Origin of the sequence: Kitasatospora sp. NPDC059648, assembly GCF_042734825.1 — a bacterium.
Taxonomy (GTDB): domain Bacteria; phylum Actinomycetota; class Actinomycetes; order Streptomycetales; family Streptomycetaceae; genus Kitasatospora.
This window is the reverse complement of record NZ_JBHWDU010000066.1, coordinates 1-46,299: the sequence shown is the minus strand read 5'-3', so window position 1 is coordinate 46,299 and position 46,299 is coordinate 1. Positions and strand designations below refer to the sequence as shown.

At 71.5% G+C, this 46,299-nt stretch carries 46 protein-coding genes and 1 pseudogene; 28 read left to right on the top strand and 19 right to left on the bottom strand.

What is annotated here, in order from left to right; translation table 11 throughout:
* Both ACFV1W_RS29780 and ACFV1W_RS29775 read right to left on the bottom strand, forming a co-directional pair.
* On the bottom strand, nucleotides 1-4,901 hold a 4,901-nt coding region (locus ACFV1W_RS29780; RefSeq protein ID WP_380420348.1), incomplete at its 3' end, for an amino acid adenylation domain-containing protein.
* A gap of 130 nt (nucleotides 4,902-5,031) precedes the next feature.
* Entirely contained in the window at nucleotides 5,032-5,244 is a 213-nt protein-coding gene (locus ACFV1W_RS29775; RefSeq protein ID WP_380420347.1) for an MbtH family protein, read from the bottom strand.
* A 181-nt stretch (nucleotides 5,245-5,425) separates the two neighbouring features.
* Here ACFV1W_RS29775 and ACFV1W_RS29770 point away from each other — a divergent pair, with 181 nt between their 5' ends.
* Nucleotides 5,426-5,557 (top strand): hypothetical protein, encoded by a 132-nt coding sequence (locus ACFV1W_RS29770; protein WP_380420346.1) that lies wholly within the window; start codon nucleotides 5,426-5,428, stop codon nucleotides 5,555-5,557.
* Between the two features lie 189 nt (nucleotides 5,558-5,746).
* On the opposite strand, the gene ACFV1W_RS29765 is transcribed toward ACFV1W_RS29770, so the two are convergent.
* Nucleotides 5,747-7,024, bottom strand: coding sequence for an IS256 family transposase (locus ACFV1W_RS29765; protein WP_380420345.1), 1,278 nt, complete (start codon nucleotides 7,022-7,024; stop codon nucleotides 5,747-5,749).
* 338 nt (nucleotides 7,025-7,362) lie between these two features.
* Here ACFV1W_RS29765 and ACFV1W_RS29760 point away from each other — a divergent pair, with 338 nt between their 5' ends.
* Nucleotides 7,363-8,346, top strand: a complete 984-nt coding sequence (locus tag ACFV1W_RS29760; RefSeq protein ID WP_380420344.1) for a LuxR C-terminal-related transcriptional regulator — start codon at nucleotides 7,363-7,365, stop codon at nucleotides 8,344-8,346.
* A 46-nt stretch (nucleotides 8,347-8,392) separates the two neighbouring features.
* Here the strand turns inward: ACFV1W_RS29760 and ACFV1W_RS29755 are convergent, their stop codons facing one another.
* The gene (locus ACFV1W_RS29755; RefSeq protein WP_380420343.1) at nucleotides 8,393-9,124 is read right to left on the bottom strand and encodes an MBL fold metallo-hydrolase; all 732 of its coding nucleotides are present in this window, start codon (nucleotides 9,122-9,124) and stop codon (nucleotides 8,393-8,395) included.
* Between the two features lie 78 nt (nucleotides 9,125-9,202).
* Here ACFV1W_RS29755 and ACFV1W_RS29750 point away from each other — a divergent pair, with 78 nt between their 5' ends.
* The 4 genes from ACFV1W_RS29750 (at nucleotide 9,203) to ACFV1W_RS29735 (ending at nucleotide 11,981) form a co-directional block, all read left to right on the top strand.
* Nucleotides 9,203-10,441, top strand: a complete 1,239-nt coding sequence (locus ACFV1W_RS29750) for a phosphotransferase family protein (RefSeq protein ID WP_380420342.1) — start codon at nucleotides 9,203-9,205, stop codon at nucleotides 10,439-10,441.
* A gap of 42 nt (nucleotides 10,442-10,483) precedes the next feature.
* The gene (locus ACFV1W_RS29745; protein WP_380420341.1) at nucleotides 10,484-11,053 is read left to right on the top strand and encodes a hypothetical protein; all 570 of its coding nucleotides are present in this window, start codon (nucleotides 10,484-10,486) and stop codon (nucleotides 11,051-11,053) included.
* On the top strand, nucleotides 11,050-11,721 hold the full coding sequence (locus tag ACFV1W_RS29740; protein ID WP_380420340.1) for a hypothetical protein: 672 nt from the start codon (nucleotides 11,050-11,052) through the stop codon (nucleotides 11,719-11,721). The genes ACFV1W_RS29745 and ACFV1W_RS29740 overlap by 4 nt, the downstream gene beginning before the upstream one ends.
* 104 nt (nucleotides 11,722-11,825) lie before the next feature.
* The gene (locus ACFV1W_RS29735) at nucleotides 11,826-11,981 is read left to right on the top strand and encodes a LysR family transcriptional regulator (protein WP_380420339.1); all 156 of its coding nucleotides are present in this window, start codon (nucleotides 11,826-11,828) and stop codon (nucleotides 11,979-11,981) included.
* A 64-nt stretch (nucleotides 11,982-12,045) separates the two neighbouring features.
* Here ACFV1W_RS29735 and ACFV1W_RS29730 read toward each other — a convergent pair whose 3' ends face one another.
* Nucleotides 12,046-12,303, bottom strand: coding sequence for a ferredoxin (locus tag ACFV1W_RS29730; protein WP_380420338.1), 258 nt, complete (start codon nucleotides 12,301-12,303; stop codon nucleotides 12,046-12,048).
* Nucleotides 12,300-13,520, bottom strand: coding sequence for a cytochrome P450 (locus tag ACFV1W_RS29725; RefSeq protein WP_380420337.1), 1,221 nt, complete (start codon nucleotides 13,518-13,520; stop codon nucleotides 12,300-12,302). The genes ACFV1W_RS29730 and ACFV1W_RS29725 overlap by 4 nt, the downstream gene beginning before the upstream one ends.
* Before the next feature lie 681 nt (nucleotides 13,521-14,201).
* On the opposite strand from ACFV1W_RS29725, the gene ACFV1W_RS29720 reads away from it, so the two are divergent.
* The 3 genes from ACFV1W_RS29720 to ACFV1W_RS29710 all read left to right on the top strand — a co-directional run bounded on the left by ACFV1W_RS29720 (nucleotide 14,202) and on the right by ACFV1W_RS29710 (nucleotide 16,380).
* Nucleotides 14,202-15,287 carry an S-(hydroxymethyl)mycothiol dehydrogenase gene (locus ACFV1W_RS29720; protein ID WP_380420336.1) on the top strand — a complete coding sequence of 362 codons (1,086 nt, stop codon included), beginning with the start codon at nucleotides 14,202-14,204 and terminating at the stop codon, nucleotides 15,285-15,287.
* Nucleotides 15,287-15,916 (top strand): MBL fold metallo-hydrolase, encoded by a 630-nt coding sequence (locus ACFV1W_RS29715; RefSeq protein ID WP_380420335.1) that lies wholly within the window; start codon nucleotides 15,287-15,289, stop codon nucleotides 15,914-15,916. The genes ACFV1W_RS29720 and ACFV1W_RS29715 overlap by 1 nt, the downstream gene beginning before the upstream one ends.
* Before the next feature lie 62 nt (nucleotides 15,917-15,978).
* Nucleotides 15,979-16,380 (top strand): pyridoxamine 5'-phosphate oxidase family protein, encoded by a 402-nt coding sequence (locus tag ACFV1W_RS29710; RefSeq protein WP_380420334.1) that lies wholly within the window; start codon nucleotides 15,979-15,981, stop codon nucleotides 16,378-16,380.
* Nucleotides 16,381-16,426: 46 nt separating this feature from the next.
* On the opposite strand, the gene ACFV1W_RS29705 is transcribed toward ACFV1W_RS29710, so the two are convergent.
* The 3 genes from ACFV1W_RS29705 to ACFV1W_RS29695 all read right to left on the bottom strand — a co-directional run bounded on the left by ACFV1W_RS29705 (nucleotide 16,427) and on the right by ACFV1W_RS29695 (nucleotide 18,062).
* The gene (locus tag ACFV1W_RS29705; RefSeq protein WP_380420333.1) at nucleotides 16,427-16,831 is read right to left on the bottom strand and encodes an SRPBCC domain-containing protein; all 405 of its coding nucleotides are present in this window, start codon (nucleotides 16,829-16,831) and stop codon (nucleotides 16,427-16,429) included.
* Nucleotides 16,832-17,042: 211 nt separating this feature from the next.
* Nucleotides 17,043-17,357 carry an ArsR/SmtB family transcription factor gene (locus ACFV1W_RS29700; protein ID WP_380420332.1) on the bottom strand — a complete coding sequence of 105 codons (315 nt, stop codon included), beginning with the start codon at nucleotides 17,355-17,357 and terminating at the stop codon, nucleotides 17,043-17,045.
* Between the two features lie 144 nt (nucleotides 17,358-17,501).
* Complete coding sequence (locus tag ACFV1W_RS29695) at nucleotides 17,502-18,062, bottom strand: helix-turn-helix domain-containing protein (RefSeq protein ID WP_380420331.1); 561 nt, start codon at nucleotides 18,060-18,062, stop codon at nucleotides 17,502-17,504.
* Between the two features lie 376 nt (nucleotides 18,063-18,438).
* Between ACFV1W_RS29695 and ACFV1W_RS29690 the strand changes: the two genes are divergently transcribed.
* The gene (locus ACFV1W_RS29690) at nucleotides 18,439-19,242 is read left to right on the top strand and encodes a hypothetical protein (RefSeq protein WP_380420330.1); all 804 of its coding nucleotides are present in this window, start codon (nucleotides 18,439-18,441) and stop codon (nucleotides 19,240-19,242) included.
* A gap of 252 nt (nucleotides 19,243-19,494) precedes the next feature.
* Here ACFV1W_RS29690 and ACFV1W_RS29685 read toward each other — a convergent pair whose 3' ends face one another.
* Entirely contained in the window at nucleotides 19,495-20,652 is a 1,158-nt protein-coding gene (locus ACFV1W_RS29685; RefSeq protein WP_380420329.1) for a helix-turn-helix domain-containing protein, read from the bottom strand.
* Nucleotides 20,653-20,809: 157 nt separating this feature from the next.
* Here ACFV1W_RS29685 and ACFV1W_RS29680 point away from each other — a divergent pair, with 157 nt between their 5' ends.
* Genes ACFV1W_RS29680 through ACFV1W_RS29665 form a run of 4 tightly spaced genes read left to right on the top strand, consistent with a single transcriptional unit; the run spans nucleotide 20,810 to nucleotide 27,951 of the window.
* Complete coding sequence (locus ACFV1W_RS29680) at nucleotides 20,810-21,403, top strand: toll/interleukin-1 receptor domain-containing protein (RefSeq protein ID WP_380420328.1); 594 nt, start codon at nucleotides 20,810-20,812, stop codon at nucleotides 21,401-21,403.
* A gap of 11 nt (nucleotides 21,404-21,414) precedes the next feature.
* A complete protein-coding gene (locus tag ACFV1W_RS29675) occupies nucleotides 21,415-23,634 on the top strand; it encodes a PQQ-binding-like beta-propeller repeat protein (protein WP_380420327.1) in 2,220 nt (739 codons plus the stop codon).
* A 34-nt stretch (nucleotides 23,635-23,668) separates the two neighbouring features.
* Nucleotides 23,669-24,088: a hypothetical protein gene (locus ACFV1W_RS29670; protein WP_380420351.1), complete on the top strand. Its 420-nt coding sequence runs from the start codon at nucleotides 23,669-23,671 to the stop codon at nucleotides 24,086-24,088.
* Nucleotides 24,085-27,951 carry a hypothetical protein gene (locus ACFV1W_RS29665; protein WP_380420326.1) on the top strand — a complete coding sequence of 1,289 codons (3,867 nt, stop codon included), beginning with the start codon at nucleotides 24,085-24,087 and terminating at the stop codon, nucleotides 27,949-27,951. Before ACFV1W_RS29670 ends, ACFV1W_RS29665 begins: the two co-directional genes overlap by 4 nt.
* A 352-nt stretch (nucleotides 27,952-28,303) precedes the next feature.
* Here ACFV1W_RS29665 and ACFV1W_RS29660 read toward each other — a convergent pair whose 3' ends face one another.
* A complete protein-coding gene (locus ACFV1W_RS29660; protein WP_380420350.1) occupies nucleotides 28,304-28,477 on the bottom strand; it encodes a CsbD family protein in 174 nt (57 codons plus the stop codon).
* A gap of 477 nt (nucleotides 28,478-28,954) precedes the next feature.
* Between ACFV1W_RS29660 and ACFV1W_RS29655 the strand changes: the two genes are divergently transcribed.
* Nucleotides 28,955-29,953, top strand: a complete 999-nt coding sequence (locus tag ACFV1W_RS29655; protein WP_380420325.1) for a YihY/virulence factor BrkB family protein — start codon at nucleotides 28,955-28,957, stop codon at nucleotides 29,951-29,953.
* 445 nt (nucleotides 29,954-30,398) lie between these two features.
* Here ACFV1W_RS29655 and ACFV1W_RS29650 read toward each other — a convergent pair whose 3' ends face one another.
* Nucleotides 30,399-31,466, bottom strand: coding sequence for an SRPBCC family protein (locus ACFV1W_RS29650; RefSeq protein ID WP_380420324.1), 1,068 nt, complete (start codon nucleotides 31,464-31,466; stop codon nucleotides 30,399-30,401).
* 3 nt (nucleotides 31,467-31,469) lie between these two features.
* Nucleotides 31,470-32,270, bottom strand: a complete 801-nt coding sequence (locus ACFV1W_RS29645; protein WP_380420323.1) for a histone protein — start codon at nucleotides 32,268-32,270, stop codon at nucleotides 31,470-31,472.
* Nucleotides 32,271-32,709: 439 nt separating this feature from the next.
* Here ACFV1W_RS29645 and ACFV1W_RS29640 point away from each other — a divergent pair, with 439 nt between their 5' ends.
* From ACFV1W_RS29640 to ACFV1W_RS29605, 8 genes are all read left to right on the top strand, one after another.
* Nucleotides 32,710-33,060 (top strand): gas vesicle protein, encoded by a 351-nt coding sequence (locus ACFV1W_RS29640; RefSeq protein ID WP_380420322.1) that lies wholly within the window; start codon nucleotides 32,710-32,712, stop codon nucleotides 33,058-33,060.
* A 72-nt stretch (nucleotides 33,061-33,132) separates the two neighbouring features.
* Nucleotides 33,133-33,573 carry a gas vesicle structural protein GvpA gene (locus tag ACFV1W_RS29635; RefSeq protein ID WP_380420321.1) on the top strand — a complete coding sequence of 147 codons (441 nt, stop codon included), beginning with the start codon at nucleotides 33,133-33,135 and terminating at the stop codon, nucleotides 33,571-33,573.
* 1 nt (nucleotide 33,574) lies between these two features.
* On the top strand, nucleotides 33,575-34,288 hold the full coding sequence (locus ACFV1W_RS29630) for a GvpL/GvpF family gas vesicle protein (protein WP_380420320.1): 714 nt from the start codon (nucleotides 33,575-33,577) through the stop codon (nucleotides 34,286-34,288).
* Between the two features lie 13 nt (nucleotides 34,289-34,301).
* Nucleotides 34,302-34,553, top strand: a complete 252-nt coding sequence (locus ACFV1W_RS29625) for a gas vesicle protein GvpG (protein WP_380420319.1) — start codon at nucleotides 34,302-34,304, stop codon at nucleotides 34,551-34,553.
* Nucleotides 34,554-34,589: 36 nt separating this feature from the next.
* Nucleotides 34,590-35,027 carry a gas vesicle protein GvpJ gene (gvpJ, locus tag ACFV1W_RS29620; protein ID WP_380420318.1) on the top strand — a complete coding sequence of 146 codons (438 nt, stop codon included), beginning with the start codon at nucleotides 34,590-34,592 and terminating at the stop codon, nucleotides 35,025-35,027.
* Entirely contained in the window at nucleotides 35,024-35,842 is an 819-nt protein-coding gene (locus ACFV1W_RS29615; RefSeq protein WP_380420317.1) for a GvpL/GvpF family gas vesicle protein, read from the top strand. Before gvpJ ends, ACFV1W_RS29615 begins: the two co-directional genes overlap by 4 nt.
* Nucleotides 35,839-36,087, top strand: coding sequence for a gas vesicle protein (locus tag ACFV1W_RS29610; protein ID WP_380420316.1), 249 nt, complete (start codon nucleotides 35,839-35,841; stop codon nucleotides 36,085-36,087). The genes ACFV1W_RS29615 and ACFV1W_RS29610 overlap by 4 nt, the downstream gene beginning before the upstream one ends.
* Nucleotides 36,084-36,497: a gas vesicle protein K gene (locus ACFV1W_RS29605; RefSeq protein ID WP_380420315.1), complete on the top strand. Its 414-nt coding sequence runs from the start codon at nucleotides 36,084-36,086 to the stop codon at nucleotides 36,495-36,497. The genes ACFV1W_RS29610 and ACFV1W_RS29605 overlap by 4 nt, the downstream gene beginning before the upstream one ends.
* Nucleotides 36,498-36,572: 75 nt before the next feature.
* Here ACFV1W_RS29605 and ACFV1W_RS29600 read toward each other — a convergent pair whose 3' ends face one another.
* The 3 genes from ACFV1W_RS29600 to ACFV1W_RS29590 all read right to left on the bottom strand — a co-directional run bounded on the left by ACFV1W_RS29600 (nucleotide 36,573) and on the right by ACFV1W_RS29590 (nucleotide 38,336).
* Nucleotides 36,573-37,064 (bottom strand): hemerythrin domain-containing protein, encoded by a 492-nt coding sequence (locus ACFV1W_RS29600; RefSeq protein ID WP_380420314.1) that lies wholly within the window; start codon nucleotides 37,062-37,064, stop codon nucleotides 36,573-36,575.
* A 240-nt stretch (nucleotides 37,065-37,304) separates the two neighbouring features.
* Nucleotides 37,305-37,802 carry a hypothetical protein gene (locus ACFV1W_RS29595; RefSeq protein WP_380420313.1) on the bottom strand — a complete coding sequence of 166 codons (498 nt, stop codon included), beginning with the start codon at nucleotides 37,800-37,802 and terminating at the stop codon, nucleotides 37,305-37,307.
* 327 nt (nucleotides 37,803-38,129) lie between these two features.
* Nucleotides 38,130-38,336, bottom strand: coding sequence for an STAS domain-containing protein (locus ACFV1W_RS29590; RefSeq protein ID WP_380420312.1), 207 nt, complete (start codon nucleotides 38,334-38,336; stop codon nucleotides 38,130-38,132).
* 230 nt (nucleotides 38,337-38,566) lie between these two features.
* Between ACFV1W_RS29590 and ACFV1W_RS29585 the strand changes: the two are divergent.
* From ACFV1W_RS29585 to ACFV1W_RS29575, 3 genes and pseudogenes are all read left to right on the top strand, one after another.
* Nucleotides 38,567-38,739, top strand: a pseudogene (locus ACFV1W_RS29585) (CsbD family protein).
* 279 nt (nucleotides 38,740-39,018) lie between these two features.
* Nucleotides 39,019-39,468 (top strand): SRPBCC family protein, encoded by a 450-nt coding sequence (locus ACFV1W_RS29580; RefSeq protein WP_380420311.1) that lies wholly within the window; start codon nucleotides 39,019-39,021, stop codon nucleotides 39,466-39,468.
* Nucleotides 39,469-40,289: 821 nt separating this feature from the next.
* Nucleotides 40,290-40,538 carry a hypothetical protein gene (locus ACFV1W_RS29575; protein WP_380420310.1) on the top strand — a complete coding sequence of 83 codons (249 nt, stop codon included), beginning with the start codon at nucleotides 40,290-40,292 and terminating at the stop codon, nucleotides 40,536-40,538.
* Between the two features lie 168 nt (nucleotides 40,539-40,706).
* Here ACFV1W_RS29575 and ACFV1W_RS29570 read toward each other — a convergent pair whose 3' ends face one another.
* From ACFV1W_RS29570 to bla, 3 genes are all read right to left on the bottom strand, one after another.
* Complete coding sequence (locus ACFV1W_RS29570) at nucleotides 40,707-42,365, bottom strand: FAD-binding oxidoreductase (protein WP_380420309.1); 1,659 nt, start codon at nucleotides 42,363-42,365, stop codon at nucleotides 40,707-40,709.
* A gap of 268 nt (nucleotides 42,366-42,633) precedes the next feature.
* Nucleotides 42,634-43,008 (bottom strand): hypothetical protein, encoded by a 375-nt coding sequence (locus tag ACFV1W_RS29565; protein WP_380420308.1) that lies wholly within the window; start codon nucleotides 43,006-43,008, stop codon nucleotides 42,634-42,636.
* A gap of 146 nt (nucleotides 43,009-43,154) precedes the next feature.
* Nucleotides 43,155-44,096 carry a class A beta-lactamase gene (bla, locus tag ACFV1W_RS29560; protein ID WP_380420307.1) on the bottom strand — a complete coding sequence of 314 codons (942 nt, stop codon included), beginning with the start codon at nucleotides 44,094-44,096 and terminating at the stop codon, nucleotides 43,155-43,157.
* A 134-nt stretch (nucleotides 44,097-44,230) separates the two neighbouring features.
* Between bla and ACFV1W_RS29555 the strand changes: the two genes are divergently transcribed.
* A complete protein-coding gene (locus tag ACFV1W_RS29555; protein WP_380420306.1) occupies nucleotides 44,231-45,178 on the top strand; it encodes a LysR family transcriptional regulator in 948 nt (315 codons plus the stop codon).
* A gap of 101 nt (nucleotides 45,179-45,279) precedes the next feature.
* Nucleotides 45,280-46,128: a serine hydrolase gene (locus ACFV1W_RS29550; RefSeq protein WP_380420349.1), complete on the top strand. Its 849-nt coding sequence runs from the start codon at nucleotides 45,280-45,282 to the stop codon at nucleotides 46,126-46,128.
* The last annotated feature ends 171 nt before the right edge of the window (nucleotides 46,129-46,299 follow it).

Sequence of the window (46,299 nt, the reverse complement as noted above, 5' to 3'; positions counted from 1 at the left end):
GCCTCCGGCGTCGCGGCGGCACGGGCCTCGAACAGCTCCGGCACCGCGGCCGACGGCAGCTCGGCGACGGGCCCGTGCCAGCCGGACACCAGCTGCTCCCGCTCCGCCTCGGTCAACACGTCGACCGCGGCTACGAGTTCGGCCGGGTCGGCGACGATCCGGTCGAGCAGGGCGAGGAAGCGGTCCAGCAGGGCGCGCGCCTCGGCAGGGCTGAAGGCGTCCGGCTGGTGGTCCAGGCGCAGCTGGAGGCCGTCGCCGGGGGTGAGGGCGAGCAGCAGCGGGTAGTGGGCGCTGTCGACGTCCTCGACCAGGCTGACGTGGGTGGTGCCGGTCGGGTCGGCCTCGTCCAGGGCGGACGGATCCGGGTAGTTTCCGTACACCGTGACGGTGTCGAACAGGCTGCCCAGTCCGGCGAGCCGCTGGATCTCCGTGAGGCTGAGGTGCTGGTGGTCCAGCAGTGCGGACTGCTCGTGCTGCAGGCGCAGCAGCAACTGGCCCCAGCTCTCCGCCGGGTCGAGGGTGACCCGCACCGGCACGGTGTTGATCAGCAGGCCCATCATCCGCTCGACGCCCGGCAGGTCGTGCGGCCGGCCGGAGACGGTGGTGCCGAAGAGCACGTCCTCCCGCCCGGTGAGCCGGGCCAGCAGCACGCCCCAGGCGGCCTGGACGAGGGTGTTGAGGGTGACGCCGTAGCGGCGGGCGGTGCGGCCGAGCGCCTCGGTGGCCTCGGGGGTGAGGCCGGTGTGCAGGCGCAGCGGCAGCCGCGGGGCGGCGGGGGTGCGGCCCGGCGCGAGCAGGGTGGGCTCGTCCACTCCGGCGAGGGCCGCGGCCCAGGCGGTGCGGGCGGCGGCGCCGTCGCGCCGGGTGATCCAGCGCAGGTACTCGCGGTAGGGGGCGGCCGGGGGCAGCGGCTGCCGGAAGTACAGCGCCCACAGTTCCTCGGCGAACAGCGGGGTGGACCAGCCGTCCAGCAGGATGTGGTGGGCGGCGGCGATCAGCCGGTGGCGGCCGGGGGCCAGGGTGAGCAGGGTGTAGCGCAGCAGCGGCGGCCGGGCGAGGTCGAAGCGGCGGCCGTACTCGGCGGCGGCGATCCGGTCGGCCTCGGCCGCCGGGTCGGCGTGGGAGGTCAGGTCGAGGACGGTGAAGGGCAGTTCGACCCGGTCCGGGACGGCCTGGACGGGCGGTCCGTCGGGGCGCTGGTGGAAGCCGGCCTTGAGGTTGGGCTGGCGCAGCAGCAGCGCCTCGGCGGCGGCACGCAGCCGCTCGGCGTCGACGGGACCGGTCAGGTCGAAGGTGCAGACGGAGGTGTAGACGTCGGCGCCGTCGGTGTCGTACGCGGCGTGGAAGGCCATGCCCTGCTGGAGCGGGGAGGTGGGCCAGACGTCCACCAGGGCGGCGGGGGCGTGGAGTCCGGCGAGCCGGTCCAGCTCCTCCTGGCCGAGGTCGACCAGCGGGAAGTCGGAGGGGGTGTGCCCGCCGGCGCCCGGCCGTTCGGCGTGCTCGGCGAGGGCGCCCAGCGCGGTGAACCAGGCCTCGGCGAGGGCGCGGACCCGCTCCTCGGTGAGCAGTCCGCCCGCCCAGGACCACTGAGCGACCAGCAGCGGGCCCTGCGGGGTGTCGACGGTGGTGGCGTCCAGGCCCAGGACCCGGCCGAGCGCCAGGCCGGGGGCGGCGCCCTCGGTCATCGCCTCGGCCCCGGCGAGCACGTCCTCGGCGGTGACGCCCTCCGGCTGGAAGCGGCCCAGGTAGTTGAACTCGACCTGCGGTTCGGCGTACCCGGCGAGCACCTCAGCGGTGGCCGGGTTGAGGTGGCGCAGCAGCCCGTAGCCGATCCCGTTGTCCGGTACGGCGCGCAGCTGCTCCTTCACCCGGCCGAGGGCGCGGCCGAGTTCGGGGCCGGCGGCGGTGACCTCGGACCAGGCCGGTGCCCCGGGGGCGAGCCGTACGGGGTAGACGGAGGTGAACCAGCCGGCGGTGCGGTGCAGGTCGACGCCGTCGACGACCTCCTCGCGGCCGTGGCCCTCCAGGCTGAGCAGCACCGCACCGTCCGGCCCGGTCGTGGCCCCGCCGCCGCGCCAGTGGCCGAGGGCGAGGGCCAGCGCGGTGAGCAGGACGTCGTTGACCTGGGCGTGGTAGGCGGCGGTGACGCGGGTGAGCAGCGCCTGGGTGGTCCCGGCGGGCAGCACGAGGCGCAGGGTGCCCTCGGTGGCGTAGGTGTCCCGGTCGGGGTCGAGGGGGCGTTCACCGAGCAACGGGTCCGGGGTGGCCAGGGTGGCCTGCCAGAAGGGGAGTTCGGCGGCCCGGCGGTCGGTGCGGGCCTCGGCGGTGAGCCGCTGGGCCCAGCGGCGGAAGGAGGTGGGCACCGGCGGCAGCGCAGGCTGCCGGCCCTCGCGGACGGCGGCGAGCGCGGCGAGCAGGTCCTCCTCGACGATGCGCCAGGTGACGCCGTCCACCACCAGGTGATGGATCACCAGCAGCAGCTGGGAGGGCAGTTCCGGGCCGGCGTCGAAGCGGACGGCCTGGAGCATCCGGCCGTCCTCGGGGGAGAGGCGGTCGCGGGCGGCCTCGGTCTGGGTGAGCAGCGCCTGCGCGGTGGCCGGGCCGACGGCCGTGCGCAGCACCGACTCGGCGGGGACGGCGCCGGGGGCGGGGACGTGCAGCGTCCAGGGGCGCTCGGCGAGCGGGGAGGTACGGGCCCGCAGGGCGTCGTGGTGGTCCAGCAGGGCCTGCAGGGCGGCGGCCAGTTCGGCGGGCGCCGTCCCGGCGGGGAGGGCGAGCAGGGTGGACTGGTGGAAGCTCTCGACGGCTCCGCGCTGTTCGGACAGCCAGTGCACGATGGGCGTCGGGGGCACGTCGCCGAGGCCGGCGCCCTCGGGCTCGACCGCGACCGGGCCCTCCAGCGGGCGGGCGAGCCGGGCCAGTGCCTCGACGCTCGGGGCGTCGAAGACCGAGCGGGGGGTGAGCTGCAGCCCGGCGTGCCGGGCCCGGGAGACCAGCTGGATGGCCACGATGGAGTCGCCGCCGAGCTCGAAGAAGGACTCGGTGACGCCGACCCGGGGGATCCCCAGCACCTCGGCGAAGAGCCGGGCGAGGGTGTGCTCCAGCTCCCCGGCGGGGGCCCGGCCGCCCTCCTCGCCCGCGCCGAACACCGGCGCCGGCAGGGCGTGCCTGTCGACCTTGCCGTTGGGCGTGAGCGGCAGCCGGTCGAGCACCACGACGGTGGGCACCATGTGGTCGGGCAGCCGCTCGGCGCAGTGGGCGCGCAGCTCGGCCGGGTCGGCGGCGCCGACGGTGTAGCCGACCAGCCGGCGCTCGCCCGGGCGGTCCTCGCGCACCAGCACCACGGCCTGGCGCACCCCGGGATGGGCGGAGAGGGTCTGTTCGATCTCGCCGGGCTCCACCCGGAAGCCGCGGATCTTCACCTGGTCGTCGGCCCGGCCGAGGAAGTCCAGCTGGCCGTCCGGCCGGCGGCTGCCGAGGTCGCCGGTGCGGTACATCCGCTCCCCGGGCTCGCCGAACGGGCAGGCGACGAAGCGGTCGGCGGTCAGGCCGGGGCGGCCCAGGTAGCCGCGGGCCAGGTGCGGGCCGGAGACGTACAGCTCGCCCACGGTGCCCGGCCCGACCGGGCGCAGCCGTTCGTCCAGCACGTGGATGCGGACGTCCCGGCAGGGGTGGCCGATCGGGGGCTGTTCCGCGCCGGTGAGCGGCTCGCTCATGGTGACGATGACGGTGGTCTCGGTCGGTCCGTAGCTGTTGAGCATCAGCCGGCCGCGGCCGAGCCGGGCGGCCAGCTCGCGCGGGATGGCCTCGCCGCCGCCGACCAGGGTGCGCAGGGTGGGCAGCGGGGCGTCCGGGAGGGTCGCGGCCATCGCGGTGGCGACATCGGCGTGGGTGACGCCGTACCGGTCGATCAGGGCGGCCAGCGCGTCGCCGACCAGCTGGCTCTGCTCGCGGGGGAGGACGAGCGCGGCGCCGGTGGTCAGGGCCACCGCCAGGTCGGAGACGGACACGTCGAAGCTGAGCGAGGCGGCCTGGAGCACCCGGCTGCCGGGGCCGACCCCGGTCGCGGCGACCTGGGTGCCGATCATGCTGGGCAGCCCGGTGTGGGTGACGGCCACGCCCTTGGGCACCCCGGTGGAGCCGGAGGTGTAGATGACGTACGCGGTGTTCCCGGCGCTCAGCGGCCGCACCCGCTCGTCGGCGGTGAACGGGGCGCCGGGCCGGTCGGCGAGCGCGGCGAGGTGCTCGGCGGAGTCGAGCAGCAGCCGGGGGGCTCCGGTGTCGGGCAGCCGCTCGGCGGTGGCCGCGGTGGTGAGCACCAGGGCCGCGCGGGAGTCGGTGAGCATGTGGCGCAGCCGCTCGGCGGGGTAGGCCGGGTCGGCGGGCAGCCAGGCGGCGCCGGTCTTGGCCACGGCGAGGATCGCTGCGACGGCCTCGGGGGACTTCGGCAGGGCGAGCGCGACGACGTCCTCGGTGCCCAGGCCGCGGTCCGCGAGCACCCGGGCGAGCCGGTTGGCGCGGGCGTCCAGCTCGGCGTACGTGAGGGTGGTGCCGTCCGCGTACAGCGCGGGGGCCTGCGGGGTGCGGGTCACCTGGGCGTCGACCAGGCCGGTGAGGGTGGGGCGCGGGTCGGGAGGGGCCGGGGCCCGGTCGGCCAGCCGGGTGGCCAGCGCGGACGGGGTGGGGGCGTCCAGCAGGAGCGGCAGCGGCACGCGGAAGCCGAGCTCGGCGCGGACCCGGGCCAGCAGCCGCACGGCGGCGGGGCGGTCGCCGCCCAGCTCGAAGAAGCCCGCCGCGGGGTCGACCGACTCCCGGCCGAGCACCTCCGCGAACAGTCGACACAGCACCTCGGCCGATGCCGGCCGCGGGTCGGCTCTGTGCGTCTGCTGGTCCCCGGACATGTGCGTCTCTCCCTCGTTGCGGCGTGGCCCGCGGGGCGGTCGGCCCGGTCGGCCCGGGGTCTCCGGGCGGCCGGGGGAGCGTGTGGTGGGGTGGTGCGGTGCCGGTGGTGCGGTGCCGGTGGCGCGCCGGTCAGTGGCCGGACAGGTGGGCGACCAGGCTCTTCGGCCGCAGGTCCTGCCAGTGCTGCTCGACGTAGTCGACGCAGTCCTGGCGGGCGGCGGCGCCGAAGACCTGCTGCCAGCCGTCGGGCACCGGGCTGAAGACCGGCCACAGCGAGTGCTGGCCCTCGTTGTTGACCAGGACGAGGTACTCGGCCTCGGGGTCCTCGAACGGGTTCGCCATCGTCGGTTTCCTCTCGGTTCGGAGAATTGCGAGGAGGGGGGAATTGCGCGGGAGCGGGGTGAACGGACCGTGTGGACCCGCCGTCACCGGCTCAGCTCCGTCGAGTTCACGGACCCCAGCCGGAGTCGTCCCCGTGCATGGCCGAGGGCCCGGCGGCAGCGGTGGACTGATACGGTCCGGTGTGGCTCTGGAAGCCGATGACGGCGACCAGCAGAACGGCCAGAATCCCGAGCATCCTGTGAATGCGAGCGGCAAGATCCGTCATGGCGAATTCCTCTTCCTGAGCGGGCGGTATGTGCGCTCCTCGCTGTGAATGAATCCTGCCGAGGCCCAAACTGGCGTGGAAGCTCTGGCCGTTATCGGGATCACGCAATGCGGGAACCGGAAGCGTGAACAGACTGTGTCAAAAACGGGCAGATCTGATGCAAAGAGCACCTGGCTCTGTCAGATCAGTGGTGGGAGGCGAGGCAGGGGCAGGCCCGGTCGGTTCCCTGGAGCCGGCTCAGTGCCGGGAACCCCGCCGCAGCTCCTCCCGCACGGCCGGCCAGTCTCCGGCCCACGGCCGCCCCACCCCGGCCTGCGACTCCAGGGCGAGCGTGGCCAGGTAGACCCGTTTGAGCGCCGCCCGCTCGTCCCGCACCCGCCCCGCCGCCTGCTCGATCCGGCGCAACCGGGCGTGCAGCCGCTCCAGCGCGCCCCCGCCCGCGAGCACCCGCCGCGCCTCGGGACCGAACCGGAAACCGGGCGCCAGCAGCGGCCAGGCCGCCCGCCACACCCGGAACACCTCCCGGTGGCTCGGGCCCCACTCCCGCTCGGCCCGGCCCAGCCGCTCCAGCGCCGCCGCCTCCGTCGGCGCCGTGCAGATCTCGCGCAACCCCCGGGCCAGCCCGCTCCAGTCCTCGCCCGGCGCGTGCCGCAGCGCGGCGTGCAGCAGGTGGGCCACCGAGGTGTGCACCACCGTGCGCGGCCACCGCGCGGCCGCCGCCTCGGCCAGCCCCGCCCCGGCGTCACCCACCAGCACCCAGACCTCGCGCACCCCCCGCTCGGCCAGCCCGGCCAGCACCCCCGGCCAGTGCTCCCCGTCCGCGGCCGGCCACAGGCCCAGCACCTCGCGCAGGCCGTCGGCGGAGATCCCCAGCGCCAGGTGCACCAGCGGGCCGCCCGAGCGGCCGCTGCGCACCGAGTCGAGGAAGACCACCGGGTAGACCGGGTCCAGCGGGCGCCCGCGCCGGTCGGCGAGTTCGTCGAGCACCTGATCGGTGATCACCGAGACGGTCTCCCGGCTGAGCTCCACCCCGTACACCTCGGCCAGGTGCGCCACCAGCTCGCCCGAGCTGAGTCCGCGCGCGGTGAGCGAGACCACCAGCCGGTCCAGGCCGGGCAGCCGACGGGCCCGCGGCCGTACCGTACGCGGCGCGAAGCTGCCGTCGCGGTCGCGCGGCACCCGTACGTCCACCGGACCGATCTCGGTGAGCAGCCGTCTGGCCCGTGCGCCGTTGGGGCCGTTGGGGCCACCGGGACGGCCGGCGACCGTACGGCCGTTGGCGCCGGTCGGGCTGTTGGTGCCGGCTCCGCGCAGGTGCTCCTGGAGTTCGAGCTCCAGGGCGCGCTCGATCAACTGCTTGGCGAGCGCCTGCAGCAGTCCGCCGTCGCCCAGCAACCGCACCGCGCCGGAACCGACCTGCGCGGCGGCGGCCTCCGCGAGCTGCCGCACCAGCCGCTGGTCCACCAGCTCGGCCAGGTCCGCGGGTGGGGGCTGCGGATCTGGATCAACTCGCAACAAGGGGGTGCCCTCCGTCCGTCCGCCGGCCGGACCACCGGCCGTTCGCTCCGGCGGCCCTGACGGGTCGACATGCAATGCGGCGGCCATCCGCCCGTCACCACAGCCGGGTACCGTCGTCCTCGCCGTCACCACCGTCGGACGCCGTTTCCGGGCATGCCCGGTTTCGCCGTGAACCGCTGATTTCCGCGCCTTCAGGGCGTACACTCGCGGCTGTCGTGGCCCGGGGGGGATGCGTCCGAACAGCAGGCAGGCACCATCCTGCCCCTTCGGATGCCTGGCTGTAGCCGGTGCGGGCATTCGTGAAAGCGCAATGCCGAAGCCGGAAGGATGCCCAGATGTGCGTATCCCAGGACACCTGCACGGAAAAGGGGACACCCCAACTCTGTGACCGGGGTATCGAGTACTACCGGACCGCCCTCGCCGAGGGCGCCGCCGCCGGCCAGGCCCCGGAGTGCCTGCTCAGCCTGGGCCTGCTGCGCACCCTGCCCGGCGCCGGGCAGCGGCTCGCCCCCGTCCCGCCCGACCTCGCGGTCACCGGTCTGACCCGGCCGCTCGAACTCGCCGTGCTGGCCCACCAGGAGCAGCTCGCCGAACTGCGCACCGTCTTCACCGCCGCCGAGCAGGCCTACCAGGACGTGATGAGACAGGCCCAGCTCCCGATCCGCCTGCTGGCCGGTGACGAGATCAACCCCGCGCTGGAGAAGGCCGTCGCCGCCTGCACCGAGGAACTGCGCACCGCCCAGCCCGGCGGCGGCCGCGGCGCCGACCAGCTCGCCGACGCCCTCCCGCGCGACCTCGCCCTGGCCGAACGCGGAGTGCGCCAACGCACCCTCTACCAGCACACGGTGCGCTCGCACGGCCCGACGCTCGCCTACATCGAGCAGGTCGCCGCCCGTGGCGCCCAGGTGCGCACCCTCAACGAGGTCTTCGACCGGGTCATCATCTGCGACCGCTCCACCGCCTTCATCCCCGCCGGCGTCAAACGCGAGGCCGCGGCAGTGCTCATCCAGTTCCCGCCGCTGGTCGAGTACCTGCTCAAGATCTACGAGCTGATGTGGGAACGCGCCGAGCCCGTCACCTACCTGGAGGGCCACCACCGCCCCCGGCTGCTCACCGACCGCACCCGCCGCAACGTGCTGCGGCTTATGGTCAACGGCTTCACCGACGAGGCCATCGCGTCCCGCCTCGGGATGAGCACCCGCACAGTCTCCAGCCACATCCAGAAGGCCAGCGAGCTCCTCGGCAGCCGCAGCCGCGGCCACCTCGGCTACATCATCGCGCGCGAGGGCGTGCTGGACGAACCGCTCGACGAGTTCTGACCGGGCGCCGGGTGCGCCCCCCGGGAACGCTCGGGGCGGCGGAGCCTCAGCAGGGAAGCACCAGGCCCTCCTCGGCCGCGACCACCTCGCCCGCGAACCCGCTCGCGGCCTCGGCGACCGACCCGCCGCGGTCCGCGCCGGGCCAGAAGTGGGTGACGAGCAGTCGGCGGGCGCGCGCACGGGCGGCCCAGGCCCCGGCCTCGGCGGCACTCAGCAGGTGCGGGTCGCGGTCGAGGCCGCGCAGGGTGGCCCCGGCGACGAACAGGTCGGCCTCCGCGGCGAGTTCGGCCAGTGCCTCGTCCGGCCCGGCGTCACCGCTGTAAGCGAGGGTCAGACCGGGAGCCGTCAACCGGACGCCCGCGTGCGGGACGTGGTGCGGCAGCGGCGCGGACTCCAGCCGCAGCGGCCCCACCCGGTGGCCGGCCGAGGGGATCCGGTGCACCTCGAAGACCTCGGCCAGGTCCTCGCTCGGCTCCATCGCCTGGACCCGGTCGACCACGCCGGGAGTGCAGTACAGCGGCAGCCGCACGCCCCGGGGCTCGGCGAAGTAGCGGGCGCGGCACAGCGCGCTCAGGTCGGCGCAGTGGTCGGGGTGTTCGTGGGTGATCACCACGGCGTCCAACTCCCCGGCGCCGCAGTGCTCCAGCAGCCGGGGGAGCGTCCCGTAACCGAGGTCCAGCGCCAGCCGGAACCCGTCGTACTCCAGCAGGAACCCGCTCGCGGCCCGACCGCCCTCCGGCCAGGCCCCGCACGTTCCCAGAACCGTCAGTCTGCGCACCACAGGATGTTCTCACGGACGACCCGGCCGGTGGAAAACCGTTCGCTTTCCCGGCGACCGGTCGGCGAAGCTGCCCGGATGCAGCGAGCGAACAGCCGGACCGTGACGGTCGACCTCACCCACGAGGACGAGTACTACGGGCAGTTGGGCCCGTTCGAGACGGACCTCGGATGGTGGTCCTCGGTGGACGGGGTCGTCGCACGGGCGACGGACCTGGCCGGAGTGCCGGTGCTGGTGACCAGACTGGTCGACGGGCAGAGCCAGGAGCCCGGCCACGGCGGCCGGGTGCGCTACCACGCCGAGGCGCTCCGGCGGCCGAGCACCCTCGAACCGCGCCCGCTGGACGGCGCAACGGCCGCCCTGCTGGCGCCCGCCGCCCGGCGCGCCGCGTGGGCCACGCCCGAGGGCCTGCGCGCGGCGCTCGCCTGGGCGCAGGCCCGGCTCGCCGCGGCGGGACGCCCGGCCGCGGCCGCGCGGCAGATCCGGACCTGGAACCTGTCCGGCCTCTTCCGCCTCCCCACCGCCACCGGCACCGACGCCTGGCTGAAGACCACCAGCCCGCGATTCAACGCCCTGGAAGGGGAGGTGATCGCGCTGCTCGGCGCCGCCGACCCCTCGCTCGTCCCGACCGTCCTCGCCGCAGACCCGGCCCACGGCCGGCTGCTGCTCGACCACGTCCCCGGCGAGGACTGCTGGAGCCCGTCCACCGGGACCGTCGCCGACGTCGTCCCGCGCTTCGTCGCCGCCCAGGCGGCCCTGGCCGGCCGCCCGAGCGCGCTCGCGGGCCTGCGCGACCGCACGCCCGCCGCGCTGCACGCCCAGTTCCTGGCGCTGCTGGACCGCCTCCCCGCCGAGACCGACCTGACGGCCGCGGAGCAGGACCGGCTGCGGGACTTCGCCGCCGAGCTGCCCGCACTGCTGGACCGGCTGGCCGCCTGCGGGCTCCCGGAAACCCTCCTGCACGGCGACTTCCACCCCGGGAACTGGCGCACCAACGACGGCAGTCCGGTCGTGGTCGACTACGCGGACGCCTGCCTCGGCCACCCCGCCCTGGACGGCCTGCGCCCCCGCGCCTACCTCACCCCGGAGGCCTGGCAGCACGCTGCCGGGGTCTGGACGGCAGCCTGGCGGGAACACGCCCCCGGCTCGGACCCGCGCCGCGCCCTCGAACTCGCCGAACCGCTGTACCACCTGTCCTACGCGCTGCGGTACCAGGAGTTCCTGGACCACATCGAGCCCAGTGAACGCCCGTACCACGAGGGTGACCCGGCCGCCGAACTGCGGGCAGTCCTGGAGGCGGACGTTTCGACCCGCTGATTGTGGGCAGCGGCTGGACACCGAAGGACGAGGGAGGACCTGATGTCAACCGGGACCCTCATCGCGATCATCGTCCCCGTGGTGGTCGTACTGATCCTGGCCGCCGTGGTGCTGTGGTACGTGAACCGCCGCCGCCGACTGCAACAGCGGTTCGGCCCGGAGTACGAGCGCGCCGTCCGCCGTACCGGCAGCCAGCGGGCTGCCGAGCGGGACCTGCGGGAGCGGGAACAGCGCCACGACCAGCTGCAGATCACGCCGCTGCCACCGGATGCGAGACAGCGGTACACCGAGGACTGGAAGCGGGTCCAGCAGGAGTTCGTCGACCGGCCGGGCGAAGCCGTCCAGCACGCGGACCGGCTGGTCACCCTGCTGATGCACGACCGCGGCTATCCCACCGAGGGCTACGAACAGCAGCTCCGGGACCTGTCCGTCGAGCACGGACGGACGCTGGAGCACTACCGTGCGGCCCACGCTACCAACGCCTCGGCCCGACGGGACGACGCCACCACCGAGGAACTCCGGGGCGCGATGGTGCACTACCGCGCGCTGTTCGCGGAGCTCCTGAACGGTGACGAGCCCCGGGGCCGGGGCAGCGGGGCCGAAAGGAGATGACCGAGATGTCACACATGCACTTCGACGACAAGGGGCGGATGACCACCGAGAAGTCCGCCGCCACCGAGGAGGAGCAGCGGACCGGGGCCGACCGGGGCGACACTGCGGTGTTCGGTTCCGAGGAACAGGAGGGAACCGAGGCCCGGGAGGAAGGGCAGCGGGCCGTCTACCCGGGCGAGGCCACCGGCGACGCCGACACGTCCGACACGTCCGACAGGTCCGACACGAGCGGTACGACCAGCACCGCTGACATCGCGGGTACGACCGGCACGACCGAGGCCCCTGGCACGACCGGCACCACCGGCAGCGGTGGCGGCCCCGACGAGGCAGGTGACCGCACGACCCGCGCCGAGGAGGGCGAGGTGCCGGACCAGTCGGACGAGGGCCGCAGCGCCGACCGTGAACCGCTGCTCCCGGCGGCGGAGACCCAGGAGCTGCGCGAGCGCTGGCAGCAGGTGCAGACGGACTTCGTCGACGACCCCCGCCAGGCCGTCCACACCGCGGATGCCCTCGTCGCCGACCTCATGCAGCGACTGGCCGCGTCCTTCGCCGAACGCCGCAGCAGCCTCGAAGGCCAGTGGAACCGGGGTGACGAGGTCGAGACCGAGGAGCTGCGGGTCGCCCTCCAGCAGTACCGCACCTTCTTCAACCGTCTGTTGCAGAGCTGAGGTAGGAGGCTTGTGCCCGCAGCATCAGCTGCCCGGGTGGAAGGTGCGCCGTCGAGCCCGGTGCCGTCGCCGGTGTTGCCCGAGCTGGCGTTGCAGGAGCTGGAGTGCGTCTCCGTTCCGTCCTGGTGCGCCAGCTGCACCTCGGACGGACCGCCGAGCTGCTCGGGCTCTCGCAGGGACGGGTCTCGCAGCTGGTCGAGCGGCTGGAGGGCCGGGTCGGCGCGCCGGTGTTCGAACGCAAAGCCGCCGGGTCCTGTTGACCCGAGGTCTCGATCCGGCCGGTGCCGCCCGCCGCGGGTGCGGCAGGGGGCACCGGCCGGAGGGTCACTCCGGCGGGGCGATCCGGTACCCTCCGCGCGCCGCGTGGAGGGAGAGTGCCTCGACCGGGCAGTACTCCACCGCCTCGGCCAGCCCGTCCGTCAACTCCGCGCCCGCGTCGGCGTACTCGGCCACCGGCCGGGCCCGTCCGTCGGCGTCCAGGGCCAGCGACTCGGGGGCGCTCAGGGCGCACATCCCGGAGCCGATGCAGCGGTCGCGGTCGACCCGGACCACCACCGGCTCCGACTCGGCGGCGCCCGTCACCAGGTGACCCGCAGCGCGTTGGGGCTGCGGGTGAGCAGCCCGCGCCGCCAGTCGATGTCCTCGACCGGGTCGGCCATCCGCAGCGAGGGCAGCCGGCGGGCGAGCCGGTGCAGGGCGAGTTCGAGCTCCATCCGGGCCAGCCAGGCGCCCAGGCAGTGGTGCGGTCCGGCGCCGAAGGTGAGCATCGGCGCGGCCAGCGGGGAGAACAGATCGGTGCGCAGGTCCCCGGTGAAGACCTCCGGGTCCTGGTTGGCGGAGCCGGTGTCGGCGGCGACGACGCTGCCGGCCGGGATCACCACCCCGCCGATCTCGACGTCCTCCACCGTGCGGCGCAGCAGCCCGGGCATGTGCTCCGCGGTGTCGCCGAGCGGGACGGCCCGCAGGATCTGCTCGGTCGCGGCGGCCGCACTGGCCTCGTCGGAGGCGAGCCGCTGCCAGGCCTCGTGGCCGTCCTGGAGCAGGTAGACCAGCGCGTTGCCGAGGCTGGTCATGGTGGTCTCGTGCCCGGCCACCACCAGGCCGATGACCAGTGCGTTCAGCTGGCCCTCGGTGATCGAGCCGTCCTCGGCGGCGGCCCCGAGCAGACTGCTGACCAGGTCCTCGCCCGGGGCGGCGCGGCGCTCGGCGATCACCTCGGCGCCGAAGGCGGCGAACTCGGCCATCGCGGTGGCGATCGCCCCGGCGCTGTAGGCGGTGGTGGAGAGCGCGTGGTCGCTCCAGTGCGCGAGCCGCTTGCTGTCGAGGTTGTCCAGGCCCATCAGCCGGCTGATCACCGCGACCGGCAGCGGCCGGGTGTAGGCGCCGACGATGTCGGCGGGGGAGCCCCGGTCGATCAGCTCGTCGATCAGCGACTCGACCACCGAGGCCACCCAGGGCTTCCAGCGGGCGATCGCGCGCGGGGTGAACGCCCGTTGCACGGTGCGGCGCAGCCGCTGGTGCTCGGTGCCGTCGATGTTCAGCATGCTCTGCGGGTCGTCCAGGATGTTCGGCGTGACCATGAGCGGCGGGGCGTCCGGCGCGTAGAGCGGGGCGCGGCCCAGACGCGGGTCAGTCAGCACCTGCCGGACGTCGGCGTGCCGGCTCACCAGCCAGACCGGGGTGCCGGTGGGCAGCGCGGCGAGCCGGGGCGGGCCGGGGTCGAGGTGGCGCAGGCAGTGCATCGGGGGGAGCGGGGCGGTGCCGGTGCCGGCACCGGTCGCACTGTTCTCGGTGGACATCCGTACTCCAGACTCCAGGGCAGGGGCCGCGGGGCGGCCCGACGGGGGGTGGATCCGGGGTTTGGTGCGGGGACGGGCGGTTCGGCCGGTGGCGGCTCGACTCAGGCCGGCGGTGCGGGTGGTGCGGGTGGTGCCTGATGGCGCGGGCCTGCCGGGGCAGGCAGGTGGTTCCGGGCGGTGCGGTGGGCGGGGGACGCTGCCCGCGCGGGGGCGCTGGCCGTGCGCGGGGCGGCGCTGTAGGGACTGTAGGGAGCTGTACGACGCTGGATGGCGCTGGATGGCGCGAAACGTGCGGGGGCGTACGGTCGGTGCGCGCCCGGCACGTGCGGCGCGCGGTGGCGTGCCGTCAGGTGGGACGGATGTGCTGAGCGTGGTCGCGTGGACCGTCTCAGCTACGACCGTACGTGGACGGCTGGGCACCCGTCTGCGGCACTTCCAGCCAACGGCGGCGCTTTCCGGGCAGTTCGCAGCACGCTGACGGGCGCTCAGCGCCACCCGCGCGCCCCTCGCCGCCGGACCGCGCGGGGGCGGGCGCTGCGTCGGCGGTCGACCGGGCGGGCGCTACCCTTCGTAGGCAGTCTTTCGGCAGTGCTTCTACAGTTCTCCTGCAGTCCTTCAGCAGTCGTTTGTCGCAGGTCACGCCGGTGCAGAGCCGCATCGGCACGACGGAGGTGGAATCGGATGGCCCAGCAGGTCAAGGCAGTCATCGCGCGCGCCAAGGGCGCGCCCGTGGAGGTGACCACGATCGTGGTGCCGGACCCGGGGCCGGGCGAGGCGGTGGTCCGGATCCAGGCCTGCGGCGTCTGCCACACGGACCTCCACTACCGCGAGGGCGGCATCAACGACGAGTTCCCGTTCCTGCTCGGCCACGAGGCCGCGGGCGTCGTGGAGTCGGTCGGCCAGGGCGTGACCGAGGTGGAGCCCGGTGACTTCGTCGTCCTCAACTGGCGCGCGGTGTGCGGCCAGTGCCGCGCCTGCAAGCGCGGCCGCCCGCAGTACTGCTTCAACACCCACAACGCGAAGCAGAGGATGACGCTGCTGGACGGCACCGAGCTGTCCCCGGCGCTGGGCATCGGCGCCTTCGCCGAGAAGACCCTGGTCGCGGCCGGCCAGTGCACCAAGGTCGACCCGGCCGCCGAGCCGGCCGTGGCCGGGCTGCTGGGCTGCGGCGTGATGGCGGGCCTCGGCGCCGCGATCAACACCGGCAACGTGGGCCGCGGCGACACCGTCGCCGTGATCGGCTGCGGCGGCGTCGGCGGGGCGGCCGTGATGGGCTCCCGGCTGGCCGGCGCGTCGCGGATCATCGCGGTGGACATCGACGACCGCAAGCTGGAGACGGCCCGCAAGCTCGGCGCCACCCACACCGTCAACTCCCGCGCCGCCGACCCGGTGGAGGCGATCCGCGAGCTGACCGGCGGCAACGGTGCGGACGTCGTGGTGGAGGCCGTCGGCCGCCCCGAGACGTACAAGCAGGCCTTCTACGCCCGCGACCTCGCCGGCACCGTCGTCCTGGTCGGCGTGCCGACCCCCGAGATGACGCTCGAACTCCCGCTGCTGGACATCTTCGGCCGCGGCGGCGCGCTCAAGTCCTCCTGGTACGGCGACTGCCTGCCCTCCCGGGACTTCCCGATGCTGATCGACCTGTACCTCCAGGGCCGTCTGGACCTCGGGGCCTTCGTCACCGAGACCATCGAACTCGACGCGGTGGAGCAGGCCTTCGAGCGCATGCACCACGGCGACGTGCTCCGCTCGGTGGTGGTGTTCTGATGGCCGCCCGGATCGACCGGCTGGTCACCGCCGGGACCTTCGAACTCGACGGCGGCAGCTGGGAGGTGGAGAACAACGTCTGGATCGTCGGCGACGACGAGGAGGCGGTGGTGATCGACGCCGCGCACGACGCCGACGCCATCGAGGCCGCGCTCGGCGGGCGCCGGCTGCTGGCGATCGTCTCCACCCACGCCCACAACGACCACGTGGACGCCGCCCCGGCGCTGGCCGAGCGCACCGGCGCGCCGATCCTGCTGCACCCGGACGACCTCGAACTGTGGAAGCTCACCCACCCCGAGCGGCTCCCGGACTGCGAACTCGCCGACGGCCAGCGGATCGAGGTGGCCGGCACCGAGCTGACCGTGCTGCACACTCCCGGCCACGCACCCGGCGCGGTCTGCCTCTACGCTCCCGGGCTGGGCACCGTGTTCACCGGCGACACGCTGTTCCAGGGCGGCCCGGGGGCCACCGGCCGCTCGTTCTCGCACTTCCCGACCATCATCGACTCGATCCGGGAGCGACTGCTGTCCCTCCCCGCCGACACGGTGGTGCGCACCGGCCACGGCGACCCGACCACGATCGGCGCCGAGGCCCCGGCCCTGCCGGAGTGGATCGCCCGCGGTCACTGACCCCCGGACCGGCACGGCCCCCGGAGAGTCGATCGCTCCCCGGGGGCCGTACCATCGCGATCATGGCCCACCACCCGCGCGACCTCGACGACGCCTTCCTCGCCTTCTGGCGCGAGCGGCACATCTCCACCCTGACCACCACCAGGCCGGACGGGACCCCGCACGTGGTGCCGGTCGGCGTCACCTTCGACCCGGCGAGCGGTACGGCCCGGGTCATCACCAGCCGTACCAGCCGCAAGGCCCGCAACGTCGAGGCCGCCGGGCCGCAGGGACTGCCGGTCGCGGTCTGCCAGGTCGACCGGGCCCGCTGGTCCACCCTGGAGGGCACGGCCGTCCTGCGCGAGGAGCCCGAGCAGGTCGCCGACGCCGAGCGCCGCTACGCCGAGCGCTACCGCACCCCGCGGGAGAATCCGGACCGGGTCGTCATCGAGATCGCCGTCCAGCGCGTCCTCGGCCGCGCCTGACCCTACTCCCCGCTGCTCCCCGCTGATCACTGCTGATCACTGCTACTCACTCCGCGAGCGCCGGGGCGATCCTGCGCAGCACCGACGGCCAGCCCTGCCCCATCCCGTGGTAGGCCTGCCGTCCCGTCGGGGTGTCCAGGTCGAAGCCCGTGTGCTCCAGCAGCAGCCGGGTGCCGTGCCCCTCGGGCACCAGCCGCCAGGTGACGGTGGTGTCCAGCGACCCGGCGGCGAAGCTGTACCGCAGCAGCCGCTCCACCTCCACCTCGACCACCTCGCACGGCTGCTGCCCCCAGGGCCCCATGTCCAGGGTGAACCGGTGCCCCACCACCGCCTTCACGTCCCCGGCGGCCCACCACCGCGCGTGCAGCTCCGGATCGGTCAGCGCCTCCCAGACCCGCGCCGGCGGGTGGGGCAGGAACTCGTCGCAGTGGATCGCGGCCTTCTCGGTCATGAACTCTCCTCGTCCAGGAGCGCGCGCAGCGAACGCATGCGCGTCCGCCAGTAGTGCTCGTACGGGTATGGCATCCCCCTGACCTGCGGCGGCGCCGCCGATCATGCCGCTGACCTGCGGAAACCGTGTTCGTCGGTTTTCACTGGTCAGCAGCGTTCTTCACCCCTCGTGTGCCCGGAAAGTGCCCTGCGGGCCCTCTGCGGACGTGCTCTCAATCGCTCTCTTCGTCGAGGACATCGCGCAGCGAACGCATCCGTTGCCTCCAATACCGCTCAAACGGGCGAAGCCATTCCTCGACCTCGGCGAGCGGCCCGGGCTCCAGGTGGTAGTACCGATGCCGCCCGCGCGGCTCCTCGCGGATCAGCCGGGCGCTCTTGAGGACGGACAGGTGCTCGGAGACCGCCGGCCTGCTGAGCTCGAAGTCGCCGGCCAGCTCCCCGGCCGCCCGCGGCCCGCTCTGGAGGCTTTCCAACAGCTTGCGCCGCACGGGGTTGGCCAGCGCGCTGAACACATCGACATCCGCCATGCCTCCACCATGCGTCGTAGATCTCCGACATGTCAACTTTTTCCGACGCATCCCACGGCTCTCAGCCAGGGGAGCGCGTGTCCGTAGAAGGCAGGTTCACGTCTGCGGTGCGCAGCCACGCCGATGGCCAAGTCATGCGAGACGCTACTGAACTCGAATTCGTGATGACGGCGTCGGCTGGGGCCAGTCGTTCATGTCCAGGCCGGACTGGGCGAGGCAGCCGTCGATCAAGTGCGGGCGGTACTGGATCTTCTTGAGGCGGGTGCGGACAGTCTTCGCCAGGTGGTCGACGTTTGCGGCCGCGAGGTTGCCGATGCCGCGTTTGACCAGGGCCCAGATACCCTCCTGCGGGTTGAGAGCGCCCAGGTCCCCTCGACCGTGTGGCTGACGTGAAACAGTCGGCCGATCAGCGTCTTCACCCGGGCCAGTGTCCAGCGCTGGTCTGCCCAGCCATGCACGAGCGGACCTCGCTCCAACTCGCGTTCCAGCATCGATTTGCTTCCTGCTGAGCCTCGGGCGGCCAGGTGAGCCCTTGGAGAGGACCCCGGCCTCGCCGCGTTCACGCCACTGTCGGAGCCATCGCTCCACCGACCGATCGCTCACCCGCAGCGCGGTGGCGATCTCACGGTTCTTCTCCCCGCCCTCGAAACGTTCCACAGCCTGCAGCCGGATCCGCTCCCGCGCGGCCCTCTCAGCGTCGGTCAACCGCCACCCTGCGCGTATCTCACAGCCCAGGGCTACCGGACCCGCCCAGCAGCTGTCAGGCAAACGGTCCCGGCATCACGCTTTCAGGTTCAGTAAGGGTTCCGGCTGACCTCCCGTTGCCGGGCCCTCGGCTGTTGAGCCCGTCGCGCGCCCTGGTGACCGTTGGCCGGCTGTGTTCGGCCGGGCTGTCCTTGCCGCTCTGGGGTCGAGCCTGTCTTGGCTGCCGTCCGGTCGCCGTTTCGCCGGGCGCTGCTCCGGGAGGTGGACGATCTCAATCATTTGGAAGCCTGACCTGCGCAGACGATAATGAACAGCGCCAATTTGAAACAACTGAAAGGGAATCAGAGCTGTGCGAGTGATGGGGAGGGGTATCGCGGTGGCGGCCGCGGGAGCGGCGCTCACGATGGTCCTGGCGGGCTGCGGCGGGGAGCCCCACGGCAGTGGGGCGGGGGCGAGCCCGGGCGGGGACAAGGCCGCGAACAAGCGGACCGACGCTCCGACCGTGCTGATGGCCGCGTCCAAGAAGACCGCGGAACAGGCCTCGTACCGGACAATCCAGACGGGGGAGGGCGGCTCCGACAAGTCCGAGATGCTCTTCCAGCGGCAGCCGTACGCCTCGTCCATCACGTCGACGGGGAAGAAGAGTGCGGACAACCCCACCGCCGTCACCCAGGTGATCGCCACGGGCGACGCGACCTACGTCAAGTCGGACCAGATCCCGGGCAAGAGCTGGTACCGCGTGGACGCGCCGACGAGCAGCGGCCCCTCCAACGCGCGGGCTGCGGGGTCCGTCAACGAGGTCGCGGGCGCGCTCGCCGCCACCGCGTCCACCTCGTGGGTCGGCGAGGAACAGGTGGGCGGTCGAGCGGCCGACCACTACCGCGGCACGGTGGTCTTCGAGGAGCTGGCCCGCTACACCGGGCCCGCCATCAAGGACGAAGTGCGCGACTACTACGTCCAGTTGGCCAAGCGGCGGGGCGACACCTCGGCGGTCCTCGACGTGTGGGTCGGCAAGGACGACCTCGTCCTGAAGTCACAGCAGGTCACCACCGGCAGCAAGGGTCAGGCCCAGGTCTTCGAGGAGTACTCCGACTTCGGCACCGTCCCGGCCATCACAGCACCTCCAGCCGAAACCGTCGGCACCTGGGACGAGTTCATCGCTGGCACGGCGAAGCGCTAGTACTCCGGCAGGACACTGATTTCCGCCAGGGGCGGTCTTCATGAGACCGCCCCTCGATCGTGTGCAGCCGACGTTGGTAGTGACAACGGCAGGGCAGTCTCTCGTCGTGATCAACGAGCCTGCGGCCGAGACTCGGGACAACGAACTCGAAGACCCTGACCTCCCCACTGCCCATTGCCTGGGTCACCGCCGACTCGGCCTACGGCCAGGAGAGGCGCTTCCGGCGGCTGCTGGAGCAGTCCGGCGTCGGCGTCAGCGTCGCACCGCATGCTCCGAATACCGGCCGTCCGCGACGGCGGCTGCGGCTTCGACGAGGTTCCGCTGGCCCGGCGTGGCTTGACGGGTCCGTATCTGGTGCACGAAGCGTCCCAGCTCTGCCCGGATGGTGGCGGAGTCCAGACGCCGGACGGTGGGCAGGAGTGCCTCGATGACGTGACACGCCTGATCGAGGTGATCGATGCCGGCCATGGCTGTGGCTTGGCGGATCGTGAAGCGGGTGCGGGAGTTGCCGTCTGGCGGGACTGCGGGGTGGCGCTCGAGTTCGATGGCGAACAGGTCTGCGGCCTGCTCGAATCGGCGGAGGCTGACCATGCATGACGCCTCGATGAGGTGCGGGCTTCCGTTCTCGATGCGTGGGCCCCAACGGGCTCCGCATCGGTTGTCCTGGTGGGCGTGGTCCCGCGACCGCTCCAGGGCTTCGTGGCAGGCCTCGTAGTCGCCGAGGGACGCGTGCCCCTGGGCTTCGCGTCGCGCGGCGTGGGCACGGATCAGTGGCGTTGCCGCCGCCTGGCCGGCGGCCTGCCTGGCCAGGCTGACCGCGGTAGCGGCGTCGCCGCGGTGCTCGGCGATGAACGCCTTGCGGACGAGCGCGTAAGCGGCCATCGTCTCGTCGCCGCCGTTCGCGCTCCAGCGGACCGCGAGCTCGGTCCAGCGCAACGCCTCGGCGAAGTTACCTGCCTCCTGCGCCATCCAGCCCGTGTACTCGGCGAATCTCGATGCCAGAAGCCAGATTTCGTGGTGCCCGTCGGTTCCGGCTCCGGCATGGGAAGCGGTGTCGGTCAGGATCCGCGAAATGGACCGCAGCGAGGCATCCACGAATCGGGGACCGGTGGATCTGCCGATGTCCTTCAGTTCCTCCAGGATCCGTCGGTACCCGGGGACGAGGGGGTCGACCTCGACGGGGCGCTCCGCCGATACGCCGCGGTGCGCAGTTTCAGCGCGTTCGACGAGTAGGCCGCCGGCGTCGCATGCCGCGTCGCATGCCGCGGCGACAGCTGGCGTCGGGTTGCGGCGCCCGCTCTCCAGGTTGCAGATCTGCCCCTCGGAGACACTCGCTCGCCGGGCGAGCTCGCGCACGGTCCATCCCCGCTGTGCTCGGAGCCTGGCCAGTTCGACGCCGAAGTCCGCCATGCCAGCCAGGGTATGAGCCGGCGCCTGCGCGAGGCAACGGCGGCGAGGACTTCCGATCCCTATTCAGTTCACGCCGAATATGCGTCGAACCCTGTGCCCTGCCGATACGGTACGTGCGAACCCCGTCATCAAGGCGGCCTGGAAAGGGGCGACGACCATGCCGCGTGTGTTCCTCAGTTTCCGCAAGGCAGACTCACGGTGGATGCGGGACCGTCTCCACCAAGCTCTGGCCGACCGGTTCGGATCCGGCGAGATCTTCAAGTCGGGCGGGTCGATCCCGGTAGGTGCCGACTTCGCCGAGGTCCTGCGGCGACAGGCCGCCGAGTGCGAGCTGATGCTCGTGCTCATCGGGCCGGCCTGGCTCGACGCCCGTAGCGAGGATGGAACACGGCGCCTCGATCGAGCCGACGACTGGGTTCGGGTCGAGATCAGGACGGCCCTGCAGGCGGGAAACCGCGTCATTCCCGTCCTCCTGGGGGATGCGACCATGCTGCCCGAGGTCTCTGAGCTGCCGTCCGAGATCGCGGATCTCGCGCGGCTGCAGTTCGTCCGTGTTTCTGAGACACACCTGGCAGACGAGCTCGAACGCCTGTGCACCGACATGGCAGCTCTCCTGCCCGATCTCGGCCACAGGCCGGTGGCGCCTACGGCAGTGCCTGCCGCTGAACCGACGGTGACCATGAAGGGGCGTGCGTCCGGCGGCGGCAGCGTGTACCAGGCGGCACACGATCAGACAATCAATCTGGCATAAAGGGTGGAGAGTTGAAGGAACTCGAAGCTGGCGATCCTCGGCAGATCGGACCGTATGCACTGCTCGGAAGAGAGAGCACGGTCAGCGCGGGTGAGACCTTCGCGGGGCGCTCGGCTGATGGGCGAGTCGTCGCAGTCACGGTGGTACAGCCTGAGGTGGCCGCGGTGCCGGAGTTCCGGGAGCGGTTCCGGGCCGATGTCGCGGCGGGCCGAGCGGTGTCCGGGGAGTTCATCCTGCCGCTCGCTGACGCCGACCCGGATGCGCCGTCCCCCTGGTTGGCGATCGCGATCGTTCCGGGACTCCCGCTTCGACGAGCTGTTGATCGATACGGCCGGCTGTCAGAACCGGCCTTACGACGGCTCGCCTTCGGCCTGGCCGTGGCGCTGACCCGAATCCATGCGGCCGGGCTGGTCCATGGCGACGTGGGGCCGGACTCGGTGCTGCTGGCGGCGGACGGACCCCGCATCGCCGCATTGGGGATCGCCGGGACCGCCGAGGCCGCCAGGTCACCGATGAGCGACATGTTCGACCTGGGCGCGACCGTGCTGTTCGCAGCCTCGGGGCACGGACCGGCCTGGGAAGGTCAGTCGGAGGATGTGAGGACGCGTATCGCCGAGCTGGAAACGGTGACTTCCGTCCTGCCGCCGTCGCTGCGCGAGGTGATCGGCGGCTGTCTGTACCCGGATCCGTCGACCCGGCCAACTGCGGGGCAACTCGTCGACTACCTGAAACGTCAGGGCCTGCCGGAGCCCGCAGACAGCTGGCTGCCACCGGGGTTGACCGCCGACATCGCCGAGGTCACCGCCGCGACCGCGACGCCGTCGAGCGCGGCCAGCGGCGGGATCAGCCGCCGGAAACTGGTCTTCGGTCTGGCTGGAGGCGCGGTCCTGATCGGCGGCGTGGCCGCGGTCCTGTCCTTCGGGGACTCGTCGCCGGCACCGAGTGGCCGAGCCGGTGGATTCCCGCCCCCGGAACCGCCAGGTTCACCATCGGGCGTGTTTCCGACACCGACAGCGTCACCGTCATCCTCGGACGGACCAGCCCCGAGCGTCCTGTCCGGGCCGGACGCGACCAAGGCATGGACGATCGTCGGGCCGAACCCGCCGACGTGCCTGGAAGCGTCCGACAACGTGGTCATGGTGATCACAAACAAGGCCACGGCCTTCTTGGACGCCTCGACGGGTAAGAACGCGCTCCCCTCCCTGAACACCAAGAACACGTTCGGATCGAGCGACCTGAGGTCCCCGACGGCGTACGCGACTGGGGTCTTCTACTACCTCTGCGAGGCGCCGGACGCGTACAACCTGGTGGCCGCAGTCGACGCCACCACAGGGAAGGTGAAGTGGGCGACCTCCATGGCCCAGGCCGATCCCGGTGACGATGCCGACTCCCCGTTCTACGACGCAGATATTGTGGCGGTCAGCGGGAACACCGTGTACGTGTGCGGGACGGTGCACTCCCATTCATCTTTGGAATCGGATCAGACGACCGGCTACATCCGGGCGTTCGACGGCGCGACCGGTAAGGGACTGTGGAGGATCAAGGGCACGGACATCAACAACGTGCTGGTGCCGCCGACCGGCTCCTACCTGCTGGCGGCTTCGAGCACCCCGGTCGGCAAGTCCGGCCAGGTCCAGATGCTCGACGCCGGAAAGCAGGGTGCCCGCGGCTGGAAGATCCCCATCGCAAAGGCTGACTCCTACTTCCAGGCCGGCTGGCCGCTGACGTGCTATGCCGCCGGGCTGTTCATTTTCGCCGGCGGCGCCGGCGACACGCTCTTCGCCGTCGACGCGGTGACTGGCGCGGAGAAGTGGCATCAGCAGTTCGAGGCGAAGAACGGGGACCAACTCCGGATCGGCGTCCCTTTCGCGAGCCTGGACGGCGCGACGGTCTACGTCCCGGTGGGCAGCGACCTGGCGGCCTTCGCCTCCGCCGACGGGACTGTCAAGTGGGTGGCGACTCTGACCGGATCCGGCGAGTGGGGCGTGACCAACATGTTCAAGGCCTCCTCCAGGATCGGCGGCAAGAGCGCGCAGTGTTCGGCCGACACCGTCTTCGTCACCGACACGGCCAAGACGCTCTGGGCCATCGACGCGGCGACGGGCAAGGCCCGGTGGAAGTACAACGACCCGGGGCAGCCGGACGTCGGGTTCAAGTGGGCCGTCGGTGGCGACCACGTGTTCATCGCCTCCAACCTGACGTTGACCGCGATCTCGATCCACGGACAGTAGACGGCAAGGGGGAAGCATGGAGACAGGCTTGGACATGACCGGGGGCCTGGCAGCGGCCGCCGCGGGGCGCTTGATTGATCTGCTGACGACGGACGGCTGGGCCACGATCAAGGCCTCGGTCCTGGCGCTGTGGCGGCATTCGCATCCTGAGCGGGTGGAAGCCGAACTCGTCGAGGCCCGCGGCGAACTGTTGCGGGCCGAGCAGGCCGGTGACAGCGTGGAACTCCAAGGGCTGCTGGTCGCCGAGTGGCAGGCGCGGCTTGCCAGGCTGATCGCCATGCGACCGGACGTCATCGATGAACTTCGTGCGCTGCTCCTCCAGGAGTTGCACGACGCCGGATCGACGGGGCAGCGGACCACGACCTCGACGACGCTCGAGGCACATGTCTCCGGCGGCGGCGACGCCTATCAGGCGGGCCGGGACATGACCGTCACCAAGGACGGGGCGGCGTGACCGAGCCGGACGACGGCACGCTATCCAGCGGACAACCGGCCTGGCAGCCGATGAAGTTCGAGGGTTCTGCGACCGGCGGTGGCAGTGTGTTCCAAGCCGGCCGGGACATGACCATCATCCGTAAGCCGGACGGGCCGCGACGTAGCCGACCCGGTCCCGACGCTCGAAAGATGCGGTGTCCGTATCCCGGGTTGATGCCGTTCGCGGCCGAACACAAGGACTGGTTCTACGGCCGGGATCAGATGGTCCACACGGTCGTCGAGCGGTTGGACGCCCGGATACGCGAGGGCGGCCCTCTGGTGCTGATCGGCCCGTCGGGCTCGGGGAAGTCTTCCCTGCTCGCGGCCGGGGTGCTGCCTGCCCTGGATGACGGTCGGCTGCCCGTGGCGGGATCGAGCAGCTGGCCGCGGTTGACGCTGACCCCGACGGCATCCCCGGCTCTGGCGCTGGCGGCCGCCGCAGGGCTCGATGCCGAGGATGCCCGGCGCCTGGCGGAACTCTGGCAGTCCGATCCCTCGCAGTGTGTGACGGATCTGCGCAAGCTGACCGGCGTCGATGCGGCGGCACCGGCCGGCGAGCCTCCCGCGGTCGGCCTGACAGTGGTGGTCGACCAGTTCGAGGAGGTCTTCACGGCATGCCCCGATGAGGCCGAGCGACAGTGGTTCATCGAGGTTCTGGACTGTCTGGCCAAGCCCGCAGGCGGCGCGGCGGTGGTGCTGAGCCTTCGTGCCGACTTCTACGCCGCGTGCACGTCCTATCCGCAGCTTCGGGGGGCGTTGCAGGGCGGGGCGGTGTTGCTGGACCCGATGACCGAGCGCGAACTCAAGGAGGTGATCCGCCTTCCCGCCGAGGACGTGGAGCTAGAGGTCGAAGACGGCCTGGTCGAGGTGTTGCTGGCCGACCTGGGAGCGGTCGGAGGACCGGCGGGTACGGGCGCTGCGGGCCGGTTGCCACTGCTGGCCCACGCGCTGCGGGCCACTTGGCAGCAGCGCAGCGGCCATCGGTTGACCGTGGACGGATACCGGGTCACCGGCGGGATCCAGCGCGCCCTGGCCAACACGGCCGACCGGTTGTTCGACGCGCTCCCGCCGCGGTGCCGTGACGCGGCGCGGTGGGTGTTCCTGCGGCTCGTCATTCTGGGACGTGACGCCGATGACACCCGCCGCCGCGTCCGGTACGACGATCTGCTGCGACACGCGCCGGATCCGGAGGCGGCCAAGGTGGTTGTGGACGACTTCACCCGTGGTCGACTGCTGACCCGCGATCAGGACGCGGTGACGATCACGCACGAGGTGCTGATCCGCGCCTGGCCGCGGCTGCGGGAGTGGATCGAGCAGGACCGGGACGGCAACCTGGTCCGACAGGACCTGGAAGAGGCCGCCGCCGCCTGGGAAGAGGCGGGCAGGGAGCCAGGCGCGCTGTACCGAGGCAACCGCCTGGAGATCGCTTTGGCGTGGGCCGAGAAACACGGGCCCGACCTCAGTGGCGCGGCCGGCGCGTTCCTGGCAGCCGCCCGGCGCCAGCAGCGGCGTGGGCAGCGGCTCCGGCGGTCCGCCGTCGCGGCCATCACGGCGCTGGCCATGGTCGCCTCAACGGCTGCGGCGTTCGCATTCGTGCAGAACACCCGCGCCACGGAAGCTCGCGACAAGGCCATCACCGCCGCCGTCGCCTCAGCATCCTTGCAGCTGGCGCCCACCGACCCCTCGCTGTCCGCACAACTCGCCCTGGTCGCCTACCGCATGGAGCCGACCCCGGAGGCGGCCTCCCGGCTGATCACCACCGAGAACACGCCGCTGGACATCCGGCTGCCCGGTGCGAAGGGCTCGGTCTCCACCGCGGCCTACAGCCCCGACGGGCACACGCTGGCCGTCGGATACGTCGACCAGAACATCGTCCGGCTGTGGAACGTCTCGGACCCCAGCCACCCGGTGACGCTGGGCGCGCCTCTGCCCGAAGATGCTTCCGTCGACTCGATCCTGTCCGTGGCGTTCAGTCCGGACGGCCGCACCCTGGCTGTCGGCGGCCATGCCAGCAACAGGGGCGACGACGGTTCCGGCGGTTTCGTCGACCTGTGGAACCTGACCAGCCCCAGTCACCCGGTCCTGTTGGGCCGGCCGACGAACTCCGGCCCGCGCCCCTGGGACTCTTTCAGTCCCATCCAATCGCTGGCGTTCAGCCCCGACGGCCGCACCCTGGCCACCAAACGGTCCACCGGAGTCGTGAGTCTGTGGAATGTCACCCACCCCGATAGCGTCACCTCATACGGCCAGCCTCTCGACACCTGTTTCCCCTCTGGTCCTTTGGCGTTCAGCCCCGACGGCCGCACACTCGCGACCGCCTGCCGGGACGACACCGGCACCATCAGCCTGTGGAACACCACCGACCCGAACAACCCGACCCCCCGGGGCCAGCCTCTGAACGCCGGCAGCGAGGTCAACTCAGTGGCGTTCAGCCCCGACGGCCACACCCTTGCCGCCGGGGCCGCAGACTTCGACGTCCACCTGTGGAACCTCACCGACTCAGAGCACCCCACTCCGTTGGGCAAACCACTGGAGGGATCCGCCCAGGCCGTGATGTCGGTGGCGTTCAGCCCCGACGGCCACATCCTGGCCGCCGGCGGCGCCGACCACGCCGTCCACCTGTGGAACGCCACCGACGCCACCGACATCGCCCCGCTGCGGCCGCTGGTCGGCCGCAGCGGCAGCGTCAACGCCGTGGCCTTCAGCCCTGACAGCCGCACCCTGGCAGCCGGAAATGCCGACGGAGACGTGGATCTGTGGAACCTGCCACCAACCCAGCTGATCGGTGCGGGCGGTCCTTTGGCATCGGTCGCGTTCAGCCCGGACGGCCGCACCCTGGCCGCCGGAAACGCGAACCGGACCGTCAGTCTGTGGAACACCTCCGACCCAAACCACCCCGCTCCCAGAGGCCGGCCGTTGACCGGCCCCACCAAGGAAGTCACCGCGGTGGCGTTCAGCCCCGACGGCCACACCCTGGCCGCCGGCGACAGCGGCGGCGGCGTCACCCTGTGGAACACCGCCGACCCCAACCACCCCATTCTCCTTGGGCAACCGCTCACCGGGGCCAATGGGCAGATCTTCTCTCTGGCTTTCAGCCCGGATGGCCACACCCTGGCCGCAGCTGGAGACAACTACAAGTCCGGCGGCATCGCATTCTGGGACGTCACCAACCCTGCGAAGCCCACGCCTGTAGCCGGCATCAATAACGATCACACGAGATCCATCCATTCCATCGCCTTCAGCCCCGACGGCCGCATCCTGGCCACCGGCGGCGACGCCAGCACCCACGAGGTCGGGTTGTGGAGCGCGAAGCTCGACCTGAAGGTGCGCGTAGGCGAACCGATACCCCAACCCACCGGCACCAGCACCTGGGTGGCGTTCAGCCCCGACGGCCACACCCTGGCCACCGGAAACAGCAGCGGCATCATCACCCTGTGGAACAGCACCGACCCGAACCACCTCACCCCCAGAGGCCCGCTCCTGACCATGCCCGGCGGCAACCTCTGGTCGGTCGCGTTCAGCCCCGACGGCAAAACCCTGGCCGCCGCCGGCCACACCAGCGTGGGCACCATCAAACTGTGGGATGTCACAGACCCCAACAGCCCGGTCGCCATCGGCGAACCGCTGACCGTCGCCACCGGGCCGGTGTCCGTGCTGGCGTTCAGCCCGGACGGCCACACCCTGGCCGCCGCCACCGACGACGGAGTGGCCACCGTCTGGGACCTGAACGTCGAGGCCGCGATCCACAACATCTGCGCCAACAGCGCCGGCGCCTTGGACAGCCAGAATTGGAGTAAGTACGTCCCGATCACCGGATATACGTCACCATGCCCCCAAGCATGATCGGCGCGACACGCGAAGGCCCCACCCCTACCGCGCGAGGGACAAAGAAGGGCGAACCGCCGAACCGACCAGCGAACGATCACCCCTGACGCATCGCGGCCGGACCAGCCTGAACTCAATCCATCTTCGGGGGCCTCTCGCCCATGAGAAGCGATTCCCAAAGCGGACGTAGTGTCTCCGACGGTGGCTGGGGGTGGGGATACGCCAATGAGCCACCCTGAAGGACGGTGGCCGGGGCTGAGGCCTGCTGCTGGCGGCGCAGGCGTTCGGTGAAGTCAAAGACAGGAGACGCAGCAAGTCCGCCTCCCGGTACTAGTGATGGGAGGCGGACTTGCGTTCCAGGGGTGTTTGATCAGTGCTTGAAGGCATCCTTTGCCTTCTGGCCAGCCTGGAGCATGTCACCCTTCACCTGCTCGGCTTTGCCCTTGGCCGTGAGGGTCTCGTTTCCGACGGCCTTGCCGGCGGCTTCCTTTGTCTTTCCCTTAACGGTCTCTGCCGTGTGTTCTACCTTCTTACCTGCGCCCATGACCATCCTCCTCATGAGCTCGGTTACCTGCACCGCGTCTGCCCCGTGTCGGCACCTTCACGCCCGAAAGCTGTGGAGCGCGCTAACCGTCGACCACATGGGCCAAGCTGGGCGGCGTGGGGGTGGCCTGGTCGAGAGAATGAAGGCATGAGTAATGGTTTCCGGGATCCGGTGCTGATCTTCGACGGAGACTGTCCGTGGTGCTCGAAATGGGGCATGTAGGCGATGCGTTCCTCGGGCGGATGGGAAGCGATGGCCTTCCAGCTCGCGGATCTGCCAGCGCTTGACAAGCGGGTCGGCGGCTGGGATGTGCTGAAGCCAGCCCGATGCCGGCATCGTTTGCTGTGGGTCACGCCCAGGGGAAGGCAATATTCACAGCCGACTGTCCCCCAGCCCGGGTCGGCCGGTAACCTGCTGCGCGACGGGGTAGACGCGCCGTAATAAGGTTGGGGAGCCGGACGACAAGAAGGCCCAGGCATGAACCCCGTCGAACGCACCCTCCGCGCTCTCGACCGTGCCCAGCAGCACCACACGGTCCCGGGAATGGTCGTCGGCGTGATCAAGAAGTACGGAGACGACCGCGGCAGTCTGCTCACAGCCCTGATCGCCTACTACGGGTTCATGGCCCTGATCCCGCTGCTGCTCCTGCTCAGCACCATTCTCAGCTTCATCCTCCACGGACACCCCGGCGCCCAGAAGACCATCGTCAACTCCGCGCTCGTCGACTTTCCCATCATCGGCGATCAGCTCCGCCAGAACGTCCACTCCGTCCAGGGCAGCGGCCTCGCCCTCGTCGTTGCCCTCCTCGGCCTGGTATACGGCGTGCTCGGTATCGCCCAGGTCCTTCAGCACGCCATGGCCGAGGTCTGGAACGTGCCCGGAGTGGTCCGCCCCGGCTACTTCCCGCGCCTGGCCCGCAGCCTGCTGCTGTTCAGCACCCTCGCCGTGGGCCTGCTACTCGCCACGGCTGCCGCTACCCTCGTCGCCACCACTCTTGGCGGGCTGGCCGCCCACATCGGCGCCCTCGTCCTGTCCGCCTTGCTCAACACGGGCCTGTGCCTGGCCTGCTTTCGCATCCTGACGCCCAAGATCGTTCCCACTCGCGCCCTGCTGCCCGGATGTGCGATCGCCGGGCCTTTGTTCACTGTCCTGCAGACCTTCGGCGCCGTCCTCGTGGCCCACCAACTGCGCCACGCCACAGCTGTCTACGGGTTCTTCGCAACCGTGATCGGCTTGCTCTCCTGGCTCGCTCTGGCCGCGACGATCACCGTGTACGCGGCCGAGACCAACGTGGTTCTCCACCGGCGACTGTGGCCGCGAAGCATTCTGCAGCCACCGCTCACCGAGGCAGACGAGAAGGTCCTGGAATCCATCGCGAACCAGGAAGAACGCCGCCCCGAGCAGCACGTCGACGTCGACTTCGACGATGACAACACGTCCCCCGGGGACGGGCGGCCGCGCCAAGACGACACCTGACCCGTAAGGTTGGGACCAGTCGTAGGCCCCAGATCCGGGGAGTCCTCGGCTCCGCCCTGGTCGACGAACGTGGTCACCGGAGCAACCCCCGCGAGCGCGGGGCCGACCCGTACAGGGCGCCGGCCAGGGCGAACCAGCGGCCGGTCCGGGCCTGCCCTGTGGCGTCGGGGGCGCCATTGGGGCCAGTGCAGGATGTGGTCGATGCCTGGGTTTCGGCGCCCAGGTCGGCGGCTGGCCTGGGCGGCATGTCCCTGACGCGATCGGGCGGCCGGTCCGCGCCTGGTTGGCCTGGCAAGCTGTCGCCTTCGGCTTCCCGGCTGGAGAATGGCCAGGGGCAGGAGCAACGGCACCTCGCTGCCAGCTGCAAGCCGAGTGGCTGCTCGCCTCCGCCGCCAGCTCGGCAGTCGGGCCGGTACGCAGTGCGGGTTGGCTGCCCCGGGGCCGGTCAGCGGGCTTCCTCCAGGTACTCCTCATCCTCCTCTTCCGGTTGTTCGTCCTCTTCCCCGTAGTCGCGATCGTCGTACTCGTCGCCGTTCTCGTCCTCGGGCTCCTCCTCTTCTTCGTCGTACTCGTCCTCGGGCTCCTCCTCCTCTTCGTCGTACTCGTCGTCGGGCTCTTCTTCCTCGTCGTCGTACTCCTCCTCGGGCTCCTCCTCTTCGTCGTATTCGTCTTCTCCGAGCCGGTCGTCCTCGGCGGCTTCGTCTTCCATCGCCTCTTCGTGCGTGCGCACCACCTGGCCGTCGCGGATCTCACCGCGCCAGCCTTCGGCTTCGTCGTTGGACAGGGAGACGTGCCGCTGGAAGTTCTTGAAGTCGAGGCGGAGGCGCCGGCCCTGGGCACGCCAGATGTTGCCGGTCTTCTCGAAGAAGCCGCTGGGGTAGTACTCGACGACGAGCACGATGCGGGTCAGGTTCGGGGTGAGTTCGTGGAAGCTGACGGCCCCCCGAGTGCTGCCTTTGGCTCCTTCGGAGGTCCACACGATGCGCTCGTCCGGGATCTGCTCCTGGACCGTTGCCTTGAAGCTGCGTTTGGAGGGCCCGACTTTCACCTTCCAGTCGGTGGTGACTTCATCGCCCTGTGAAACGCTTTGCACACCCTTCGCGAAGCCGCTGAAATCCTCGTACTGCGTCCAGTGGTCGTAGGCGGTGCGCACAGGGACCCCGACATCCAGTACCTCCACGATGTTCATCGTCTTCTTGCCCGCCTTGCGGCCGGGCTTGCCGCCTCCCCCGAACGTCTCCTTGGCCTTGTCGACGACGTTGTCCTTGATGCTCTTAGCCTTCTCGCCCACGAAGGCCTTGAGCGGGGAGTCACCTTGCAGGACACGGGAACCGACCTTGGGCAGGACGCCTCCGTTCTGGGCGACGTCACCAAGGGTGTCGGTGAGGTCGGAGACCTTCTCACCCGCCTTCTCCACCAGGTGCTCCAGCTGGGCGCCGAGGAAGTTGACGACTTCTTCACGTAGTTGGTCGACTCCCGACCCGGCTGCGGACCTATCTCCCGTGGCGGCCATGGCTCACCTCCGCCGGGTCCGCGTCGACGGCTTGGCAGCGGTGCTTTTGCTCGCCGCGGTCCTTTTCGCTGCGGTCTTCTTCGCTGCGGTCTTCTTCGCCGGCGTCGGCGCTTTCTCGCGCGCGGGCTTGGATGCGGCGGTCTTCGACGTCGTGGCGCGGGCCGACGACTTCTTCGCCGCTGGCGGACTCTTGGCCGTGGTCTTCTTCCCCGCCGGTGCGGCCTTCCTGACGGGTCGACGGGCGGCGGTCTTCGGCGCGCTGGTGCTCGGGGCCGTGCGGGAGGAGCGCGGCTGGTCACCGGCGGGTTCGGCGGTACGGCGTCGCCGGGCCGGTTTCGCCGGACGAGTTTCCTCGGGCTCCTCCTCGTACTCGTCCTCCTCTCCGGCCTGGTCGGGCTCTTCTTCTTCCTCCTCCGGCTCCTCTTCCCATTCCTCCTCCCCGCCTTCGGCCTCGTACGGTTCCTCCTCGTCCTGCCCCTCGTCCGGCTTCGGTTTTCCGATGTTGAGCGTGCGCTCCCTGAGCGAGTCGGCCAGCTCACCGATGCGCCGGTCGGCGGCTGCGGCGACGGCCTTCTTGCCTGTTTCCAGCAGTTCGCCGCGGACCTGTTTGTTCAGCTCGGCGACCTGCGGGACCTCGGCGAGCTTGCGTATGCCTTCGGTGGCGAGCTGGCGCGGATCCAGACCAAACCGGCGCCCGGCGAGGTAGGTGGCGGCCGCGAACGCGAGACGCCCCTTCTTCGCGCGCCCGAGTACGTAACCGCCCACGACAGCCGCCGCCAAGGCGACCTTGGTGGTGTCATTCATAGGGGGCATCCCTTTCCGGCGATCGCCCCTTCGCGAGTGATCGGCACCAGCGAAGGGGCCGTTCCTTGTCTTTCCGCGCGTGATGGCCGGTCTTGTGGTCGGCGCGACGCCGACATGCGGCAACGATCCGTCGCTGCGACGTCGGTCACGGCAGTCCGCGTCGGAGGCGGCGCTGGGGGATTCGGCGATCGTGACCCCGTCGAGCCCGGCAAAAGAACCCAGTTCCCAGTCTGGCATGCCGCGGTGTTCCCGCACCTGGGACCGATGTCGCGCCGAGTGCACGGCCCCGTACTCCACGCCCCCACGCCGACCAGCCACCGCGAAGCAGGCCTACGGCGCCGGGGCATGAGATACAAGTCGACGGCTATATTGGTGCATATCGGGCATGTGTGGTAAGTGAGTGCTTTTGGAGCAGGCTTTCCCCGATCCGGAGAAGGGCATGACCACTGGCAACGAGGACGACGAGGACCCGAGGAGGGCCGGCGCGCGTCCCACACGGTCGCCGGGCCGGACGCCGCGGCCCCGTCGACGTGTCTCCGCGTCACACGCCATGCGTATCGCTGCTCAGCAACTGCAAGACCTCCTCGGACGTGTCCCCGAGTCGGTGTCGGCCCTGAAACCCGTCGAGGGCGGCTGGCAGGCCGACGTGGAGGTGGTGGAGCTGGAACGCATCCCTGAGACGACCAGCGTGCTGGCCAGCTACCGGGTAAGGCTCGACGAAGAAGGCGAACTGCAGTCGTACGAGCGGATCCGTCGCTACACCCGGGGACAGGTCGATCGCCCGACCTGACGAATTTCGCGGCGCGATGACCTGCAAGAACGCCCGCGTTCACCGAGAGGGCGGGCAGCGAAGGGAGGCGCCATGACTGTGGTGCCGCAAAGCGCAGCCGGCGTTTCCCGCAGTGGGAACACCGGAAGTCTCTACGACGTCCTTGAGCTGATCCTCGACCGGGGCCTGGTCATCGACGTCTTCGTCCGGGTCTCGCTGGTCGGCATCGAGATCCTCAAGATCGACATCCGCATCGTCGTCGCCAGTGTCGACACCTACCTCCGGTTCGCCGAGGCGTGCAACCGCCTCGACCTGGAATCCGGGCGCAAAGCGCCCGCTCAGCTCCCCGACATCGTGGGTGAGGTCACGGAAGGGGGTGCCCGGGGCAAGAGCAAGGGCGCGCTGAGCGGCGCCGTCGATGCTGTCACCGACGCCCTCCATCTCGGAGACGCCAACGAGGAGGAGGAAGAGGAGGAGCCCGCGCCGAGGCGCACGCGGCCCGCCCGTCGGCCGACCAGACGACGGGAGGAATGAGATGGCCGTCTACGTCTACTCCATCACCGCAGCCGGTCATCCCCACGACCTGACCGGCCTCGACACGGTCGGTCCCGTCCCAGCAGCGCTGCGCTCCCTGCGAGCCGGGCCGCTGGCGGCCGTCGTCAGCGATGCACCTGCGGAACTGCGGCCCAAACGACGCGACCTGATCGCCCACCAGGCCGTTCAGGAACGCCTCGTCGCCGACGGGGCGGTGCTGCCGCTGCGCTTCGGCCTCACCGCTCCCGACGACGACGCCGTCCGGGCCGCCCTCGACCAGCACCGCGAGGAGTACCTCCAGCGGCTGAGCCACCTGGAGGGCTGCGCCGAGTACCACATCAAGGCCGCCGTCGAGGAGGACGCACTGCTGCGGCAGATCCTGCGGGAATCACCCAGAGCCCGGCAGCTCAACGACGACATCAAGGCGGGCAACAGCAACCCCGAGCTGCCGCTCGCCCTCGGGGAACTCGTCACGCAGGAGGTCCTCGCGCGCCAGCAGGCCCTGGCAGCCGGCATCACCGAGGCACTGCGTCCCCACACCCGCGAGGAACTGGCCTCCGATCCCACCGGGAACGACTTCCTGAACATCTCCTTCCTCGTTGACCAAGAGCACCGAGAGCTCTTCCTCACTGCGGAAAAGAGCCTCGCCGACGAACTCGGCGCCGATTGCGACGTCCGGCTGTACGGCCCCCTGCCCGCCTACAGCTTCGTCTGAAGGACGTGAAGCCATGGGTCTGATCACCCAGATCCTCACCCTCCCGCTCGCGCCGGTGCGCGGCACCGTCTGGGTGCTCGAACGCGTCGTCGAAACCGCCGAGGACGAGTACTACGACCCGGCGCCCGTCGAACACGACCTTGCCGCACTGGAGCGAGCACTCCTGGCCGGGGAGATCGACGAGGAGACCTTCGACCGGCGCGAGGACGAACTCCTCGACCGCCTCGACGAAATCCGGGCCCACACCCAGCGCCGCGCACCATGACCGCGCAGCAGCCACGCGGCCGGACGGAGGACAGCAGTGAGTGATTCTCTCGCCAACCGTCTGGGCTCGCTGCCCTCCCGGGCCGGGCCGCCCTACCAGCCGGCCTCCTCCGCCAGTCTCGCCGACATCCTGGAGCGGGTGCTGGACAAGGGCGTCGTCATCGCCGGCGACATCCAGATCAACCTCCTCGACATCGAGCTGCTCACCATCAAGCTGCGCCTGCTCATCGCCTCCGTGGACAAGGCCAAGGAGATGGGCATCGACTGGTGGGAACACGACCCGTCGCTGTCCTCCCGCGCCGACCACTCCACTTCCCGTCTCGAAGAGGAGAACCAACGCCTGCGTGAACAGATCGAGGCCCTGCGCGCCGACGCCGCCCTCCCGCCCGTCAGCTCTCCGGAGGCAGCCACGCCGCGCCGTCGCCCGGCCCAGCGGCCCACCGCTCACCCACGACCCGGTCCAGGTGACACATGAGCGACGCCTCCCTCACCTACGCCTACGCCGTCGCCCGCGACCGCACCCCCGCCCTGACCGCCGAGGCGGGCACCCTCACCGGCGTCGCCGGAGCACCCGTCCGCCTGCTGACTCCCGACCGCAGCACCACCCCGGTGGCCGTCGTCAGCCCCGTTCCCGCCGAGGACTTCCACGAGGCGGCCCTGCATCGGCACCTGGAGGACCTCGGCTGGCTCGAAGCCCTGGCCCGGGCCCACCACGGCGTCATCGAAGCGCTGGCAGCGCACACAACCGTCCTTCCACTGCGCCTGGCCACCGTCTACCTCGACGACGACCGGGTACGCGCGATGCTCGACGACAACCAGAAACTGTTCCTGGACGGCCTGGAACGCCTGCGTGGCCATGTGGAGCTGGGCGTCAAGCTCTACATCGAGGCCGAACCCCGGCCCCCCGCCGCAACGGATGCCCCGCCTGATCCGGCGCTCAGTCCGGGCCGCGCCTACCTACGCCGCCGCCGTACGGAGCAGGACGCCCGCCACGACGCCCACCGGGCGGCCGAAGAGGCGGCACAACGGATCGCAGTGAGCGCCCGTGCCCACGCGGTGCAGTGGGCACGTCACCGCGTCCAGGAAGGCGAACTGGCAACCGGCCCCGGACAGAACGTGGTCAACGACGCCTACCTCGTGCCTGCGGACCATGTCCGCGCGTTCCGCGAGGAGACCATGCACGCCACCGACGGTCTCCCCGGCCTGCGGGTCGACGTCACCGGTCCGTGGGCCCCCTACTCCTTCGCCACCCTGACCCCTCCCGAACCCGGCACGGCGAGTGCACCGTGAACCCTTCAGGAAACACCCCGGCTCCGACCAGCGGCGCGTCCCCGCCGCAGCAGCAGGTCGCCCTCATCGACCTCCTGGACCGGCTGCTCAGCGGCGGAGTGGTCGTCACCGGTGACCTCGTCCTGTCCGTCGCCGACATCGACCTCGTACGGATCTCGCTGCGCGCCCTCATCACGTCGATCAGCGAGCGCACGGCCGCTCCCTGGGCGGCGCACGCCCCATCCGGAGAGTGGGGGACGCGGTGACCGCCGACAGGCCACCCCGTCCGGACCGCCGCCAAGAGGTGGCCCAGGCCGCCGCACGCGCGTTCCGCGTTTTGCCGGCCACCAGGAGCGATCAGGCAGCCACAGGCCGGGGCCGCCCGCCCCATGCACCCCGAAGAATCACGACCAGCCCCGAGACCGTCGAACGGGACCTGATGAAGCTCGTCCTCACCCTCGTCGAACTCCTCCGACAGCTCATGGAACGGCAGGCCCTGCACCGTGTCGAAGCCGGCGACCTCACCGAGGAGCAGGAGGAGAACCTCGGAGCCACCCTCATGGCGCTACACGAGCGCATGAACGACCTGTGTGCCCGCTACGGGCTCACCATGCAGGACCTCAACCTCGACCTCGGACCGCTCGGCCCTCTCCTCCCGCCAGACGAACCGCAGTAGTCCTGTGTCCTTCGCCGCAGTGCGGATGGCCGTGGACGGCGCAGGCCCGGACACCGGGCCGTGCCCTTGGTCCCGTCAGGACAGAACAGCGTCCGCCACCTTCTTGAGCGCGCTGGGCGTCTCGGGCCTGCGGGGCGCCTTGTCGCGCGCTTCGATCAGACGGACTCCGATCTCCTGCAGCTCCTTGCGACCCAGCGCTTCGCGCACCTTGGGGAACCAGTCGTTCTCCTCCTCCTCGATGTGGCGGCTCACGCTTTCGATCAGCACGGTGGTCCTGGCATCGAAGCGTTCATCGTCGGGGCTCAGGCCGGCCAGCTCGGCGCATAGCAGATCGGCGACGTGGTGCTCCTCGAAGGACTCCAGGATGTCGCCCTCCAGCTCCGGAACGAGCCTGCGCACCTCGGGGTACATGACCTCGTTCTCGATGTAGGTGTGGACCGTAAGAGCCTCCAGGATCTGGTTCACCGTCTCAGCCCTGGTCGCCTTGTCGGCGTTCTGGAAGGCGCGGAAGAGCCGGCGGACCCGTTTGTGGTCTTCCTTGAGCAAAACGATGGCGTCAGTGGACACAAGGCCTCCTTCAAGCCGTGGACAGGTGTGGTCCGTGTGCCCTGACACAGCGCCGCGCATGCCCAGAGGAAGCCGAACGGAGGACGGACTCTGCTCACATGCCGCAACCAGGTCGGCACGACCTCCCACGGCTCCCTTCGCGTGCCCGGAAGCGGCCAGCCGGGCATGATCCACTACTGCGTGATTCCCGGCTTCCTCCGGGAGGATCCGGGCCCCGCACGGGCGGTGATGGCGCTACTGTCAGCCGGCGCCATGGTGTTGCTGGCGGCAGGCACGCCCGGCGGCGAGGACCTGGTCGATCAGCGCACACACACGGGGCAGGTCGGCCACGTCGAACATCGCGGCGGCAGGCAGGGCGAGAGCGAGGGCGGCTACCGCGCCGACAGCCACCGCTTCGATCACGTCCAGGTCGATGGGCTGGTAGCTGCGCCGGGCGCCGAGCAGCACGTAGCCGTCGAGGTGCGAGCGGGTCTGCCAATCGACGCCGCCCAGGTAGCCGTCCCCGGGATCCAGGTCGCTGCCGACTCGGGCGACCGCTTCGGCGAACTGGTGCAGGACCCGGCCGTGCGCGGGGTCGGGTTGCCGGTCCGCGAGGTGGCCTACCCAGGCCGCGGCCCTCGCCGTGCAGGCGGCGACGGCGGCCAGTACGTCCCCGTCGTGCCCGCTCGGCCCACCGGCAACCGAGTCGGCCTCGTCTTCTCCCAGGCCGGGAACGCCGGGCAGGCCGGCCCAGGACATGGAATGGCTCATACCTTTGCAACGGCCCAATGCGGCCCGAGGTCACGCCTGTACGGCACTCGATGCTGGGGTCCCGCGACCCGAGTCCGGCAAACACCGCCGTGCAGGGCTGTTGTCTCCCATCGGCCGCTGGCCCCGACCCGCCTCATGACAGACCTCCTTCGCGGGTGCGGGGCCGCGCAAGAGGGGGAGGGGCGAAGGTGGCCGGAATTCCGCTGTGGCGGTCGACCGCCCCGAGTGCCGTCCGGTCCCAAGACGGCACGGGGGAGTATGCCGGGACTCGTGGCACGGACGGCTCGGGTGTGCCATCAGCGCACCCGACTCCGTTCAACGAGCCGAGCGAGGCACGCCCAGGTCAACGGGAAAGACTCGGTCGCATCCGGTGATCTCCAGCAGCCGCGCCACCTGGTCGGAAGGCGGGGCGAGCTGGACGACACGACGGTGCCCCTGGCAAGCGGCCTGGCTCTGGGCCAGCAGCAGTGCGTTCAGTCCGACCGAGTCCAGAACGGTCACGTCGTGCAGGTCCGGCATCATCGCGGCGCCGCCCGGCTGCACCGGTCAGCACGGCGACTCCAGGCACCCGGGGCGGCACCGTTCCCACGGCCACTCCCGGACACCCCGACCTGCATCCAGGTCCAGTAAGCGCAGTGCCCACGCCCGCCGCCGCGGTACCGGACCAACCGCACCGCATCGGGTGCATGCCTGCAGGAAATCCGGGCACACGCTTCGGGGACAGGCCGTTGCGGCAACGGCGAGAGATCGCAATGAGCGCCTCGGACGAGGCCTCGAACCTCGGTGACAAGATCAAGGGCAAGGTCGAGGAGGCCGCGGGCAAGACGGTCGGCAACGAACGCCTGAAAGCCGAAGGCAAGGGCGACCAAGTCAAGGGCGAGTGAAGCAGGTCGGCGAAAAGGTCAAGGACGCCTTCAAGGACTGACCGCGCCACCCGTCGAAGGAAAGGACTGTAAGGGCCAGCGATGCGGGCCGTGTTCGTGGGCGTGCGGGAGTGAGTCCGCCCGGGCGGACCACACTCGGCGCGGCCAGGGCGGCCCACGACCGTGGCCGTCGGGGGACTGGCCGCCGCCCGCTGTGGCCGGCCGGTGCTGGTTTTTGCCGGTTGGGGGCACGCCGTGGGTTGGGCGGAAAGGCCGAGGAGCGCGCGGGTCCGGTTCAGTCCGGTTCAGCAGACCGACGAGACGAGTAAGGAGGGTTGGTTATGAGCAGGGTCCAGGAGACGATCGACGTCGACGTGCCGATCAGCACCGCGTACAACCAGTGGACGCAGTTCGAGCAGTTCCCGATGTTCATGGAGGGCGTCGAGGAGATCACGCAGATCGACGACCGCCACAACCGCTGGAAGACGAAGATCGCCGGTGTCAGCCGGGAGTTCGACACCGAGATCGTCGACCAGGTCCCGGACGACCACGTGGCGTGGCGCACGGTCACGGGCGAAGTGAAGCAGACCGGCATGGTGTCCTTCCAGCCTCTGGACGCCGGCCACACCCGTATCGTGATGTCGATGGACTACCAGCCCGAGGGGCTGGTGGAGAAGGCCGCCGACATGATGAACATGCTCGACCGGCAGGTGAGGGGCGACCTGAAGCGCTTCAAAAGCTTCATCGAGAAGCGCGGCAGCGAGACCGGCGGCTACCGCGGCAAGCTCTGACCCGGCAACAGTGTGAGGCCCCGGCTGGCGCATCCCGCCCGCCGGGGCCGTCCGGCCTTGTCGTGCCGGTAGGGGATGCTGGGCCGACCGGGCGCAGCGCGCCGCAGGGACGCATGCCGGAGCCCGGCCGGAGCATATGAAGGGCGGGCAGTGGCCCGGGCGGCCTCCGAGAACCGCGGCCGACCCGTGCCCGAGTGGCACCACCCTTGCCGGCGCCCTCTCTCCAGCAGCAGCCGTTGCATGGTGGCAGGGTCGAGCCGGGGGAGTTGGCGCCGGTCGGCACGAAACTGCGGCGCCCTTGCGAGCCCCGGTGTCGCGGTCGTCGTCGCGGTGCAGGACGACGGTGACGACGGCGCTCCTGGCGTGGAGGGCGAGGGGGGGCGACGGCCCATAGTTCACCGTCGTCGGGGTGCGCGAAGGCGGCCAGGACCGAGCCCGGCATAGCACCGGTCACCACAGCCCCAGCATTTCGACGACGTCGGTGGGCTTGGCAAGCTGGGGACTCGGCGTGCCGCCGAGGGCCACGGGCACGTTGACGATCACCGAACGGCGGCACGTCACGGATCCGGGTTTGGGAACCGAAACCGGCATCGGCTCCGTGCCTGGACCGCCACCAAACCCGTCAATGCGGGCATACGCCGCGTGGTAACGGGACGGCGCCCGGCCGGCGGGGGCGCAGTCGCGCGGGTACCGGTCGGCGAAGTCCCCGCCCCCCACAGGCCGTCGGAGCCGTCACGAAGGCATATTGCCGTCGTCCCGCCGGAAGGCGTCCCGCCGAGGGAGGTTGCCCGTAGGTTGCGAGTGACCGGGAATCGGTCACTGTGCCCACGGAACCCATCGTCGGCACCGCCCACGTCGAGTTGGGGATCGTCACGGATGACGGCGCCTTCCACGCCTGCCGGTGTACCGACATCCCGACCTTCGGCGGTCCGCCCCCGTTCGAACTCGTCCTCCCCGGCAGCGGACTGTTCCCGCCGAGCCCGGCGCATTTCGACACCGCGGCCACCACCGGCCTGCCGGCCTTCGGAGGAGGAACCTTCGAACTGTTCTGCGAAGGGAGCATCGTCTGACCCAGGCAGGCGCGTAACGAGGCTGATGGGGGCCGCCTTGGCGTTCCCCGGAATTATCTTGGTGCCGTTGTCGGTGCGGGCCGGCAGAGTCGAGTTCGGGTTTGTGGAAGCCGTGACTTCTTCCAACGCATGGGCGGACCTTCGACCGCAGGCCGCCTCCGCCGGGCCTCAGGGGAGTTCGACCGAGAGGGCGTGGCGGAACACGTTGCGCGGGTCCCAGCGGGCCTTGACCCGCTGCAGGCGCGGGTAGTCGTCCTTGTAGTAGAGGGTGTGCCAGGGAACGCCGGAGGTGTTCCAGGCGGGGTCGGCGAGGTCGGCGTCCGGGTAGTTGATGTACGAGCCGTCGCTCACCTCGCCCGGCACGGGCACCCCGCCGGTGTCCGCGTAGACGTCGCGGTAGAGCTCGCGCACCCAGGAGAGGTTGGCGCCGTCGTGCTCCTCGTCGGCCCAGACGCTGTGGTAGACCGCCTTCATCACGACGTCGCGCTGCGCCACCGCGGTGGCGCCGGGCTCCACGGCGCGGACCCGGCCGCCGTAGCCGATCACCAGCATGCCGCAGGCGGCGGTGCCGGTGTCGTTGGTCAAGTGGCGGTAGATCGCGGCGAGTTGTGGCTCGGTGAAGGATCGCTTGAGGTAGCCGGCCTTGCCCTTGTAGCGGCGGGTGACGATGTCGCCGGCCTCGCCGTTGCCCGGCCAGGTCATCGGGTAGAGCCAGGGGACGGTCGCGCTGCCGCCGCCGGCGTCCAGGCCGGTGCCAGCGTTCACCTGGTCGACGAAGTCCTTCACCGTCTCCGCCGCGCCAGGGATCCCGGCGTCCATCTGGACCACCATCGAGAATCCGGTCGCCTTGTGGTGGGTGAGCTGCAGGATCGCGTACAGGCCGGCGTACGGCGACCCCGGGTCGCTGTTGCGCTCGTGCCAGGTGCAGAAGTTGCGCACCAGGGTGGTGAACGCCCGCTCGGTGGTCCTCGAACCGTCCCAGGGCCACTCGACCAGGGCCTCCAGCATCTCGGCGGGCGAGGGCGGCAGCAGGCGGCACGGGTCCGGCGACCCCGAACGGGCCTCGGCGTCGGCTTCCGGTGAGCGCAGCCAGTACCGGGTGGCCACGCCGAAGTTGCCACCGCCACCGCCGGTGTGCGCCCACCAGAGTTCGCGGTTGGGGTCGTCCGGCTCGCGGGTGGCGATCACGGCGCGGGCGGTGCCGTCGCGGTCGACGACCACCACCTCGACGCCGTACAGGTGGTCCACCACCGAGCCGTAGCGCCGCGACAGCGGCCCGTACCCGCCGCCGACCAGGTGCCCGCCGACCCCCACCTCCGGGCACCCGCCGGCCGGCACGGTGACGCCCCAGCCCTTGAACAGCGTCCGGTACACCCTTCCGAGCGTGGCCCCCGGCCAGACCTCGAAGGCCCGCCGCCCCGGGTCGTAGCCCACCGCGTCCAGTTGCGAGAGGTCCAGCAGCACCCGGATCGCCGGGTCCGCGGTGAAGTCCTCGAAGCAGTGGCCGCCGCTGCGCACACCGATGCGCCGTCCGCCGCGCACCGCGTCCTGGACCGCCCGCACCACCTGCTCGGTGGTGCCGGCCACCACGATCTCCTCCGGACGCCCGACGAAGCGCTGGTTGTCGCCCTTGAGCAGGCCCTCGTAGCGAGGGTCGCCGGGGCGCACCACGGCCGGACCGAAGGGTGCCGGCTCCCGGCGCCCGGCCGCCCCGGCGGGGACGGCGCCGGCCGCCGCCGTCCCGGCCAGCCCGGTGGCCAGCCCTCCGGCGGCGGTGAGCAGGGTGCGGCGGTTCAGGCTCGTGCCGGGTTCCTTACCGTGATTCATCGTCAGCCCCCGTGTGCGGATGGGTGATTGCGTCACCAGCATGACCGCGAGCACGGGGGCGCGGCCAGCGTTCGGGCGGGAGTGCCGGTGACAGGGGCCGGGGCGTCGCTCGTCGGGTACGGCTCGGACGGCGTGGCTGCTTCAGGCCCGAACCAACCTGATGCCCAAGGGAGTTCGTGCCCGGCGGATCGCGGGCGAGGACGGCGCCGCAGCCGTCCTTCCCCGCCTCGGCGAAGGGTTCGACCGCTGACCGGGCGGCAGGCCGCGATCAGTTGTACATGCCCCAGGAGATCCCGGGTCCGAGGTTGTCGATGATCTGGGTCCGGACCCGGTGGCCCGGGCCGTCGTAGAACCACGGGGACTGGGCACCGCTGTAGGAGTCGTAGCGGATCTGGCCGTTGTCCCAGACCAGGAACTGGCAGTGGCCGTTCGTCCTGGTCGGGTCGATGGCCTGGAAGTCGTGGTAGAGGCCGTCGGTGTAGAGGCGCGGCTCGATCTTCTGGACGGCGTCGCAGTTCGGGGTGGAGGTCATCGGGAAGTCGCCTTCGACGGCGAAGGCCGGTGTGGAGGTGCTCACGACGAGCAGGGCGCCCGCGCCGAGGACGGCGAGGGCGGTCCGCAGCGGAGTACGGCGAGGCAGCATGGTGTGGTTCCCCCGGAAGTCGGTACCCGGCACACGCGTCGGCGGACGGCTCCGCCGGGGTACGGCCGGACGGGGGTGATGCTTCCAGCGGCGGATCGCCGTGACAAGGGCGCCGGGCGGCTGGGAGCCACTACGCATCCGCACGGTCAGCCGAGGGCGGTGACGACGGCCTTGGTGGCCTCGGCGATCAGGGCGTCGTCGGAGGTGGCGTCGGCCTTGCCGCGGTCGGACAGCACGACGAGGACGATCGGGCCGCGCCCGCCGGAGGGCCACGCGACGGCGACGTCGTTGCGGGTGCCGTAGCCTGCGGTGCCGGTCTTGTCGCCGATCTTCCAGTCGGCGGGTACGCCCGCGCGGATGAACGGGGCGCCGGTGGTGTTGCCGACCAGCCAGTCGGTGAGCAGCCGGCGCCGGTCCTCCGTCAGGACGTCGCCGAGGGCGTAGCGGCGCAGGTCGGCGGCGAAGGCGCGGGGCGTGCTGGTGTCGCGGGGGTCGCCCGGGGTCGCCTCGTTCAGGGCGGGTTCGTTGCGGTTGACGTTGGTGGTCGGGTCGCCGAGGTCGCGCAGGGTCCGCTGGAGGGCCTCCGGGCCGCCGAGTTCGGTGAGGAGGAGGTTGGCGGCCGTGTTGTCGCTGTACTCGATGGCGGCGGCGGCCAGGTCGCGCACCTTCATGCCGGTGGCCACGTGCTGGGAGGTGATCGGCGCCCAGGCCAGCACGTCCTCCTGGCGGTAGGTGACCACCTTGTCCAGCTCCTGGTCGCTCGCCGTGCGCAGCAGGGCCCCGGTGAGCAGCGACTTGATCGTCGAGGCGAAGGCGAAGCGCTCGTCGGGGCGGTAGGCGACCTCCCGGCCGCTGCCGGTGTCCAGCGCGTACACGCCGAGGCGCGCGCCGAAGTGCTGTTCGAGGTCCTTGAAGGCGGCGTCGGCCGGGCCGGCGGAGGCCGTGGCCGTGGAAGCCGTGGTGGTCGCGACCGCCGCCGGAGCGCCGGTGCTGCCGGAGGTGCCGCGATCGCAGCCGGCGGTCAGGGCCGCCGCGAGCAGGGCGACGGCGGGCAGCGCGGTGCGGGGGTGCCGGAACAACGACGTCATCGGTGGTCTCCAGATCAGGTGTACGGGAAGGCCGCGTGGTCGGGCCGTGGCCTCACCTAAACAGGCCGTCAGGACTCCAGTCCAAGAGCATGATGATGAAGAGGTTCATAAAGAACTGCCTATGATTGCTGCTCATGGACCTGCTGGGGCACCTCCGCCACTTCCGTGTCGTCGCCGAGGAGCGGCACTTCGGGCGCGCCGCCGAGCGGCTGCGGATCGCCCAGCCCTCGCTCTCCCAGCGGATCCAGCGGCTGGAACGCGAACTCGGCGTCAGCCTGTTCGACCGCGGTCCGCGCGGGGTCGCGCTCACCCCGGCCGGCCGGCTGCTGCTCGACGAGGCGGAGGAGGTGCTGGAGAGCTCCGCCCGCCTGCTGGCCGTCGCGGCCGACCTGCGCACCGGCCGGGCGGGCACCCTGCGCGCGGCCGTACCGCCCGACCTCGGACCGGCCGCCCTGGCCGCGCTGCTCACCGGCTTCGAGAACGCCTCCCCGGGCACCCGGCTCGACCTGCGGGAACTGCCGGTCGCGGCCGCGGTGCGCGAACTCGCCCAGCACACGGTGGACGTCGCCGTCGTCCGCCACCCCTGCCCGGCCCCGGGCCTGGCCTTCGGGCCGGTGCTGCACCAGCCGCTGGGCGTGCTGCTCGCCGCCGACGGCCCGCACGCCGACCGCCCGGAACTGGCCGTGGCGGAGCTGACCGGGCGACGCCTGGTGCTCTTTCCCCGCGCCACCGCCCCGGCACTGTACGACGAGATGCTCACCACCCTGGCCCGGCACGGCTGCACCCCGGAGGCGGTCGTCGACCCGCCCGGCCCGGACGTCGCGGGCGCGCTGGTGCTCACCGGCAGCGCCGTCGCCCTGGTGCCGCGCACCGCGGCGCCGCCGGGTACAGTCTGGCGTCCGCTCACCGGCACCCCGCTGACCTGGCGCACCTCCACCGCCTGGCCGGCCGGGCGCGACGGGCCCGCCGTCCGCCTGTTCGCCGAGGCCGCCCACCGGGCGCTGACCGAACCGGGCGGCCTGCTGCCCCAGCCGCCCAACCGCCCGCTCTTCCCCCGGCCCGCCATGGAGTTCCCGCTGTGACCACCGACAGTACGACGGGTGACCGGGCCCGCGGAGACCGTTCGGGAGACGACGCCGCCGCCCGTCGGGACCCCGCCGGCGCCCCCGCCGCGCGCGCCCGCATCGCCGCCGCCTTCGCCGAAGCCGGGGTCACCGGCCTGCTGCACGCCCGCGACCTCGACAGCGGCGCCGAACTCGCCCTCGGCGCCGACACCCCGGTCAGCACCGCCAGCGTCCACAAGCTCTGCCTCCTGGTCACGCTGTACCGCGAGGCCGCCGCCGGACGGATCGACCTGACCCGGCCGGTGGACCTCCCCGCCGCCGACCGCACTCCGGGGCGCACGGGCCTGTCGGCCATGCTCGACGCAGCCCGGCTCTCGCTGCGCGACCTCGCCTACCTGACCGTCGCGGTCAGCGACAACGCCGCCGCGGACGTGCTCTGGGACGAAGTCGGCCTGGAGACCGTCAACCGCACCATGGCCGAGCTGGGCCTGACCCGCACTGTCGCCGTCCACACCCTCCGCGAGCTGGTCGCCGTCCTCGCCGAGGACACCGGCCAGGACTCCCCGGTCGACCCCGCCGTCGTCGCCCGGCTCAGGGTCCTCGACCCGGCCTTCACCAACCGCAGCACCGCCCGCGAGATGACCGCCCTGCTCGCCGCCCTCTGGCACGGCGACGCCTGCCCTGGCGAACCCGGCGCCGCGCTTCGCCGTCTGCTCGGCCTCCAGGTCTGGCCGCACCGGCTGGCCTCCGGGTTCCCGTTCGACGACGTCCGCGTCCACGGCAAGACCGGCACCCTGCCCACCCTGCGCCACGAGGTCGGCGTGGTGGAGTACCCCGACGGCGGCCGCTACGCCCTGGCCGTCTTCACCCGCGCCGCCGCCACCAGCTTGACCCTCCCCGCCGCCGACGCCGCCATCGGCACCGCCGCCCGCCTCGCCGTCGACGCCCTGCGCCTCACGGCACGCTGAAGGGGCGACGCGACCGTGAGGATCGCGTCCCGACCTCGCCCCACGCGGTTGATCGATCGTCCGGCGATTTCCGAGCCGTCGGCCCGGCCGGGGCGACGGCTGGAGGGTGGTCGGGGTGGGTGTGTGCGTGGCGGGGGGCGGCGGTAAGGCGGGCGACGCGGCCCGCCGGGT

Excerpts from the sequence above, each read along its gene's own strand:
- ACFV1W_RS29775 (WP_380420347.1), bottom strand. The coding sequence starts at position 5,244 with ATGGCGAACCCGTTCGAGGACCCCGAGGCCGAGTACCTCGTCCTGGTC.
- ACFV1W_RS29760 (WP_380420344.1), top strand. The coding sequence starts at position 7,363 with ATGTGCGTATCCCAGGACACCTGCACGGAAAAGGGGACACCCCAACTC.
- ACFV1W_RS29750 (WP_380420342.1), top strand. The coding sequence starts at position 9,203 with ATGCAGCGAGCGAACAGCCGGACCGTGACGGTCGACCTCACCCACGAG.
- ACFV1W_RS29745 (WP_380420341.1), top strand. The coding sequence starts at position 10,484 with ATGTCAACCGGGACCCTCATCGCGATCATCGTCCCCGTGGTGGTCGTA.
- ACFV1W_RS29740 (WP_380420340.1), top strand. The coding sequence starts at position 11,050 with ATGACCGAGATGTCACACATGCACTTCGACGACAAGGGGCGGATGACC.
- ACFV1W_RS29725 (WP_380420337.1), bottom strand. The coding sequence starts at position 13,520 with ATGTCCACCGAGAACAGTGCGACCGGTGCCGGCACCGGCACCGCCCCG.
- ACFV1W_RS29720 (WP_380420336.1), top strand. The coding sequence starts at position 14,202 with ATGGCCCAGCAGGTCAAGGCAGTCATCGCGCGCGCCAAGGGCGCGCCC.
- ACFV1W_RS29715 (WP_380420335.1), top strand. The coding sequence starts at position 15,287 with ATGGCCGCCCGGATCGACCGGCTGGTCACCGCCGGGACCTTCGAACTC.
- ACFV1W_RS29710 (WP_380420334.1), top strand. The coding sequence starts at position 15,979 with ATGGCCCACCACCCGCGCGACCTCGACGACGCCTTCCTCGCCTTCTGG.
- ACFV1W_RS29705 (WP_380420333.1), bottom strand. The coding sequence starts at position 16,831 with ATGACCGAGAAGGCCGCGATCCACTGCGACGAGTTCCTGCCCCACCCG.
- ACFV1W_RS29700 (WP_380420332.1), bottom strand. The coding sequence starts at position 17,357 with ATGGCGGATGTCGATGTGTTCAGCGCGCTGGCCAACCCCGTGCGGCGC.
- ACFV1W_RS29685 (WP_380420329.1), bottom strand. The coding sequence starts at position 20,652 with ATGGCGGACTTCGGCGTCGAACTGGCCAGGCTCCGAGCACAGCGGGGA.
- ACFV1W_RS29680 (WP_380420328.1), top strand. The coding sequence starts at position 20,810 with ATGCCGCGTGTGTTCCTCAGTTTCCGCAAGGCAGACTCACGGTGGATG.
- ACFV1W_RS29670 (WP_380420351.1), top strand. The coding sequence starts at position 23,669 with ATGACCGGGGGCCTGGCAGCGGCCGCCGCGGGGCGCTTGATTGATCTG.
- ACFV1W_RS29660 (WP_380420350.1), bottom strand. The coding sequence starts at position 28,477 with ATGGGCGCAGGTAAGAAGGTAGAACACACGGCAGAGACCGTTAAGGGA.
- ACFV1W_RS29655 (WP_380420325.1), top strand. The coding sequence starts at position 28,955 with ATGAACCCCGTCGAACGCACCCTCCGCGCTCTCGACCGTGCCCAGCAG.
- ACFV1W_RS29650 (WP_380420324.1), bottom strand. The coding sequence starts at position 31,466 with ATGGCCGCCACGGGAGATAGGTCCGCAGCCGGGTCGGGAGTCGACCAA.
- ACFV1W_RS29645 (WP_380420323.1), bottom strand. The coding sequence starts at position 32,270 with ATGAATGACACCACCAAGGTCGCCTTGGCGGCGGCTGTCGTGGGCGGT.
- ACFV1W_RS29640 (WP_380420322.1), top strand. The coding sequence starts at position 32,710 with ATGACCACTGGCAACGAGGACGACGAGGACCCGAGGAGGGCCGGCGCG.
- ACFV1W_RS29635 (WP_380420321.1), top strand. The coding sequence starts at position 33,133 with ATGACTGTGGTGCCGCAAAGCGCAGCCGGCGTTTCCCGCAGTGGGAAC.
- ACFV1W_RS29630 (WP_380420320.1), top strand. The coding sequence starts at position 33,575 with ATGGCCGTCTACGTCTACTCCATCACCGCAGCCGGTCATCCCCACGAC.
- ACFV1W_RS29625 (WP_380420319.1), top strand. The coding sequence starts at position 34,302 with ATGGGTCTGATCACCCAGATCCTCACCCTCCCGCTCGCGCCGGTGCGC.
- ACFV1W_RS29615 (WP_380420317.1), top strand. The coding sequence starts at position 35,024 with ATGAGCGACGCCTCCCTCACCTACGCCTACGCCGTCGCCCGCGACCGC.
- ACFV1W_RS29595 (WP_380420313.1), bottom strand. The coding sequence starts at position 37,802 with ATGTCCTGGGCCGGCCTGCCCGGCGTTCCCGGCCTGGGAGAAGACGAG.
- ACFV1W_RS29590 (WP_380420312.1), bottom strand. The coding sequence starts at position 38,336 with ATGATGCCGGACCTGCACGACGTGACCGTTCTGGACTCGGTCGGACTG.
- ACFV1W_RS29580 (WP_380420311.1), top strand. The coding sequence starts at position 39,019 with ATGAGCAGGGTCCAGGAGACGATCGACGTCGACGTGCCGATCAGCACC.
- ACFV1W_RS29570 (WP_380420309.1), bottom strand. The coding sequence starts at position 42,365 with ATGAATCACGGTAAGGAACCCGGCACGAGCCTGAACCGCCGCACCCTG.
- ACFV1W_RS29565 (WP_380420308.1), bottom strand. The coding sequence starts at position 43,008 with ATGCTGCCTCGCCGTACTCCGCTGCGGACCGCCCTCGCCGTCCTCGGC.
- bla (WP_380420307.1), bottom strand. The coding sequence starts at position 44,096 with ATGACGTCGTTGTTCCGGCACCCCCGCACCGCGCTGCCCGCCGTCGCC.
- ACFV1W_RS29555 (WP_380420306.1), top strand. The coding sequence starts at position 44,231 with ATGGACCTGCTGGGGCACCTCCGCCACTTCCGTGTCGTCGCCGAGGAG.